A 56,115-nucleotide genomic window follows, 5' to 3' on the forward strand; every position below is an offset into this window, starting at 1 on the left:
TGTCCTAACGGGCGTAGAGAGTTCTCTTTTTTTAGGTATGGTTTCCTGTTTTTGCAATATTGCCTCTTAAATGATACCCAATATCCACAACTTGTAAAAACTATTCAACTTTTGTCGGAGGACTAAAAAACAAGCTATTACTTTCACACAAAAACTCGCCGAGCAAAAAGCCTTACAAATACTTCTTAATCAAACAAGAGATAAAAACTCACAGGTTTTTTCGTTCAATCCTGCTGTATTCAACCCTGACCAACACAAACAAGAAACACAAAATACCTACTCCGAAAAAAACACATTAGAGGTAAAAGCTATGCTCTTGGGCAAAATTAAAAAACAAAATTATACATTTTCAATTGGAGTAAACAGAAATACAAGCCCAATTTCTACCAATTTCAAGGCAATTTTGGAGGATAATTCTTCAAATAGTTTAGGAGAATTTATAAACGATTTTACGTATCAGGCAAACAGATTTTTTAATGAAGCAAGCTATCTGTTTTTTATTCGTAAATGGCGTTTTATATTGCTTCATTCTATCAGTTTTTTGGAGCAAAAATTAAATAGCGATTTGCAAGAGCAAAGAAAATCAAGAAGTACATTTTTTTTTGAACCTTCTGTAAATGTATTCCGAAAGCTAAATACGATTTCTTCGGTGAGTTTTTCATACAATTATAGCCAAAAACCTTTTTCAGAGGAATACTTTTTCAGAAATCCTATCTTTACATCCATTCGCCAAACAAACAGCAATACCCCTGATTTGCAGTTTTCCAAAATACATTCCACCAGTTTAAACTATGCAATCAATGATTCGTACAAACAGTTTTTATTCATAATTGGTACAAATTACATTGTTACGCAAGGCAATTATTTCTCAGATTTGAGCATAGAGCCTACCCGAACACAAATCAGTTTTTTCTTTTTGCCACAAAATACCAATGCCTTGAATACTTACCTCAATACCGAGAAGTTTTTTTATAGAGCCCTAATTTTATTGAAATTCAATGCTAATTATGGATTTCAAACTTTCAATAACATCATCAATAATTCTGAACTTAGAAGCAACGAAATACAAACATTTTCTTCTAAATTTGAAGTAAAAACAGCTTTTAAATCAAAAATAAATTTTCAAAATGCGTTCTCGTTTGGTAGAATGGTATCGGGCAGCGTCGGCGGAAGTTCTTTCGTCAATGAAAATCTAAATAACTCATTTTCAATTATCTTCAAGAAAAATAAACAAAGTCATATTCTTATTACTGCAGACTGTTTTGTGCCAAACGCCAAAAAAATCAATCAAAATTACTTATTTCTTGATGCTCAATACAATCTTGTTTTAAAAAATAATAATTTGAATATAGATTTTGTTGTAAAAAACATTTTGAACGTTTCTAATTTTGAGCAAATTAGCACTACCGATTATTCGGAAAATATTTTCCGAAGCAATCTTTTACCCCGATACGGAATATTACGGGTTTCTTGTAGTTTTTAGTAGCTTTTTTCCTTTGATGCTTCGCTAATCTCACGCAGAAGCGATTTCACAATCACCCAAAAAATCAGTCAAAGGCAAAGAAAGCCGATAAATAAGTACGCACGATAGCAGGCAGGTTTGTCAGAGACTTAGAACGTAAGCTATCAAGAGATAACCCCTATCGCAAGGATTTGCAATTGTACAAATAAGTATTAGCCCAAAGCAGAACGAGTACAAATAAGATTTATTCACTTCACAAATCGGAATTTTGCTGTATTTCGAAAGGCAAAGAGCATCAGCAATACGAATGTAGCAACAAAGTTTCGGTTGTACGAACCGATAGCGGTGTGGTAGTGAGAGCTATGAGTTTTCGGAATAAATATGATGGATACACCTCAGCTCCAGCCCTTGCACAAGTACAAAGGTTGGTAGGGAAAAGTCCCAAACAAGCCAAATTAGATAAAGGTTACAGGAGGCAAAAAGTATTGGTGCTACTCAAATCTTAATCCCAACGAATGCTTCCAAAAACAAGACAGATATCAGACACGAAAACTTAGCCAAGCTCACCGAAAGAGAGCAGGCATAGAGCCTGTAATTGGCATCTCAAAACAAACTACCGATTAAAGAGAAATCTCTAAAAGGTATCGTAGGCGATAACATCAACGTGATGCTGGCCGCTGCTGCTTTTAACTTCAAGAGGCTGATGAACCGCTACAAGGTTTCTTTTTGCCTATTTTTGCAAAGGCTGTTTTACTCGCTTCAAAGTTTTCTTTCGGTAAAAAATAAATTTAAATATACTTTTTAAGGGACGACTATTTACGTGAGGTGAATTCTTTGTAAAGTACAATCTCGTTGGTCGTTGAATATTCTATTTTTCAATAATTTTTGTTCATTTATTGTCTGTGGTTTAGAATGTATGATAGTCATAATTCCATTGTTGAAATATAATTTTGATAGCTGCTTCGTGATACTTGTCTTTTTTAGAAAAGCAAGTAGTTTTTCGTACCAAACGCTTATTTCTGGCTCATAAGGCATTATTCAGCCACTCAATATGAAGCGTCAGATGTTTGCCAAATTAAGGGTTTTGCCCTGCCAATATTTCAAGCCCAATAATCCGTAGAACTAAGCAATTTATTCAAAAAATCATTCTAAATTAACTTTGGGTTGATGAGTTTTGCTATTTTTGCAACCAAACAAACAACATATCTTATGTGGAAATACTATCTTACGACTTTATTATGTTGCTTAGTGGGGCAAGCGGTTTTTGCCCAAGCTAATCTTTTGCAGTCGGGACCTATGGTTGGCTATTCGGAAATGAAAGAAGTTTTACTATGGGTGCAAACCAAAAGCAGTGCAAAAGTCAAATTTGCCTATTGGGAAAAAGGTAATGCCGCTCAAAAGAAATTTACAGAGGAAGTAAATACCAAAGCTGATGAGGCTTTTACAGCTCGGCTGATTGCCAACCAAGTAGAGCCGGGCAAACGTTATGAGTACGAACTTTATATCAATAATCAAAAAATAACGCGTTCTTATCCGTTGGAATTTCAGACGCAGGTTTTGTGGCAATATCGCACCGACCCTCCCAACTTCAAATTTACGACGGGCAGTTGTTTGTACATCAACGATACCCCCTACGACCGCCCAGGCAAACCTTATGGAAGTAATTACGAAATCCTAACACGTATGTATGAGCAAAAACCCGATTTTATGCTTTGGCTCGGTGATAATATTTATTTGCGTGAAGTAGATTGGGGAACGAAAACTGGCATTTTTTATCGTAATACGCATACACGCTCAATACCCGAATTGCAAGCTCTTTTAGGTTCGGTGCATCATTATGCAATTTGGGACGACCACGACTATGGACCCAATGACTCCGACAAAAGCTATCCACACAAAGACTTAACTTTGGAGGCTTTTAAGCTATTCTGGGGCAATCCGAATTACGGAGTAGCCAACCCACAAGGCAAAGGCATTACAGGGACTTTTGTTTGGGGAGATGTGCAATTTTTCTTGCTAGACGACCGCTATTTCCGTACTGCCAACAACAATTTCGCAGGAAATAGATGTATCCTCTGCGAGGAGCAAGTAGAATGGCTTATCAATGCTTTGGCTTCCAGTCAGGCTTCTTTCAAGATAATTGCAGTGGGTAGCCAGTTTTTGAGCTTATCCAAAACCAAAGAAAACTTTATCAATTTCCCCGAAGAACGTCAGAAAATTCTTGATGCAATCGTAAAAAACAAAATTTCGGGAGTTATTTTCCTGACTGGCGACCGCCATTTCACAGAACTTTCCAAAACAAATACCAATCCGCCTATTTATGATTTAACCGTTTCACCGCTTACTTCGGGAACTTTCAACCCCGAAAAAGAACAAAACGAATTGCGTGTTCCAAATACTTTGGTTACAGAACACAATTTTGCTTTGATAGAAGTAACAGGCAAACGCAAAGAACGTGTAATGAGTATCAAAATATTCAACAAAGACGGCAAGGAACTTTGGAAACAAGAAATCCAAGAAAAAGACTTGCAGTATCCAAGAAATTGATTTATAGCTAATAGCTCACAAAAAAGCCCTTATTCTTGTTGATAAGGGCTTTTTTTGTAAAAAATCACTTAGCTGCAAAAACTTCGTTTAGTGCTTTTTCTAACGCAGGACCTCGGAGGTTTTTAGCTAAAATTCTGCCATCTTTATCTAAAAGAAAATTCATCGGAATAGCATTGATTTCATAAATAGGTAGAATTGCTGAGTCCCACATTTTAAGGTCAGAAACGTGCGTCCAAGTAAGTTGGTCTTTTTCAATCGCTTTCAGCCACTTTTCTTTGTCATCATCAAGCGAAACCCCTAAAATATCAAATCCTTTATGCTTAAACTTTTTGTAAGCCGCCACAACATTAGGGTTTTCCATCCGGCAAGGACGACACCAAGCCGCCCAAAAATCAATCAGTAACACCTTGCCTCGGAAAGATGCCAAAGAAACAGGTTTGCCTTCGGGAGTGGGTAGCGTAAAATCGGGGGCAATATCGCCAACATTCAATCCTATTTTTGCAGGACGCAACTTATCCAATTCAGGCGAATGAACACGACTGATAAACTCAATAAAACGCTCTCCGTGCTTTTCTTCAGGCATTTGTTGAGCAACTTTATCGGCAAAATCTTTCAAGAAAACATAATCTTTCAATAAATCTAAATGCTCTGCAAAGGCAATAGCAGTGAGTGAGGGCATATTAGCATTAAGCAAAGGATAATTTTTTTCGCTTAAATCTTTGTAAATAACCCAATCACGTTGTTGCAAAAGCCCTTTTAGCGAGTCTTTGGCTTTTTCATTGGTTTCTGTTTGCCAAAGTTTTTCTAAACTTGTGTAGAGGCTATCACTTTTTAGGTTTTGCTTGTAAGTTGTAAAAAAACTCCAAAAGGCTTTGAAAAGCTCTTTCTCCTTATCATCTACCCCTTCCAAGAGCATTTCAGTAGGTTTTTCGGGGTTGATTTTCTTGATTGTAAGGTTTTTTTCACCTGCTACAATCCACAAAGGGAAATCTTTACGCTCTGCGAAAAATATTCTATAAATTCTTTTCTCTTTGGGAACTTGAAAACTAAATGTATTATTTTGTTGAATTTCGGTACTATCCAGCAAGATAGCACTATCCCAGAAGTTTTCTTTGTGTTTTTCAGCATAAGCTAAATACACTTTACCTTTGAGGTTTTCTGTTTCGCCTGAAAGTATGATTTTTTCATTTTTACAAGCCTGAAAGACTACAGTAAGAGCCGTTAAAAAAATTTTTATGTACCAATGTTTCATTGTTATATTTTTTCTACAAAATTACATAATTTTCAAAATAAAAAACAGCCCCCAATGATGAGGACTGTTTTGGAAGTGATCCCGCTGGGGTTCGAACCCAGGACCCCATCCTTAAAAGGGATGTGCTCTACCTGCTGAGCTACGGAATCTTTTGCTTTTTAAGAGGGTGTTTCTTAAATTGCAGTGCAAAGATAATACAACTTTAACAAATACTCCAAATAAATGTTGAAAAAAATTTTCTTTTTTTTAATCTGTTTTGGCACCATAGTTTCTGAAAATATTTATTGTCAGGATTTTAATAGAAAAAATTTGCTTGCTGATTCACTTTTTGCCGTAGGCAAATATAGCGAAGCTGAAGCAATATATGGTCAAATTTTAGGAGATGGTATATTTTCGGAGCAAAACATTCTAAAACAGGCTTTCATTGCTTCCCAACAAAAGAACTATGTAGCTTATTTGCATTATCTCAACTTGCTTTTGCAATACGAACCCAAACTTTCTACTGCCCAAAAAATCTATAACATTGCTACGGCATACGAATTAGAAGGCTACGAAGTGGGCGATAGCAAGTGGATTTTACTGCTTTATTATGCCTATCATAAGTGGATTATTTTAGGTCTTTGCTTGCTTTTTCTATTGTGGGCAATTAGCTTTTTACGTAAAAAACATACAAATTGGGGAGCTTTACAACGAAATGGTATCATTTTGCTTTTAGGTTTGGCTTTTAGCATTTTTTTTATCAATTTTATTCCCAACGTCAATGAAGCAATTGTGGCTTACAATCATACTTACTTGATGAAAAGTCCTTCAGCCGCTTCCGAAAAAGTAGTAGTGCTATCCAAAGGGCAAAAACTCAATGTAATTGGTGAAAAAGATATTTGGTTAGAAGTAATTTGGGGGAAAGAAAAAGCCTTTGTAAGAAAAACACAAGTATATTTTCACCCATTGTTTTGATTTTTTCAAAATTTGATTTAACTTGCCATTCACTTTTTGTTCAAATATATTTAATATTAAACAACAAAATAGGAAATGGATACACTCGCAATTATTATCGCAGGCATTATGGCTTATTTGGTAGGCTCTATTCCTACGGCAGTGTGGGTAGGAAGGCGTTTTTATGATATTGATGTGCGTGAATATGGAAGCAAAAATGCAGGAGCTACCAATACTTTTAGAGTTTTAGGTAAAAAAGCAGGTATTTTTGTACTTGCTGTTGATATTTTGAAAGGCTTTGTAGCAACCCATCTTGCTACTTTGCTTTTAGATTTAGACCATATCATCGCCTACGATTTAATTTACTATCAAATTGCTTTTGGTATTTTAGCCGTTATTGGGCATATTTTCCCAATTTATGTAAATTTCAAAGGCGGAAAAGGAGTAGCAACTATTCTTGGAATGGTGATAGCTCTACACCCGCAAGTGGCTCTACTTTCTATTTTGGTATTTCTTTTAGTGCTGATAGCAACGCATTATGTTTCATTAGGCTCTATTATCGCAGGTTTTTCTTTTCCTACTTTTTTGATAACTATACCTGTTTTCAGGCAAAATAACCCCACTTTGGTAATTTTTAGTAGTATATTAGCATTTTTGTTAATTATCACTCATCGTAAAAATATCAAACGTCTTTTAGCAGGTAGCGAAAGTAAAATTTATCTATTTAGAAGACGAAAAGTGTAGATGAGGCTTCATCATTTTCCAAAGATTGTAAATTTTCAAGTCTAATTGTAATTTTTATCAGTTGATAGGAAACATTAGTTTTCTCAAAAACTATCAAATAAAAATTAACTTATTGAAAATCAAAATCTGAATAAAACATTTGCTTTGTATTGTATTTTTGAGTTAAATTTGCCATTCAATAATGGGGGGTACTTTTGGTTAAAAGTACCTTTTTTTGTGAAACAAAAAATCTGTTTGTATGCGTTTGAAAGATAAAGTTGCAGTAGTTACAGGAGGAGCAAAAGGTATTGGCAAAGCAATACTCGCCAAATTTTTGCAAGAAGGAGCAAAAGGTGTAATTTGGGACATCAATCCGCTTGCAGAAAAAACTGCCCAAGAACTCAACGGAACTCCTGAAAAAGTGGTTAAAGCCTTTACAGGTGTGAATGTAAGTGATTTGCAAAGTGTTCAAAAGGCTTGCGAAGCGACTTTGAAAGAATTTGGCAGAATTGATATTCTCATCAACAATGCGGGTATCATACGCGATAACAGTCTTCGCAAGATGACTGCCGAAGAGTGGCAAGCCGTGATTGATGTAAATCTAACAGGCGTTTTCAATTGCACACGCATCGTAAGCCCCATAATGATTGAACAGAAATACGGCAAAATTGTAAGTATTTCATCTATTGTAGGTTTTACAGGAAATTTTGGTCAAAGCAATTATGTAGCGGCCAAGGCGGCGATTATCGGTCTTACGAAAACTTGGGCAAGAGAATTGGGTAAATATCAAATCAATGTAAATGCAGTTGCCCCTGGCGTAATTGATACCGATATGTTTGCCTCCGTAAAAGAAGAGTATCGTCAGGAATTTATCAAAAAAATACCTGTGGGTAGAGTAGGCAAACCCGAAGATATTGCTAATGCTTGTGCCTTTCTGGTTTCTGATGAAGCTAATTTCGTTACAGGGCAAACGCTCATTGTAGATGGTGGAGGTACTTTGGGTTAATCTTTCAAAGCATTATTCATAAAAGTAAGTTTCAAAGCAAGCCAAAGAAGCCAAAAAATTACCGCCCAAATTAGATAAATGCGGTAAAAATCTTTGGCTTGCGAGTAGTGAATTTCTAAAACCTCCGATTTTTCTCTAGCCGAAATTTCATTAAGGGTTTTTTCCAAACTCTGAACGCTCTCTGCCCTATAAAACTCCCCTTGGGTGATTTGAGCTATTTGTCGCATTATTTGTTCATCAATAGCGTTTTCGTACATTTGTGGCTTTCCGAGTGCATCTTTTCCAAAGGGAACTTGCTCTGCATAGCTGGCAGTAATGATAGGATACACTTTAATTTGTTCTTTTTGGGCAATTTGAGCGGCTTCAAGAGGTGCAATTTTGCCTGTGTTGCTATCTCCATCACTAATGAGTATGACTACTTTGGATTTGCTTTTGCTTTGCAAAAGACGGTTGGTGCAAACTGCCAAAGCATCGCCGAGTGCTGTACCTTCGGCGTTAGTCATTTTCCCTTGAATTTCCTGCGATAAAATATTTTCCAAAAGCTCGTAATCAGTAGTAAGTGGGATAAGTGTAAAAGCCTCTCCTGAAAAAACCACTATGCCGATTCTGTCTTCATACAAGCGACTTTTGATGAAATTTTTGGCTACTTGTAAAGCCGCTTGCAAACGATTGGGGTTGTAGTCTTCATAAAGCATTGATTCCGAAACGTCAAGAGCAATCATTATATCAATGCCTTCTGAGTAGCGTTGGACTTTTTCATTTACTTTCTGTGGGCGAGCCAAAGCAAGCATCACCAGCCAAAGCACCATAAGCAAAATAACATCAGGAACAAAACGTAAAAAAGTACCTTTTTGTAACTTTTTGGTATCAGCGGGTAAAGTTACTACCAATTTTTGCCGAGTAGGCAGTGCCAAAAACCAACGAAGCAAAAAAAGCAGTAAAGCAAAAGGCATAGCATATAGCCAAAACGGATTTTCCCACACATACTCGCGAAAAGTTTGGGGCAGAAAATGCTCCCAACGATACCAGCCTTCAGTTTCTATGAGAAAAAGAAAATTCATACGTTTTGGCTTGCCAAAATGGTTTGTTCTATCACCTTTGGAAAATGCTCGTACTCTAAATAATGTACTTTTTGAGCTATGCTTTCAGGGGTGTCTTCGGGTAGAAGGGCTATTCTTGCCTGAAAAATAATTTGTCCTTCATCGTAATGAGCATTAGCAAAATGAATAGTTATACCTGTTTCAGTTTCTTTGTTTTCCCAAACTGCCTGATGTACTCGGTTGCCATACATTCCTTTGCCGCCGTATTTAGGAAGCAATGCAGGGTGAATATTGATGATTTTATTCGGAAAAGCCTGCAAGATATTTTCAGGCACAAGCCACAAAAAACCCGCAAGTATTATCCACGAAATTTGTTCTTTTTGCAGGATTTCCAAAACCTTATTAGTTTCGTAAAAATCAGTTTTTTGAAAAATGTAAGTAGGAATGCGGTATTTTTTAGCTCTTTCCAAAACGAAAGCATCAGCTTTATTAGAAAGGACACAGGCTACTTCAATAGTAGCGTGATTTTGAAAATAAAGAATGACATTTTCGGCATTTGTGCCGTTTCCTGATGCAAAAATCGCTATGCGTTGTTTGGTTGCTTTCATTTTTGCTTAATTTTAGGCAAAACCCATTACTTTTCTTACTCTTTGCAACGTCTGATGAGCCACTTCACGAGCTTTGGCTTCACCCTTTTGCAAGGTTTTTTCTAATAGTTCAGGGTTTTGGATAAATTCGTTAAAACGTTCTCTTTCGTTTTGAAATTTACTTTCAATAAGTTCTTGGAGAGCTTGTTTGGCGTGTCCGTAGCCGTAGCCCCCTTTTAAGTAGTTCTGACGCATCTGTTCCATTTCGGCAGGAGAAGCTAACAGACTATAAATTTTGAAAACATTGCAGGTGTCGGGGTTTTTAGGCTCTTCCAAAGGGGTGGCGTCTGTTACAATTTTAGCAATTTGCTTTTTAAGTTCTTTGCTTGGCAAGAAAATATCAATATAATTGTTATACGATTTGCTCATCTTTCTGCCGTCTGTACCTGGTATAGTCATTACAGATTCGTTGATTTGAGCTTCGGGAATAACAAAAATCTCTTCTTGATAATGAAAATTAACCTTTTGAGCAATATCGCGAGTAATTTCCAAATGTTGTTGTTGGTCTTTGCCAACGGGTACAAACTCGGCATCATAGAGTAAAATATCCGCCGCCATTAGTACGGGATAATCAAAAAGACCTGCATTGACATCTGCAAGGTTTTCGGATTTATCCTTGAAGGAGTGTGCATTGGCAAGCATAGGGTAAGGGGTGAAGCAATTCAGATACCAAGTCAGTTCGCAAACTTCGGGAATACGCGATTGTCGGTAGAAATAGTTTTTTTCGGTATCAAAGCCAAAAGCCAGCCAAGCCGCCGCAATAGCTTGCGTATTCTGAATACGCTCTTGGGCATTTTTGATGGTAGTAAGCGAATGAAAATCTGCAATAAAGAAAAAAGACTCGTTTGCAGGATTTTTGGACATTTCAATAGCAGGCAAAATTGCCCCCAAGAGATTACCCAAATGCGGTCTGCCTGAACTTTGAATACCTGTAAGAATTCTTGCCATAGCCTCAAAAAGTTAAAATGATTGATTTTCGCAAAAAATTCAACGTAAAATAAAGTTTTGCAAGTTAGAAAGGCTTTCAGAAAAAACAAAATGCTTTTTTCGGCGTTATGCTATAAATTTTCATAACTTGCCCACAAAATTGCGTGAATATGAAGCTCTACACTTTGCTTTTATTTTTACCTTTGACACTTTTTGCCCAAAATTTGCCTACTGGCTCTTGGCGTTTTGTATTAGAAAATGCAGGAGGAGGTATTCCTTTTAATGCTGAAATTTTACAGAAAAATCAAAAGTTTCTCCTTCGCATACGCAACGCCGAAGAAGTGATTGATTTTGAGGAAGTGGTTGTTTCCGAAGGGAAAGACTCTATTTTTGTACCAATGAATACTTTTGATGCTTGTTTAGCTCTGCGTTTGGAAGGCAACCAAATGAGCGGAGCTTACAAACGTCATTACAACCAGACTTCCCAATCGCTCAAAGCCTATTTTGGTGAAAAATACCGCTTTTTTACAGAAAATAAAGCCTCGCAGGTAGATTTTTCAGGTAAATGGCAAGTTACTTTCACCAATACCGAAGGCAGAACCTACCCTGCCATAGCTCTTTTCAAGCACGATACCAAAACGGGTAAAATAACAGGTACTTTTCTCACTACCACAGGCGACTACCGCTTTCTTGAAGGAAATGTAAAAGAAAATGCTTTGTACCTTTCTACTTTTGATGGTGCTTTTGCTTTTCTTTTCAAAGCAAGTTTTGAAAACAACGAACTGAAAGGTGAATTTTGGTCGGCAATGAATAAACAAGCATCTTGGATAGCCCGCCGAAATGAAAATGCCACCTTGCCCGATGCTTCTAAAATTACCTATCTCAAAGAAGGTTACGATAAAATAGAATTTTCTTTCCCCGACCTTTCGGGTAAAAAAGTTTCGTTAGCAGATGAGAAATACAAAAATAAAGTGGTGATTTTACAAATTTTTGGTTCTTGGTGTCCGAATTGTATGGACGAAACCGCTTTCCTTGCCGAATGGTACAGAAAAAATAAGAAAAAACCCGTAGCGATTATTGGCTTGGCTTACGAGAGAAAACCTGATTTTGAGTATGCCAAAAAAATGGTGGAAAAAGTCGTAAAGCGTTTTAATGTAGAATATGATTTTCTAATTGCAGGCACAAATGAAAAAGGTGTAGCCGAAAAAACGCTCCCTATGCTGAATGGTATTTTTTCGTACCCTACGACTATTTTTATTGATAAAAAAGGCAAAGTTCGTAAAATTCACACAGGTTTTGCAGGACCCGGCACAGGCGAATACTACAAAACCTGGCGACAAGAATTCAATGAGTTAATGAATACTTTGTTGAAAGAATAAAAATTTTCTAATTAGATTTCTATCACAATTTTTCCTTTGATTTTTCCCATTGCCATATCGTTGAGAGCTTCAATGATAGACCCAAAAGAACGCACAGAGTCAATGATAGGATAGATTTGATGTTTGCCGATAAATTGCACCATATCAGCAAATTCTTGATCATTACCCATTGTAGAACCCTTGATAGTAGCCTGACGGAAAAAAAGGCTCGGTATATCCATTTTGGCTGTGCCAAGCGTTGCTCCATAGGTAACAATTGTCCCCGACATCTTACAAAGTTTAATGAGCAGATTAAAATCATTTCCGCCTGCACTATCAATGATTACATCAAAACCTTCTTTTTCGGTAAGTTTGAGTAATTCTTTGTGCCAATCGGTTTGGGTGTAAAGCACGCCCCCCTTACTGCCTGCTTTTTCTTGAAGCAACCGAATTTGAGCTTCACTGCTGGAAGTTACCCAAACATTTGCTCCTGCGGCACTGGCAAATTGCACCGCAAATTGAGCAACTCCGCCTCCTGCTCCTGTTACGAGTACATTTTTGCCTGCTGAAATTTCACCCTTGTAAAAACAGGCTCTATAAGCCGTAAGAGCCGCAAGTGGTAAAGCCGCCGCCTCGCTATCCGAAAGGTGGGCAGGTTTTTCGTGTAACCTGTGAGCAGGCACGCACACATATTCGGCAAAAGTGCCGTGCGTAGGCATTCCTAAAATGGTGTAAGAAAGTTGAGGATGGCGAGGGTCATCACCCCAACCAACATTTGGGTTGATAATCACTTTTTTGCCTATCCAAGTATTATCCACTCCTGCACCAACTTTTTCTACCATACCACAAGCATCAGAGCCTAAAATTGCTCCCTGCTTGATACCGGGATACAAACCCACACGTATCCACTGGTCGCGACGATTGAGAGCCGCATACAAAACTTTTACCAAAACCTCTCCTGCTTGGGGTTCGGGTACGGCTACTTCTTGTATTTCTACTTCGTTTTCGGTGAGAACTAATGCTTTCATTGTGTTGTATTGATTTTATTTTTCCTAAATTTTTCGGTAAATCTTTCAAACCAAATCCGATACATTTCAAACTCAAACAAACGTGAGTCTTTCCGTGCCTGATTAAAAAAGAATAAGCCAAAAATCAAAAAAATGATATTCGGTATCCACATACCCCAATGCTCTATTATTCCTTCTTTCACCCATTTTTCAAAAAGCATATTGATAACATAGTACAAAATGAAAAAGAATACCGAAACTAAAATAGGAATACCCAAGCCACCTTTTTTGATGATTGAACCCAAAGGAGCCCCAATCAAAAACATCATAAAACAAGCAAGGGCAAAAGTGAATTTTTTATGCAATTCGGTGTAATGTTCGCGAATGTCGTTAATTTTGCTATTTAAGTTGCTTTTGCGGAACTCTAAAAAGCCTTTCACAGAACGAGCTTGGTTTAATGCTCTTTGCAAGATAAGTGTGGTAGTAGTGCTATCAAAACGTTTTTGCCAAAAAGAGTCTATTTGTTGGGGAGAAAATTGTAGCTTGTAGTTGAAAGTGGCTCGGGAAAAGCTATCTTGTGGCAGAGGTTTCTGATGATGAACGTAATAAGTAGCGGCTTCGGTTTTGTTTTTTTCTTTGGTTCTGACCAGCTCTCGCCGAAAGGAATCAATCTCTTTACGGAGTTCTACGACATTTTTCATAAGCCGATGATAACGAAACAGGGAATCAGAAATATTACTTTTACGAAAAGATGCTAAACTCAAAACCAGTTTAGTTTTTTTGTACTGATTTCGGATAAATTTAGCACTACTTTGCCCTGTGCCGTCGTTGTGTTCGCTGTAAGCATTGCCATTGAAAAGCTCCATTATCAGATAAGCTCCGTTTAGAATGGTGTACATTCTGCCTGAATCGGCGATTACTACATCTTTATTGCCCCTAAAATCTTGATGAGAATAAATCATCACATTTTTCAGACTTTTGCCATCGGGATATTTTTTGCTGACTTTAATGCTATAATTGGGTATTCCATCGTAAAAAATCCCTTCTTTCAAATCCAGAGTGGCTTTGGTTTGTTTCACATTGTAAAGCGTGCTATAAGCCTTTACGTTGGCGTAAGGCACTACCTTATTACTAAACCAAAAAGAAACCACTGAAATAAGCAAAGCAAATACGCCAATAGGTCGTAAGGTACGTGTTAGCGAAACCCCTGCACTTTTGATGGCAGTTAGTTCAAAATGTTCGCCCAAATTGCCGTAAGCCATCAATGTTGAAAGCAAAACGGCGAGGGGTAAAGCCATTGGCGTAAGGTTCAAAGAAAAATAGTAAAGCATTTTAGAAAAAGTCCATACCCCTATGTCTTTACCTACAAATTCATCAAGATAGCTCATAATCATTTGTATAAGTAGTAAGAATACTACCACAAAATAGGTAAGCAAAAAAGAAGGTACAAACGCCTTTAAGATGAGCCAATCTATTTTCTTAATACGAAAAAACATTGAAAGAGATTTTTGCACAAATTTAGAGGAAAAGCCTGAAACTATCCACCTACAATTTCTTTGAGTTTATGAATAAGTCCGTCCCATAGTTCATTTAGCTCTTCTTCGTCAGTTTCGTCAGAATAATCGGTAATACGAATAAAGGTAGAATTAGTGAGGTCGTTATGGTCTAAACGAAATTCAAGGTAAGAAGGATTTTCAGGATTGAGGTGTCTATCAAATTCAAACTTAATAGATTTGCCCATTCTTTGTGAAATGATTGTACCGAGGTGGTCTTCGTTATCCCAGTGAAAGAGATAAGTTTGTGTATCAATACTTTGTACGCGGTCGGCGAACCATTCTTGCAAACCAACTGCCGTAGAAAAATATGGATAAAGCATTTTCACAGATGCCTTTAATTCGTATTCTTTTACAAATTTATGTTTCTTCATAAGCAAAATCTGTACTAATAGCTGAAAAGCAAATATAAAGCATTTCTAATTTTTCACAATTTTTTTCTATGTTTTTTATGCGAAAAACATTTATCTTTGTAAAAATTTTATTTTCTATGCAAACTACTCTGGTTTCGGTTTTAGATTATTTCAATAACGAATACTTTTCAGCGGAAAAAATTGCTGAATTGCAAAAATCTTTTCAAAATGCCAAGCCCTACAAGCATTTGGTAATGGATAATTTCCTTAAAGAGGAATTTGCCAATATTCTTCACGATAATTTTCCGCTTACCGAAAAACTTGCCAAACATTACGACGGCATCAACGAAAACAAATCGGAGGGGGCAAATTTTGATGATTTCCACCCCGCTTTCAATGAAATTCGCAAGGCATTGATGAGCCAAGAAGTTGCCGAGTGGGTTTCCAAAGTTACAGGCATTGCAGAGGTTTTCATCACCAACGACCATTTGGGCTGTGGCTTACACGAAGGCAAAAATGGTAGTTTTTTGGATATTCATATTGATTTCAACATTCACCCTTCCAAGAATGTGCATCGTAGGCTCAATATGCTTATTTATATGAATAAAGACTGGAAGCCTGAATACGGAGGTGATTTGGAAATGTGGAACGCTGATATGACCGCCTGCGAGAAAAAAGTAGCTCCTCTATTCAATAGGGCTGTTATTTTTGAAACCAACGAAATTTCTTATCACGGGTACAATAAAATCAATGTACCTAATGGAATGACAAGAAAATCCATTTATACCTATTTTTATACCAAAGAACGTGCTGACGCCGTAAAATATCACGATACGGTATTCAAGCCCCGCCCCGATGATGCTCTTTCTAAAAAAATTGCCACTAACACCAAAGAAAAAATTAAAAATTTCGTTAAGGCACAATTACGTAAAGTGGGCATCGTCTGGAAATAAAATAAACGTAAGTTTCATTAAACTTTTTTACTTGAAATGTGTCTGTTAGAGTAGTAAATTTGTTAAGATTTTTTAATGAACAAAACAATGAAAAAAACCTTCGCAATAATTGCTTTTTTAGGAATTTGTGAGGCAATCGCTCAGCCCAAAGTAACACCTCCCGAAGATAGGGCTCGTCAGATATTAGCAGAGGTAGAAAACAAATTTTCATCTGCCAAAGCCTTGCAAGCAGATTTTACCTATGAATTTCGTAATGAGGTCAATAAAACCAAAGACGAAGCCAAAGGTACATTTGTAATGAAAAAAAACAAATTCAAACTAAAACTTGCTAACCAAGAAATCTATAACAACGGCAAAACCGTTTGGACTTACCTCAAAGATGCCAACGAAGTAAGCATTTCCGATTATACCCCCGACGATGATTCTTTCGTAACTCCTGAAAAAGTTATCAAACTTTACAAAAAAGATTACAAATACGTTTTCATTCGCGAATTTACCGAAAATGGTAAAGTCTATGAAGAGATAGACCTTCAACCCACTGATAGAAGCAAAAAAGTATTCAAAATTCGTTTGGTGGTGAATAAAAAAACCCGAAGTATCAAGAGTTGGGAAATTTTTGAGAAAAACCAAAATCGTTCAAAATACATCATCAATACCATTGCGTATGATGTGCAAGTTGATGATAACTATTTCAACTTTGACAAACGCAAGTACCCCAATGTCAATGAAGTAGATTTGAGAGATTAAAAATACATTTTCTTACAAACCTTATAGGCTACTGCAAGCCTGTAAGGTTTTTGTTTTCTTTTGAAACCTTATCTATATGCTAAAAAAAACTTTTTCTGCTTTTTTGTTGCTGATTAGTCTGTGGTCTTGTACTAATACCAACAGCAATACTGAAAATGCTAACGAAAACAACTCAAACAACCCTCCGCAAAATACCAAACCATCAGTAAAAGCCCCCGAATTCAATGCTGATAGTGCTTTTGTGTATATTGAAAAACAATTAGCTTTTGGTCCGCGAGTACCTAATTCAGAGGCTCACCGCCAATGTGCAGATTATTTGGTAAAAACTTTACAGAAATTGGGAGCCACTACCCAAGTTCAAGAATTTCAGGCAACTTCTTTTGATAAAAAAACTTGGAATGGCAAAAACATCATTGGCAGTATCAACCCGCAAGCTACCAAACGCATACTGCTGGCGGCTCATTGGGATAGCAGACGCTTTTCGGATAAGGAAAAAGATACTACTCTTCACAAAAAACCTATTGATGCCGCTGATGATGGTGCCAGTGGCGTTGCAGTAATTTTGGAAATTCTGCGAACAATCCAAAACTCCCCCGAAAAGCCCCAAATTGGAATAGATGTCCTTTTTTTTGATTTAGAAGATGATGGCACTCCCGAAGGCTACAAGGAAGAAGACCATAGCAACTCTACTTGGTGCTTGGGTTCGCAACATTGGTCAAAAAACAAACATAATCCTAATTATTCGGCTTATTTTGGCATTTTACTGGATATGGTTGGGGCAAAAGGAGCGAAATTTTATCAAGAACCTTTTTCTCTGCAATATGCTGAAAGTATTGTGCAGGAAGTATGGCAAACGGCTCAACGCTTGGGATATGGGAACTTTTTTATCAACCAAAAAACTCCTATGCAAGGCGGTATTATGGACGACCACTTCTACGTAAATCGCGATGCCAAAATTCCTATGATTGATATTATTAATTACGAAAACGCTTTCCCTGCTCATCATCATACGCAAGCAGATAACATTCAAATCATTGATAAAAACACGCTGAAATCCGTAGGACAAACACTTTTACAAGTGTTGTACAATCAAACTTTGCAGTAAAACTAATTTCTTGCGTCCCAACCCCAATTCAGTTTGCTTCGCAAGGTATCTAAAAAATTGGTGTCGTTGGCTTTTACAATTTTTGCCTTGAATTTTTCTTTACTAATAGCGAGTTGAACCGAAGCATCTATCACACGCGAGCGTGAATCAAGAGAAACGAGAAAATTTTTACTTCTACCTTCTATTTCAAAAGAAATTACACTTTCATCAGAAATTACCATAGGGCGTACCGTGAGATTATGCGGACTGACAGGCGTAATAACAAAATTGTTGGAACGTGGTAAAATCAAAGGACCACCACAACTCAAAGAATACCCCGTAGAACCCGTAGGCGTAGCTATAATCAAGCCGTCAGCCCAATAAGAGTTTAGATATTCGCCGTCTATGTAAGTATGTACAGTAATCATTGAGGCAGTATCGCGTTTGGTGATAGTGAAATCATTGAGGGCGAAAGGGTAACCTTCAAAAATATCTTTATTGCTTTCCAAATGCAGAAGTGTTCTTTCTTCAATGCTGTAAAAACCTTCTGTAAGATTTTTCAAAAGATTTTTAATTTGTGAGGGCGAATGAGTAGCCAAAAAACCTAATCTGCCTGTATTGATACCCACAATCGGGATTTCTAATGCTCCTACGTGAGTAACCGTCTCCAAAAGCGTTCCATCACCACCCAAACTCAAAAAAAATTGACAATTTTTCAGTTCATTCGGCTTTTCATAAATATTTTCAGGAATGTGTTTTATCAGAGATTTTTTCAAAACCTTGTAAAAACTTGCAGAAACACAAGCCTCAATATTGTGTTTTTTCAGGCAAGTGAATAGGTCTTGAATATACTTACGAATTTCTTTCTGAAAAACTTTTCCGTGAATAGCTATGTGCATTATTGTAATTTTTATACAGAAATTTGTAAGCAAATAAGCAAAAAATTCTTTATTTTAGCACCAAATTTGAATATTTCTTAAAAGAATTAAAGTTTGAAAGAAACTTAAAGTTTTAATGGTTTCACCTAAAAATCAATAATCTTTGATAGAAAAAATTATCACACTGGAAAACATACCTTTGGTAGATTTCTTGGGAGCAGAAAATAGCCATATCAAACAAATAGCGGCGGCTTTCCCAACAAGCAAAATTCTTTCACGTGGCAATGAAATTCGCATACAAGGTCAAACCCCTGAAATTCTGAAAATCAACGCTATTATCAATGCTCTTCTGACGCACTATCATAAGTTTGGTAAAATCACACCACAAAATATTGAAGAACTTATTGTTCAGAACGATAAAGAACAAAAGGAAAGCAGTAGCCTTGAAAAAATTCGTGAAGAAGTAATTTTGTACGGAACAAAAGGCTTCGGCATAAAGCCTCGTACGCAAAACCAAGCCCTAATGGTGAAAGCCTCTATGGAAAACGATTTGGTTTTTGCCTTAGGACCCGCAGGTACGGGGAAAACTTATATTGCAGTAGCTTTGGCGGTACAGGCTCTCAAAAATAAACAAGTCAAAAAAATCATCATCACGCGTCCTGCGGTAGAAGCAGGCGAAAATTTAGGCTTTCTGCCCGGCGATTTGAAAGAAAAAGTAGACCCCTACTTGCGTCCCATTTATGATGCTTTGGACGATATGATACAAGCCGAAAAACTTAAATTTTATCTTGAAAATCGTATCATTGAAATTGCACCGCTTGCATATATGCGTGGGCGAACCCTTAGTGATGCCTTTATCTTGCTTGATGAAGCACAAAACACTACCCCTATGCAAATGAAAATGTTCCTGACGCGTATGGGGGCTAACTCCAAAGCCATTGTTACAGGCGACCAATCGCAAATAGATTTGCCCAGCAAACAACGTTCAGGACTTACCGATGCCCTACGAATACTCAAAGATATTGAAGGCATTGCAGTTGTAGAACTTGATGCTCGTGATGTGGTTCGCCACCGCCTTGTGAAGGCAATTATTCAAGCATACGATAAAGCTGAAAACAGCAGAGAAAATTAAGATTTTTGCCTAATGCTTTCTGAAATGATTTCGTAAATTTTCTGCTTGTACGCTTCGTTTTGCAATAGTTGGAGATGCTTTTGAATAATGATTTGGTCGTTACGGCGAGCGGGTCCTGTTTGTATGGCATAAATATTTTCTGCTTCCATTGCTTTGGCAAAGGTTTCTTGAATAAGCGGTCTGAGTAACTCAAATGATAAATTTTCTTTTTGCAGAATTTCCTGTGAAATACCTAACAGATGATTGACAAAATTATTAGCAAATACCGCCGCCAAATGTAATTTGAGCCTTTCTTCTGAACTAATCAAAAAAACTTTTCTGCTAATTGCTTCTGCTAATGATTTCAAACAAGTGGCAGTTTCAGTAGAATTACCCTCTATACAAAAAGGTACTTCTTGAATATTCACTTGCTTTGTTTTAGAAAAAGTTTGTAATGGGTAGAAAACTCCAAAATTTGCCTTACAGGGTAAAGCATCAAAAATAGTGATGGGTGTGCTTCCCGAAGTATGAGCAACAATTTGATTGCTATTAAGTTGCATTTGTGCGATAATCTCGGGCAGAGCATTATCCGAAACTGCAAGCAAAATAATTTCCGCTTGGCTTTCCTTGAAGTTAAGACTATCCTTAACAAGAGCATTCAGATTGCCCGCAAATTCATTTGTATTCTGAATGTTCCTTCCATATACTTCTACAATTTGATGAGCGGTTTGTGTAAAAGCATTGGCTATATGCCAAGCTACATTTCCTGTGCCAATAAGGGCTATTTTTAAAGATTTAGCTTCCACAAACTTGATAATTTCAAAAAAATCTCAATTCACTATCACAAAAATACAAAAGATAAGAACAAACTACTTTGGCTTACTCAATTTTGATAAAAATTTAAAGACTTTCCTTATTCAGGAAAGTCTTTTGTGGGATATAACTGGATTGAAGTAGGGCTTACATCATTCCGTCCATTCCGCCCATACCGCCGGGCATTGCTGGAGCTTTATTTTCTTCTGGCTCATCAGCTACTACACACTCAGTAGTAAGTAGTAAGCCAGCAATAGAAGCGGCGTTTTCAAGAGCAAGACGGGTAACTTTGGTTGGGTCTATGATACCTGCTTCAAACATATGTTCAAACTCGTTGGTACGAGCATTGAAACCAAAGTCTTTTTTGCCCTCTTTTACTTTGTTCAAAATTACAGAGCTTTCAAGACCCGCATTGGCTACGATAGTTCTGAGAGGAGCTTCCAAAGCCTGACGGATAATATTTACCCCTGTTCTTTGGTCTTCATTATCTACTTTTACTGCATCAAGGGCTTCCAAAGCTCTTACCAAAGCCACACCACCACCGGGAACGATACCTTCGGCAATAGCGGCACGAGTAGCGTGAAGAGCATCGTCCATTCTATCTTTTTTCTCTTTCATAGCTACTTCGGTAGCGGCACCCACGTACAAGATAGCTACGCCACCAGAAAGTTTAGCTAGACGCTCTTGAAGTTTCTCTCTGTCGTAGTCGGAAGTAGTGGTTTCAATTTGAGCTTTTATTTCATTGATACGAGCTTTTACGGCATCCTTTTTGCCTTTGCCATCTACGATAGTAGTGTTGTCTTTATCTACAATCACACGAGCGGCTTCTCCAAGATACATACCAGCACTTTCTAAAGTAAAGCCTCTTTCTTCTGAAATTACTTCACCACCAGTGAGGATAGCAATATCTTGAAGCATAGCTTTTCTTCTATCGCCAAAGCCCGGAGCTTTTACAGCACATACCTTGAGCGTACCACGCAAGCGGTTCACTACAAGAGTAGCCAAAGCATCGCCTTCTACGTCTTCGGCAATAATGAGCAAAGGTCTGCCAGATTGAGCTACCTGCTCCAATACAGGCAAAATTTCTTTCATTGAAGAAATTTTCTTTTCTGTGATAAGCAAGTAAGGCTTATCTAATTCTGCCTGCATTTTTTCGGTGTTGGTTACAAAATAAGGAGAAAGATAACCTCTATCGAACTGCATACCTTCTACGGTTTTCAGTTCGTTAGCAGTACCTTTCGCCTCTTCAATAGTGATAACCCCATCTTTGCCCACTTTTTTCATTGCTTCGGCAATGAGATTACCAATTTCTTCATCGTTATTAGCAGAAATAGTGGCTACTTGTGCAATTTCTTTCTCGCCTTTTACCTCTTTGGATTGTTTTTTGAGGTGCTCTACTACTGCTGTTACTGCTTTATCAATACCACGCTTCAAATCCATAGGGTTTGCACCTGCAGTAACGTTTTTCAGACCTGCTGTAAAAATAGCCTGAGCAAGCACAGTAGCAGTGGTAGTACCGTCTCCTGCCATATCAGCAGTTTTGGAAGCAACTTCTTTCAAAAGTTGAGCTCCCATATTTTCAATAGCATCTTTAAGTTCAATATCTTTGGCAACTGTTACGCCATCTTTGGTAATAGCAGGAGAGCCATATTTTTTGTCTAAAATAACATTTCTGCCCTTAGGACCAAGTGTTACTTTTACAGCATTTGCAAGGGCATCAATACCTTTTTTTAGTTTTTCTCTTGCATCAGAATCAAAAACTATTTTTTTAGCCATAGTTGTTTGCGTTTTTTGGGGTTAAAAAATGAGAAAAAATTAAAGTGTAAAAAATTAGAGAATTGCGAAAATATCAGATTCACGCATAATAAGGTACTCCTTGCCATCAATAGTGATTTCGGTACCTGCATATTTGCCATAAAGCACAGTATCACCTTCTTTTACGGTCATAGGCTCGTCTTTTTTGCCTTTGCCTACGGCAACTACTACGCCTCTTTGGGGTTTTTCTTTGGCATTGTCAGGAATAATGATACCAGAAGCAGTTTTAGTTTCAGCCTCGGCAGGTTCTACCAGAACTCTGTCGGCAAGCGGAGTAATTTTCAATTTATTTTTTCCCATATCAATTATGAATTTTAGGTTTAAGGAAATGCTTTTTGAAAGGTTGCAACCATAGCATAGCATTTTATATGCCAATGTAATTTTTACGGACAAATAGACGCAAAGTAAAAACTCCAAAATTCTACAAAATCGTTATTTTCAAAGATTTTTAGCTTATTATCCGTACAAACATATTTGAATTTGCCAAAATGATATGTCAGAAAAACTGACATTTTTTCAGTCTTTTTGTCAGATTACAAAATATTTTTTTTACAACCGAAACAAATTGCATTTTCCTAACGTAATACAAATAAAGACTTATTCGTATGCGAACACTTTTGCATATTTTTTTGGGAATTTTCTTTTGTGCCATTTCAGTAGAAAGTATTGCTCAAAGACGAACATACAAGCCCGCTAAAAAAGACTATCTCGGCAGTTTTGATGACTCTCAATGGTGGATTGGCATTCACGCAGGCGTAAATTTAGGCAAAGCCTTACCCCTAAAACGCTACGATATTTTAGAATTTACCAACGGCAATAGTGTAAATAAAGAATATGATGGTTTTCGGAAGTTGGGAGTGCAAACTGGTGCCAGAGTAGATTTTAATTTCCTGACAAACCTCTCCGTCAGTTTCCAACCTACCTATAACAATATGAATGTAGGTTACGAGGTTGCTTATCAGTGGCAAGGGCAAGATAATAATTCTCTCAACTTGCGTTATCATCATCGTATTCGGCTCAATTATTTAGAATTGCCCTTGATGATACGTTTTGACGTTCTTCGTCAAGCATTTAAGCCCTATGTTCAAGGTGGATTGGGCTATGGTATGCTCATCAAGGCAGATAAATACATTGAAATAGAGAGCTTTGATAGAGCTTCGGGGGCAAATAATCCTATACAAAACGAATCGCCTGTAATTGGTGCCAAAAATTTATTTATTACCTCACAATGGATTTGGTACTTAGGCGGAGGTTTAAGTACCGAACTCGGTAATGTGCGTTTAGGTGCAGAACTCAATTACAAACAGGGTTTGAATAATGTTACTAATCGTCTCAATCGCTATTCTGACCAACGAATGATAGGTGTTTTAGATGCTCTTGATGATATGACCTTGCAAAATATACAAATAGAATTTTATTGCGTTTTCCCTATGAAATTTTTGCAAATTTCCTCTTTCAGAAGAGTAAGACCCTAACAAACAAAATATTGAAACGTATGAAAAAATTTTTTATCATAATACTTGCTACTTTTGTTTTTGGAGCTTGCGACATTTCTAAAAACAAGGAAATTAAGCCAGAGGAGGTTTTTGTAAAAATTTACGAAAATAACAATTTTGATCAAAATTTTACCCCATTAGATATTAAACAAACTGCCGACGGTGGCTATCTGATTTTAGGCGAATATACAAACAATGGCTTCTCCCCTTTCCCTGCGGTGTATCTAATGAAAGTACAACCTGATGGCAAATTTGAATGGGAATATTTGGCAAGAGAAAACTATGTTACTCCCATTTCTGAGCTTTTGCCCACTACTGATGGTAATTTTGAGTTTTTTTGTTCCGCCCAAAGCGATAGTTTGAAGCCCGTAAGGCTTTCAGCTACCCAAAGCCCCCAAGAGCTTGCCAAGTATAACCTCATACGTGGTTTAGTAGCCAACACTTTGCCTGACGGCAACTATGGTTTTGTATCTTACCCCCAAAATTCTCAAAATACGATAGTTTCTATTGGCTCGCCTAATGGCACTATTTTGCGAAGCAAGCAATACTACAACCAAGATAATACCTTCATTGAAGAACGTATAGATAGACATTTGCGTAGAGTACGCACACCTTTGCCTATGCTTATGGGCAGTAGAGGGGGAAACGATTTGTTTTTCACTGCTTTCCGCCTTTCCAATATTGCCGTAATGAGTGATGATTTAGCCTCCGCAGGAAGTGAACCCAAAGGCATCATTAATGGAAATAGCTACGATTCTGCTATCAGTGCTATGATACAAATTAGTGGCAATACCTTTGCTATGGCTCGCTACAATGCCGATGGCGAAACAGTGTTTATCCCAAGAGCCGAAGTAGCCGCCAGTAGTATTTACACCAATACAAGTTTCAGGGGAAATGTTTTGCCCGAAATATCCAAGTTTGCTCGTGTTGTGATTCGGAGAGCAACTATTGCCCAAAAAAATGTGCTTTTATACCTTACAGATACCAAAAATGGTCAGATTGTTCTTTTTATTTATGACGAAGCCACTGGTAACCTAATACGCACGCAATACTTTGGCTCCTCAAATACTTTCCAAATAGGGAGCCTTACCCTTACAGCTGACGGCGGCATAGCCATCGTGGGAAAAACCTTTGTAGCAGGACGCTTCGGCAGAATTTGTCTGTTCAAACTTTCGCCACAAGAAGTTGAAAAATGGGTAAAATAAAAAGCTAAACATTTAGCGATTAGCCAAAAATCTTTCCTTAACCTTGGCAAGTTCTTTTTCCGTGATTTTAGTAGTCCGTTTCAGTTTTTCTACAAATGCTTCTACTTCCTCGGGCTGAGCAGGACAGCCTATATTTTCTCCATTGCTCATTCTAGAGTCTTCAAGCAAATTGCCCTTGCTATCTAAAATAACCCAATAAGGAATACCCTGATTTTTACCACCCCATTTTTCTAAATACGCTTCTGCACCCTGATTTTCCAGACTTTTCCTCTCCCCAAACTCATTTACTACCATAGAAACCATTACAAAGTTACTTTGAAAAAAATCTTTACAACTCTCATCGGCAAGAGCTTTTTGCATTTTTTTGCACCAGCCGCACCAAGACGCTTCAAAAATGATAAAAATTTTTTTCTTTTGTTTTTGAGCGGTAGTTGTTGCTTCTTTCAAGATTTTTTCAGCCGAAGGCACATTTTGGGCAACACTGAAAAAACTCATTGATACGAGAAATAACAACAAAAAAAGTTTTCTCATAAATTTTTCATTTTTCTATCAAAGGATAAAGAGAATTTGGCGTTTTGAAATCGTGATAATGCTTGTTGATGTCTTTTTCTGATGAAAAGATAATCATCTTTTCGCAAGTATTCTCTGAAATAATCAGCGTAATGTAATGCCTCTTTTTTGAAAATTTCAAAGCATACTTAGCCTGCATCGGACAAGTTTTCTTTTCGCTGATGTAATTGTTAGTATCTAAGACCGCCTTTTTCAGATTTTCGGCATTTTCAGCAGAAATTTCTACTTTTTTAAGCATCTCGTAATCGCCTAAATACACTTTATCTTTTTCTTGATCTTTGGAGGCTATGGGCGTAGCTTTCACTTCATACAAAGCCACTTCGGTAGCTTCCTCAATAATATCTTTGTGTTTGTGAAAAATCGGGTGTTTTTCTTTATCAGGAAGCATACCCAAACTCATTAGAAAAATAAACCAAAATACTTTCATACAATTTTACCTTTGAGAAACACGAACCGCAGAAACAGGATTTTGAGGCTTACAACCATTGCAATTTTTAGCTTTGTATTGGGTGCTTCTTACTGCATTTTCAGCAATATGCTCCCACGAAGGTGCTCCTGTACGCATATAGCCAATCTCTTCTTTGAGAGCCTGAATAAAACTCAGCGTAAAAAAGCCTCCATTGATGTTGCACCACGAATATTCACCAGGAGAGCTACCAGTAATCATAATGCTTCCACGAGAATCTATAAACAGCTTTTTTAGTTTTTGAATCTCCGCCCCCTGAAAGCTGCGGCTTGCCATAAAAGTAGTAGAAGTCATTTGATTTCTGCCAATATCTGAATTGCAACAATCGCTCAAAATAATATTGAGTCTGCCTCCTTTATCAGTAATAGCCTTGGCAGCAGCCGAGAGAGGTAAGGAAGTTTTTTCGGTAAGAGGAGTGTATTCCGAATAACGCATATCTAATTGTGGATACTTATCAGTTTGGTTAGACCAACGAAAGCCGTGTCCGCTGTAATAGAAAATTACCACATCATTATTACCAACCTGCATACTTTTAATAGTCCTTTCTACATTATCGCGAGTAAATTTTTCTCCGTTAATAATGTATTTTTCAAAAGGCATACCCACCGCTTTGGCAATTTCTCTAAATTCTACCTCCATAGCTTTTTGGTCTACGGCACAACTTTGCCCAATATCGCCAATATCTGTATTGATAACAAGCAGTAAGTGCATCTTAGATTTTCCGCTCCCTGTATTGTTATTATTATTGTTGCTACTACTACCACTATTGCTATTATTATCACTGGTATTGTAGTTTATTGCCCCTGCTGATGCATCTCTCATTTTACGCAAGGCTTGATATTCGGGCTCATCAGTACGGAAAAATTGACGCAAGTAGCTATCTGTCATAGTTTTGGGGTCTATTTCTATGTAAGATTTGCATTGAATCAGATGAGAAGCATCAAAATTAGGGTCATCAGTAACGTAGGGGAGTTGATTGGGGTTTTGGTCATTCCATACCCAAATAAAATGGTCTGGGTTGTAGGATTGCCCTTTTTCTTGATTGGTAATAAAGCGAGGATTGCTACCAACCATTACCAAATAATTATAACCATCTTCTTGTCCTGTTACAGATTGATACTTGACATCAACCACGTTGTACTTACCCTTATAGGTATATCCTATACGCATATAGGCATCTTGCTCGTTGAAATACACCAAAAAAGCCTTGTAGGTAATATCGGAAGCCTCAAAGACGATTTCATACAGCGATTGCCCTTTGGCATTAGCAAAAGCGAACAGAAAAAATAGCAGTCCAATTCGCCGAAGGAGTTGTTTTTTCATAAGTTCTGCATTTTAGGGTGAGTTTTCAAAAACCTCCAAAATCATTTGGTTGCGTTCATTAAGAGCCTCTGTTTTTTGCAAAATATTTACAATGACGGCAAGTTCTTCTTCCGAAACACGTTCTTTTTTATCTAACACATCTTCTAAAACCAAATCTAACACTTTTTTTGAAAATTTCAAATGATTTTCTGAATTTCCATACAAAGTTTTAGTTTGCCAAGGTTCATAGCTTACTTTGGCGGCATTAAGCATATTATCCATAAGGGCATTTTGCCAACCTTTGGATTTTACCAAAATTTTCAAGGCACTGATAAAAAGATTTTCAAGCAAACGTATGTTTTCGGCAATGTATTTGGCTTCTCTTTTAAGCACGCTGATTTGCAAATGTTCTTCTTGGTGTGCTTTTTTTTCAAGTTGTTCTAAGTAAAAGTTTCTTTCTGCTCCATCAATGTTATTATCCGCCGAAAGCACCGCTAAAATAGGATAAAACCATACAAGTTCCTGAAAAGTATCAAAATCAATGGGTTCTAAACGATTGAAATTGTACTCTTCCCAAAGTGTTTTGAGTTCATCAAGTTCGCTCATAATGCCAAGAGTTTTGGTTCAGAAAGATACCAAATCTGTGCCAAAAAATTTTGTAACAGCTTTCTATTCAAACTTTTTCAGCTATTCATCATTTCCGTTAGAATTTTTTTATCGTCAAATTCGTATTTTACTCCCTGAATTTCTTGATAAGTTTCGTGTCCTTTGCCTGCGAGCAAGATAATATCTTCATTTTGAGCCATTTCACAAGCCTTCGTAATTGCCTCTTTACGATTTTCAATCACTAATACTTTTTTTCGTTGCGTAATAGGCACTCCTTTTTGCATATCGGCAAGAATAGCGATAGGGTCTTCAAAACGTGGATTATCAGAAGTAAGCACAACACTATCAGAATATTTGCAAGCAATTTGAGCCATCGCAGGGCGTTTGGTAGCATCACGATTGCCCCCAGCCCCCACAATGGTAATTACCTTTTGATGAGGCTTTCGCAAATCTTGAATAGTTTTGAGTACATTCTCCAACGCATCAGGCGTGTGAGCGTAATCTACAATCCCTACCCTACCGAACTTATCCGTAATTTGCTCAAATCTGCCTTTGGCGGCATAAAGTTCAGAAAGTACAGGTAAAATTCGTTCTTTTTCCTCACCTAAAAGAATAGCCGTAGCATAGACACTCAAAAGATTATAGGCGTTAAATTCGCCTATAAGCCTACACCACACTTGCGTACCTTCAAAATCCATTAGTAAGCCTTGCAAGGTATTATCTAAAATTTTCGCCTTGAAATCCGCAGGATATTTGAGAGCGAAGCTATATTTGCGTGCTTGGGTATTTTGAAGCATAATGCTTCCTCTTTTATCGTCAAAATTACTTAAGGCAAAGGCAGAAGCGGGCAGATCGTCAAAGAGTTTCTTTTTGGCTTTTATGTAGTTCTCAAAGGTTTTGTGAAAATCTAAATGATCGTGGGAAATATTCGTAAAAACCGCTCCCGTGTAGTGCAAACCCGCTATGCGTCTTTGCACAATGGCGTGAGAACTAGCTTCCATAAAGGCAAATTGAGAGCTTTCTTGTACCATTTGAGCAAGCAAAGCATTCAGTTGTAAGGCATCGGGGGTGGTGTGTGTGGCAGGTAAAACTTTATCATTGATGAGATTTTCTACCGTAGAGAGCATACCAACACGATAGCCCAAACCTCTGAACAATTTGTACAAAAGCGTTACGTTAGTAGTTTTGCCATTAGTGCCTGTTACGCCTACCAAACGCAATTTTCGTGAAGGATTATCGTAAAAATTACTTGCCATAATCCCCAAAGCCTCAGCACTATCGGGCGTATGTAGGTAAGTGATATGTGCAAGTAAATTTTCAGGCAGTTTTTCGCAAACAATGGCTTTTGCCCCTGCTTCAATGGCTTTTTCAATAAAAGTATGCCCATCTACTTGCGTTCCTTGCGTAGCCACAAATACATCACCTTCTCTGACTTGCCGAGAATCAAATTGAATGGTATTTATTTCGGTATTTTCGTTGCCATAAATGGCAATAAGCGGAATTTGTGAAATAAGTTTTTGTAGGTTCATTTCTTTATGAGGTGAGCATTTTCTTTAACAAAATCAGACCAGCCTTTATGTTTGGTAGTTTTTACTCCGTTTTGATAGTGATGACACAAAGCCACTCCCAAAGCGTCAGAGGCATCTAAAAGGGTATCATCAGCAAATTGAATTTTCAAAATTTTTTCCAGCATAAGAGCAAGTTCCTGTTTAGTAGCTCGCCCTTTACCTGTTACTGCTTGTTTGACTTTCAAGGGGGCATATTCGGTAATAGGAATTTCTCGCATTAGAGCCGCTGTCATTGCAACACCTTGGGCTCTGCCCAATTTAAGCATAGATTGTACATTTTTTCCGTAGAAAGGGGCTTCTAAGGCGACTTCATCAGGCAAAAACTCTTCTACAAGTTGCGTTACTCTTTCGTAAATTTTTTTGAGTTTAAGAGCCTGACTATCATATTTTTCCAATTGAATTACACCATATTGCAAAACCTCTATTTTTTTACCCAAAATTTTCAGCACACCATAGCCCATAATTCGGGTGCCAGGGTCTATGCCTAAAATAATCTTCTCAGTTTCGGGTAAAGGTGTTTTTTTCATAAAAGTTTTTGCCAAAGTTAAAGAAAACTACGCAGATTTTCAAAAAATCGCTAATTTTCCTGTTTTTTTGTATATTTGCCTAAAAAGTAATAAGCTATGCGTATGTTTCTTTGGATTTTGGGGGTTATGTTGCTGAGTGCCTGCCAAAAAACAGAAGTTAAGTTAGCGAATTTTGATAAAAACCTGTGGCAAAGCGATAGTAAAGGTTGTAAAAACACTCGTTTGCAGATGCTTATCTCTCTGGAAAAACAAAAAGAAAAACTTTTAGGGCTTTCCCAAGAAAAGGTAACAGAGATTTTAGGCAAACCCGATAGGCAAGACCTACAAAAACGCAATGCCAAGCGTTTTGTGTATTACGTTTCCGAAGGTTTGCAGTGTGGAAAAGGCACAAACGAGGGAATTGCTCTTATTTTGCAATTTGGAGCATTGAATTATGTAAGTGAAATTTACCGAAACCGATACGAATAAGGGCAATTCCTAAATTGCCCCTATACTTTTCTACTGCTTTTTGAAATCTAATGAAATAGAATTAATGCAATACCGCAAGCCTGTGGGTTTGGGGCCATCATCAAAGACGTGTCCCAAATGTCCTCCACATTTAGCACAAAGTACTTCGGTGCGTATCATTCCGTAGGAGTAATCTTTTTCCAGCACTACTGCATTAGGAATTACATCAAAATAACTTGGCCAGCCCGTACCCGAATCAAATTTGGTTTCTGATTTGAATAGTTCATTTCCACAGCCCGCACAGGTGTAAATTCCTTTTTCGTTGTGCTTGTAGAATTTGCCTGTAAAAGCTCTTTCAGTACCTTTCATACGCAAAACCTTGTACTGCTCGGGATTGAGGCAATGTTGCCATTCTTCCTCATTTTTTTTGATTTCAAAGTTCTTGTCCATTTTTTTAGCAGTTTGGTTTGATTGTTTTTGTCCGCAAGACTGAAACGCTATCAGTAGCGAAAATAATGTTCCTAAAATGATGATGTTTCGTTTCATACTTTTTCTTATACAAACGAAACAAATCGCCAAATGGTTTTCGCAATAGCCAAGAGATTGCAAAGGATTTTCAACAAAAAAACTCGCTCAAAAAGCGAGTTTGGGTTTAGTACAAGAATTCTTTTTCTAATAATTTCAGTTTTGTTCTGACAGAGGCATCTATTTGTTTATCATTAGCAAAAGTTATCGTAAAACCACCAATCAGAGCAGGATTGATTTTTTCTTCTAACTTTACTTTTTTACCAGTTTCTTTTTCTACAATTTGAATAGCCTTTTGGCGAATAGCATCTGTTAGAGGCACTGCCGAAGTGAGCGTAACTCTTAAAATACCTTTACGCTCTTCATAAAGGTTTTCAAATTCTTTGGCGGCTTGGTATAAAACTTCCTCTCGGTTTTTACGTGTGATAATTTCAAAAAAGTCAAGAGTAACTTTATGAAGTTTATCTGCAAAAAGTTTTTTTAGAATAGTTAGCTTACGATAGCTATAAATAATAGGATTTCGTGTAACTGCTCTCAGAACGGGATTTTCGTCGAGCGTTTTTACAAAAAATCCCATATCCTTATAAACCTGCTCCAATACTCCTTTTTCTTCGGCAAGTTCTAAAATTGCCTTCGCATAGCGAATTGCTACGCGTCTTTCGGTCATACTACTTATCATACAACACTCTTATTAGTTAGCAGAAATTTCGTTGATTAGTTTTTCAGCAAGTTTTTTTTGTCCTTCATCGTTGGCAAGTTCTTTACGCAAAATACGTTCGGCTACTTGCAAAGAAAGTTTAGCAACTTCTTTTTTCATTTCAGCCATAAAGGCTTTTCTTTCACTTTCAATAAGATTACGAGCTTCGTTAATAATTTTATCTGCTTCTTTTTTAGCATTTTCTTTGGCTTCATCAACAAGCTCACGAGCAGTTTGTTGAGCTTTTTTGAGGATTTCATCTTTTTCGGCACGAGCTTGTTGGAGCAGTTTTTCGTTATCGGCAGAAATTTTAGCCATTTCTGCTTTTGCCTTTTCAGCAGAAGCCAACGCTTCTTCAATAGACTTTTCACGCTCTTTTAGAGCATTCATTATAGGTTTCCAAGCAAATTTTCCTAATACAAAAAGCAGTACAAGAAAAACAATCAACTGCCAAACAATCAGACCAAGTTCAGGAGTAATGAGGTTGAGTAGCATATTTTTGAATTTTAGAAATCTGTTGTTAGATATTATTTTAGAAAGTAAGCAGAAGGTAGATTTTTAGGCAACTTCTGCCCAAGCCCACCGCTTGTGGCAGAAGTAAAGCCGAATTTTGTGCTTGATGTAGTAATTAGGCAACTTTCAAAGCCATCAAAAGACCTACTACTACCCCAAAAAGAGCCGCACCTTCAATCAAAGCGGCGGCTACAATCATAGCACCTTGGATTTTACCGCTTGCCTCGGGCTGACGAGCAATAGCGTCCATAGCTTGCCCACCGATGCGTCCGATACCCAAACCAGCACCCAATACAGCCAAGCCAGCTGCCAAACCAGCACCGATACCAGCGATTTCTGCCAAAAGAACTAAAAGTTGTAACATAGAAATTGAAATTTAGGGTTAAAATTGAAACTATTTATTTTCACTTTCATTTGAAAGTCTTACAAAATTTATGGGTTGTAGCAAAATTAAGGGAATACCCGCTTTGAGAGATAGATTTGCCAATTGCTCCCTGATAAATGGGAAAATTATAGCGGGGGCATTGACTTTGGCAAACTCCTCTACTTTTACACTTGTTTTATCATTGTATCTAAAAACTCCAACCATTTTTATTTTTGCCTCTATTTCTACTAGTTGAGTATTTTTATTTTTCTCTTCCCAAGAAGTCTCAATTACCACATTCAATAAATTACTCTTTTGCGAATAACCCATATTAAAAGAGAGGTTTTTAACCAAGTTTTCAAAACTTACCAAGGGTTCTCTCCTAAAATTACTCTCTAAAAGCAGAATATTTACTATTTCAAAACCTGTTTCCATTCTAAACTATGCGGCAAAAAAACTTAAAATATTTGTTTCAATGGTTTGAGATTGTAAAGAGTGTATGTCGTAGTTATAGCTAGCCTGACTTGCATTTAAATTCAAACTTTCTTCAGATAATTTTTGTAAAGGCTGAAACACGAAATTCGGATTTTCTATTTGTATAAGGCTACGTTTATCAACAAAAATAATATTTTCACAGGGGAATTTCTCTACAAAAACACGAACTAGCTCTATTTTTAGTTGCATAAGGTTTTCTTCGCCGCTAACTTGTTTCAGTGAAATTAGGTGACTCTTATCTAATTCGTCAAATTCATATTGAATTTGCAAGAAAGGATATTCTATACCCATTCGAAGCAAATAACCTATAACAAAATTTTGAGAACTCATACATCAAAGTTGTTTTTTAGAGTTTCTATAATGTAAAATGCCCTTTCTTTTACTTGTCCTGCTATTTTAGTTTCCACCTTAAATTCTTTATAATCTGCTTTTACTCTTATATTTTTTAGTTCCCCTATCCACTGATAAAATTCCATTGCAGCTTGAGTATTTTTGGGTATCAACAAAGTAGCAAATTTATTGATAATCCAGCCGTGAAAGCCTGATGCTATCTCGTTAGAAGTTTCCTTCTGATTTTTGTTCAACTCATTTTTATCTATCTTTTCAACATAATACAATATATGAAGCATCAATTGTATGCAGGCATAATAGAAACAATGTACACTGGCATTGTAAAACTCTTTTTGAATAAGTAAAGTTCCTGATTTGAGATTCTCTTCGTATTTACTTTTGAAAGTGCTCATTTATGCGTGATGAACTTCGTGTTTTTCGTCGTGATGCTCGTGATGATGCTCCTCTACTGCTCCGCCAAAATACATTGCCGAAAGCAAAGTAAATACATAAGCCTGCAAAATTGCTACAAATAGCTCAAGCATATTCATTACTACCGCAAAAGCAACACTCACGGGAGCTACTGCATAACTTTTGAATAAAAATATGAGTGAAAGCAAGCTCAAAATAATGATATGACCTGCGGTAATATTGGCAAACAAACGCACCATTAGTGAAAAGGGCTTTGTAAAAATTCCTATAATTTCAACGATAGGCATTATAGGCACAAGAAATTTTAGCCACCAAGGCACACCCGGCGTGTTGAGAATATGTTGCCAATAATATTTATTAGAACTAAACAACGTAATAACAAGCGTAAGCAAAGCCAGAGTCATTGTTACAGCAATATTTCCCGTAACATTTGCTCCACCGGGCATTAGCCCAAGCAAATTATTGAACCATATAAAAAAGAACACCGTAAGCAAATAAGGCATAAAGCGTTCGTATTTTTCGCCAATATTGGGTTTGGCAATATCATCACGAATAAATACAACAATAGGTTCAAAGAATGATTGCAAACCTTTGGGGGCTTTACCAGCATTGTTTTTATAGCTTTTAGCCACACTAAAAAATACGACTATCAATAGAACTGCACTCAAAAGTAAAGATGCAACATTTTTTGTGATTGAAAAGTCATAAAGTGTCCCTCCACCTTCAAACGAAATATGGTCGTGGCTCATAATATATGTATTACCATTAGGGCGTTTTAAGACAAGTTGATGCTCTTTTTCACCTTTTTCGTTGGTTATTTCTCTTTTTTCGGCGTGATGAAACTCCGAAGACATAAAAATATCTAATCCTTTATCGGTATAAAGAATGACAGGTAATGGAATTGTAACGTGTGTTTCGCCAATTGTAGCAAAATGCCACTCGTGAGAATCCGCAATGTGATGCAGAATCAAATCACCTGCGTTAAACTCCTTCTCTTCGTGCTGGGCAAAAGTAAAAAAAGGAAGGACGAGCAAGAAAGTTACCCAAAAATTAGTCAACTTGTTCATAAAATTAAATTTATTAGACTTTTTCAAACACACTACGCTAAAATACTTCCGTTAAACCCACAAAACAATTCATCATAAGCATTTTAAGCCACTTATTCTAAAAAATAGTTGAATTTTTAGGTAGTGTTATCTGATTTGGCTCGCAAGTTATACAATAAACCATAAATCTCAAAACTTACAAAGCAAAAATATTATTGAAAAAAACTTCTAACCTCTTCTAATAAAGTAGCTAAATGATTTTGAACTATCCCCCAAATAATCACATCATCAACATTATTGTAGCTATGCACAACGTAATTTCGTGTAGCAATAATTTGTTTGGCTGATGAAAAAGGTAGATTAGGAACAATTTTAGAAAGTTTATTCACAGCTTCGCCTATAATTGCAATTTCACGTTCTACGGCTCTTCTTACTAATTTACTAGCTTGATAGTCGTTCCAAGTCAGGTTTTGTGTAAATTCTTGTACAGAAAGAATAGAGTTTTCAATATCCAAGAGATATTTTTTTATCAAAATCTCATTCGCTTCCATAAATCATTTTTTTTGAAGCATTGATACTCTCAATGAGGTAGGGGTTTCGAAGCGATTTCTCTGTGATTAAATCAATTTTTCTATGAAAAAGATTGGATAATTCTTCTTGTAATAGAAAGAAATTGTTTGCATAAGTAGCAAAATCTAATTTATCATCAAAATCTATCAAAAAATCCAAATCACTCTCTTGTGTAAATAAAGGTGTTGTAACTGAACCAAAAACATACATTCGCTTAACACTATACTTCTGACAGAGCCTTTCAAGTGTTTTCGTATGAATGTTGATTATTTCCATCTTCGGCGGTATTTTTTAAGCGTAATTTAACTAATAAACCATAAATCTCAAAACTTACAAAGCAAAAATATAAAACGAAAAAAGTTACCACAAACCAAAGTGGATAAATAACTCCCTGATAAACAACATAAAAAACAACTCCAATACTCAAAAACATTCGCAAAAGCATAGAGCCAAAGAAAAAACCTTGAAAAACTCTGACATCTCTATTCAAACCCTGTGATACAATGTAGGTTGTGAGTAACGATTGAAGGGCAAAAAATAAAAGCAAGTACCATTTATATTCGTGTAAAATTTTATTGAATAGCAAAAATTCATCAATAGCCAAAAATGATGCCAAAATTAGTGTAAAGATGAGTAAATGATAAACCCCAAATTTTTTATTTTTCACTTTTTTTAGATTTAGACTTCAAATGGCGAAGTTTCTTATCATCAACGTGTTTATCTAAAAACTCGTTGATTTTTTCAATATCCAATGTAGAAACAATTTCTCCAAAAGCATTGATACGAATATCAAAACCTTCCAATTCTTTATGCACACGAGGTTTAGAGGTTTCTTTTTCTGTATCATTTTTTTTCTTGCGAGGCATACAAGTATTTGCAAGTTAAAGTAAAACTATTCTGAAACTTCACCAATAATGTTTTCATCAGGGTTTATATCTTTCGGTTGGGGTAGGTCTTTAAGGCTGTTGATACCGAAATAATCCATAAATTTATCGCTTGTGCCATATAATAGAGGTCTTCCCAGAGCGTCAGATTTTCCTTTGATAACCAAAAGTTCTTTTTCTAAAAGTTTTTGGATAGCATAATCACTATTTACTCCCCTGATTTGCTCAATTTCAGTTTTAGTAATGGGCTGTTTGTAAGCTACAATAGCAAGCGTTTCTAATGCAGCGTTTGAAAGACGTTTTTTAGATTTTTGCTTTAATAATATGCTGATGCTTGATTGATAGGCAGGCTTGGTAAGAAACTGATACCCACCACCCATTTGATAAATCTGAAAAGCGTAAATATCCTCTTCGTACTTTCGTTGCAATTTTTCTATGGCTTCCAAGATATTCTCTTCGGGAATATCTGCTTCAAACATCTCTACAAGGCAGTTTTGTATCTCTTTGGCAGAAATAGGTTCTGCGGATACAAAAATAAGTGCCTCAATATGGTTTTGCAGAAAATCCACCTTAGCTTCAATATTTGGGCTTTTCTAAAAAGTAAGTATTATTTTTTTGCCATTTTGGCTTCAATAGAGTGTTGTGTATGTGGCACAATCAGAAGTCTCTCACGAGGAATAAGTTTCCCTGTATCTACGCAGATGCCGTATGTACCATTCTTGATACGAATAAGTGCCATTTCCAACTGCTGAATAAATTTCTGCTGACGAGCCGCCAGTTGTGTCAGATTCTCTTTTTCCAAAGTATCCGAACCATCTTCCATAAGTTTGGAATTGCCCGCAGTGGCATCAGTACCTGGGTCATTTTTGCGAGTAAGCGATTCTTTTAGCTCTGCTAATTCTTGTTTGGCTTGCTCTAATTTCTTTAATATCAATTCTTCAAACTCTCTGAGTTCCTCTTCGGTATAGCGGGTCTTTTCTACTACTTCGGTAGTTTTTCCGTTGTTGTTTTTAGTAGTTTTGCTCTTGCTCATAAGAAAGGAGGCTTAAAAATTTTGGTGCAAAATTAGAAATTTTCTTACAACGGAACAATAAAACCGAATTGTTTTTTCGCTTGTTTTGTAGTTATATTTGTAAAATTTTTATCAATGAAAACCTCCGATTTTCTACAACTCTATCAGAACGAGCCTCTTTTTCAGACTTTTATACATCATTTACAAAATCATAAACGCTTGCAGATTAGAAATTTGCAAGGAAGCATAGATGCAGTAATAGCATCAGTATGTGCATTAGCTTTACCTAAAAAAAATCATTTGTTTATTCTGCAAGATAGAGAGGAAGCCTCTTATTTCATCACAGACCTTCAAAATTTAATCGCCTCCCAAAATGATATTCTTTTCTTTCCCACCTCTTACAAAAAACCTTATCACTACGAGGAAATAGAAAACGCCAATGTGTTAGAGCGTTCGGAGGTACTTAATGCTTTTTCGCAACAAATCAAAGAAAATTCACCTTTACAGCCTAAAAACAATTCGGTTTCCAAAGGTATCCTTGTTGTTACCTACCCCGAAGCTCTTTCCGAAAAGGTGGTCAATCGGAAAACTCTCTTGGAACATACCTTTTCAGCAAAGGTAGGGGATAAACTGGATTTAGATTTTTTAACCGAAATTTTAGTTGAATACAATTTTGAAAGAACTGATTTTGTTTATGAAGCAGGGCAATTTGCTATTCGTGGGGGTATTGTAGATGTTTTTTCTTTTGCAAGTGAATTGCCTTATCGTATAGAACTTTCAGGAGATACGATTGAAAGCATTCGCTTTTTTAACCCCGAAACACAACTTTCCGAGCAAAATTGTGAGCAGTGTGTCATTGTTCCCGATACGCAAACCAAACTTTTGCATACTACTCGTGAAAGCTTTTTGGAATTTATCCCTTCCGAAAATACAATCATATGGCTTAAAAATACAGTGCTTTGCCTAGAAGTAATTGAAAAGTGCTTTCAAAAAGTGCAAGCCAATTTTGAGTTTATTCTGAATAGTACGCACCAAACCCAAGTGATTGCCAGCCCCGAAGTTCTTTTTGAAACCAGAAATAGCTTTTTAGAAAAATTGCAAAACTTCGCTTGTGTAGAGTTTGGTAGGAATTTTTACTTTCCAAATGCTCAAAGTTTTGAATACAAAACGCAAAGTCAGCCTTCTTTCAACAAAGATTTTCAACTCCTTGCCGATACGCTTGAAAAGTATCAGTTCAAGGGTTTTACGAGTATCATTGCTTCGGATAGTATCAAGCAAACGGAACGCTTGCGAAGTATTTTTGAGGAAATCAAGCCTAATTTGAAGTTTCAAAACTTACCTGTTGCTTTGCGAGAAGGCTTTATAGATGAAAACAACCGCATAGTTTGCTTCACCGACCACCAAATTTTTGAACGATTTTACCGCTACAAGCTAAAAACCCATTTTTCTAAATCTAAATCCCTGACTTTAAGAGAGCTACAAACACTCAAACCCGGTGATTACGTGGTACATATCAATTATGGTGTGGGGCGTTTTGCAGGGCTTGTCAAGCAAGAAGTAAATGGTAATATTCAGGAGGCTGTTCGGATAGTGTATCGGGACAATGATATTTTGTATGTAAATGTGCATTCTTTGCATAAAATTTCACGTTACACGGCTTCGGAAGGCAAAGAACCGACTTTGAGCAAACTCGGTAGCCCCGAATGGGAAAATAAAAAAGCCAAAGTCAAAAAGAAAGTTAAAGATATAGCCAAAGAACTTATCAGTTTGTATGCCAAACGCAAAATTTCACAGGGTTTTGCTTTTGGTAAAGACGATTTCTTGCAGGCAGAACTAGAAAGCTCGTTTATTTACGAAGATACTCCCGACCAAGCCCGAGCCACTGCCGAAGTAAAAGCAGATATGGAAACCCCCAACCCAATGGATAGGCTCGTTTGTGGAGATGTGGGTTTTGGGAAAACAGAAATAGCTATTCGTGCCGCCTTCAAGGCAGTGTGTAATGGCAAGCAAGTAGCGGTTTTAGTGCCTACTACTATTTTAGCAATGCAACATTTTCGCACTTTTTCGGAGCGTTTGCTCAAATTTCCCTGTCGTGTAGAATACATCAATCGGTTTAGAAGTCAGAAAGAAATTAAGGAAATTTTGCAAGAAGTAGCCGAGGGCAAAATAGATATTCTCATAGGTACGCATCGCATTCTTAATGATGATGTAAAATTCAAAGATTTAGGGCTTTTTATCATTGATGAAGAGCAAAAATTTGGCGTAAAAGACAAAGAAAAACTACGTGAAAAACGCTTCAATATTGATACGCTCACCCTTACGGCAACGCCTATTCCCCGAACTTTACATTTTTCATTGATGGGGGCAAGGGATTTATCGGTTATCAACACACCTCCGCCCAATCGTCAGCCTGTGAGTACGCAAGTTGTTGTATTTAAGGAATATTTAATTCGTGATGCCATTCATACCGAGTTACGTAGAGGCGGGCAAGTATTTTTTGTACATAATCGGGTGCAAGATATTGAAAGTATCGGTAACTTAATTCTAAAACTTGTTCCTGATGCCCGCATAGGCATTGCTCACGGACAAATGGAAGGCTCTCTTTTGGAAAAAACAATGCTTCGCTTTATTGAGGGAGATTATGATATTTTGCTTTCTACGAATATCATTGAATCGGGTTTGGATATTCCTAATGCTAACACTATCATCATCAACAATGCTCACACTTTCGGGCTTTCAGATTTACACCAAATGCGAGGACGTGTAGGACGCTCCAATAAAAAAGCCTTTTGCTACCTTGTTATTCCTTCGATGCTTTCGCTTACCAAAGATGCCCAAAAACGCCTCAAAACATTAGAGGAGTTTTCAGAATTGGGTGATGGCTTCAAGGTAGCTATGCGAGATTTAGATATCAGAGGGGCAGGTAATCTTTTAGGAGCAGAACAAAGCGGCTTTATCAATGATTTAGGTTTTGAGGCTTATCATAAAATTTTGGACGAAGCTATCCAAGAACTCAAAGAAAGTGAATTCAAAGAGCTTTTTTTCAAAGAAATTTCCACCAAAGAACTGCTCACCGATTGCGTAATAGAAACAGACCTTTCGCTACGTATCCCTGATGATTATGTACAAAGTATTACCGAAAGACTTTCTCTTTACAACGAACTAGATAATGTAAAAGATGAAAACGAGTTGCAAAAATTTGCCGAAAAATTACAAGACCGCTTTGGCAAAATTCCTGTGGAAGTAGAAGACCTGATGCAAAGTGTGCGTTTGCGTTGGCTTGCCGAAAAAATTGGTTTTGAAAAACTTTCGCTGAAATCAAACACATTGAAAGGGCAATTTCCTTCGGCAGAAAAGCAAGAATATTATCAGTCGGATAGGTTTGGTAAAGTGCTTGAATATTTGCAAAAAAATCCTAAATCTTTTCGCCTCAAAGAAATAAACCATAAACAACTACTCATTGCCGAAAATATAAGCACCATACAACAAGCCATAGAACTGCTCAAAAATCTTTGCTGAAAAGGCTTTTTTGTGTAAGTTTGCAAACCTCTTTGTAAAAATCAATGAATAAAAATCTCATCAATTCCATTGTAGCCTTTATAGGTTATTTTTTGTTTCACGTATTTGTGGCACGCAAAATGTATTTAGGAGGCGTGGCTTTCAATTATGTGTATGTGGGCTATTTGCTTACGCTCAATCCGTCTATTACCAAAAGTCAGTCTTTGTTAGTAGCATTTGCAATGGGCTTACTCATAGATTGGTTTGAATACTCTCCGGGCATACACGCTTCGGCTTGTGTGTTTTTAGCTTTTGTGCGTCCTTACTTGATAGGTTTGCTTGCGGCACGCACTCGCGTAGATGTAGAAGAAATTCGTGAAATTTCTATTCGTGAAGTAGATTTCATAAATTTTACGCTCTATGCAGGAATGCTTATACTTTTTCATCATTTTATTGTATTTTCTTTGGAGGCTTGGACGAGCAAACTTTTATGGCTTACCTTGCAGAAAACCTTTTTTAGCACTATTTTTACTTTAATTTCTGTGATTTTGGTGCAGTATTTATTCTTTTCAAGCAAACGGTAATGGAAGGGGAAAGAGGTTCAGAAAAGAGATTTGTTTTTTATGCCATTTTTGGCTTTGTAGGGCTTATTTTGCTTATCAGGCTTTTTATTATGCAGGTTTTAGAAGATAAGTATCAGGAGTCTGCCGAAGCAAATGCTATTCAGAAGCAAACGGTTTATCCTGATAGAGGCTTAATTTTTGACCGCAATGGCAAACTCATTGTCTATAACGAACCTGTGTATGATTTGATGGTTATCCCTCGTGAGGCTCGTTTGCCCGATACGATGGCATTTTGCAAGCTTTTTGGCATTAGCAAACAAGAGTTTATTGAAAAAATCAAAGCTATTCGTGCTGTTGCCCCCGAAGGTGTATTTTTTTCTCAACTTTCCAAAGTAGATTTTGCAAAGGTTCAAGAAAAATTAAGCGACTTCCCTGGTTTTTATGTTTCTCGCCGTACCGTAAGGGTCTATACCAGCGAAGCTATGGCCAATGCTTTGGGTTATATTGCAGAAATTAGTCCCGAAGAACTTAAAAAAGATAGCACACAATATTACCGACCTGGCGATTATATTGGCAAAAGTGGCATTGAAGCAAGCTATGAGTATTATTTGAGAGGAGAAAAAGGAATAAAATATCAGCTCAAAAACCGCTTTAACCAAGTAGTAGGAAGCTATCAAGACGGAAAATTAGATAAACCCGCCATTGCAGGCGAAAATTTGATTAGTAGTGTAGATATTGAACTGCAAAAATATGGCGAGATGCTAATGCAAAACAAAACAGGTGCTATTGTAGCCATTGAACCCAAAACAGGCGAGATTTTAACGCTTATTACTTCACCTTCATACAATCCAAATTTGCTTGTAGGAGCAGAGTTTAAAAAAAATTATGCTTCTATTAGTCGTAATCCCGATTTACTTTTATTCAACAGAGCTACGCAATCGGCTTATCCGCCCGGTTCTACGTTTAAGACTATTCAAGCTCTTATCGGCTTACAAAACGGCGTTTTGAACGATACGCTACAATTGCCTTGCAACTGGTCTTTGGTAAAATGCCACCCTCACCCCTATTGGACAACCCCACAAACTTCTATTCAGTATTCTTGCAATCCCTTTTATTATCAGGCTTTTCGCCGAATTGTTCATCAGAAAGGAGAAAGTTTTGAAGCCCTGCAAGAAGGCTACAAACAATGGCGAGAGCAAGTTTTGAAATTTGGCTTTGGGAGAAAATTAGGCGTAGATATTGCTGATGAAGGTTCGGGTAGTATCCCACAAGTAGAACGCTTCAACAAAATCTATAAAAATAACTGGAATTTTTCAAATATTTATTCTTTGAGCATTGGGCAAGGTGAAATGGGCGTAACCTTGCTACAAATGGCAAATTTAGCCTGCATTATTGCTAACAAGGGGTATTATTACACACCTCATTTAGTTAAAAGTATTGGTAAATCGGGTAAGCCTTTACCTCAATACCAAGTAAAACATAGTATAGGCATTGATGAAAAATACTTTGAGCCTATTATTAAAGGAATGAATGGAGCATTTAAGGCAGGCACCGTGGGACCAATGGCACAAGTCGTAAATTTGTATGCAGGTGATATTTGTGCCAAAACAGGAACCGTACAGAACCCTCACGGCGAAGATCATTCTACTTTTATTGCCTTTGCCCCTTGCGATAATCCCCAAATTGCTATTGCCGTTTATGTAGAAAATGCTGGTTTTGGTGGAATCTGGGCGGCAACAATTGCCTCATTAATGATGCAGAAATATCTCAAAGACACTACGCGTGTCAAGATTCAGCCTTGGCAGGTTGGTAGAATAGAATCTACTGAAAAAATGGTCATCGAAAAAGTTTTCAATCGTAGGGAACTGATGCGTTTGGATAGCATTCGCAAAGCCGAAAAACGCAAACAAGATAGCATCAAGGCTATTCTACGTAAAAAAGAACAAGAGGAGGAAATTTATGATGATAATCAGCTCAACCCGCAATAGCAGGAGCCCTTTCAATAATTTGGATACACTTTCTGTATTTGTGTATGTTGTATTAGTGATTTGGGGAATAATGAGTATTTATTCTGCTTCCTACAATGTAGAAAACCCCAAACCTTTTTGGGATTTTAGCACCTTTGCAGGCAAGCAGTTTGTTTTTGCAATGGCGGCAGTAGGATTGATTATTTTAGTGTTTCTGCTGGATTATCGTTTATTTGAGGATTTTGCCTATATCTTTTACATTCTTTCTATTTTTTTGCTTATTGCAGTAGTGCTTTTTGGGAAGGTTGTCAAAGGGCAACAAAATTGGATACAGATTGGTCCTATCAGTATGCAACCTACCGAATTTGCCAAATTAGGCGTTTCTTTGGCATTGGCAAGATTTTTGGGAGCACCAGGCTCAAAACTGACCGATAGAAAAATTTGGTTGGGCATAGGTATCATATGTATTATTCCAGCACTACTTATTCTCAAACAAGGCGATTATGGCTCGCTAATGGTATTTGTACTTTTAGAACTTGCTTTATACCGCGAAGGTATGCCTTTTTGGGTAATTGGCTTGCAAGTGTTAGTAGCTGTGCTTTTTATACTATCTCTGCTTATCAAGCCTGTATATTTAGCTTTTGGATTGTTTTTCCTGTTTTCTTTCATAGCGGGCATATTATTGCTGACAAGGCGTAAAATGGAGCGTTGGGACTGGATAGTGATGATAGCTAGTTTGGTTTTTGCAATGGCTTTTGTAATTTCTGTTCCCAAGATTTTTACCAAACTTAAAAAGTATCACCAAGAACGTATAATGGTTTTGCTTGATGAAGAAGCAGTTGATAAAAAAGGAGGAGCTTATTACAACTTACAACAATCTAAAATTGCCATAGGTTCGGGAGGTTTTTCGGGAAAAGGGTACTTGGAGGGAACGCAAACTAAATATGATTTCGTACCTGAACAACATAGCGATTTTATTTTTTGTACCGTTGGCGAAGAATTTGGCTGGGTGGGGAGTTTTTTGGTGGTACTGCTTTTTATGATACTGCTTTTTCGCATTGTTATCATTGCCGAAAGGCAGAAAAATCGCTTTGCTCGGATTTATGGCTATTGTGTAGCTTCTATTTTTTTTGCTCACTTCACCTTTAATCTTTCTATGACCGTCGGGCTTTTTCCTACTATTGGCGTACCCTTGCCTTTTATGAGTTATGGAGGTTCTTCTTTGTGGAGTTTTACGCTAATGCTTTTTATCTTGCTCAAATTGGATATGCACCGCAATAGGCTTTTCGCAAGAGATTAGCTTATACTAGTCTTTGCTGTAAAATATTGAGCAAATACTGCCCATAACCGCTTTTTGTAAGAGGTTCTGCAATTTTTCGTAATTGATTTTCATCAATAAAACCCATTCGGTAGGCAATTTCCTCAATACAACCAATTTTCAAGCCCTGACGCTCTTCTATTACCTGCACAAATTGCCCTGCTTGCATAAGCGAAGCGAACGTTCCCGTATCCAGCCACGCCGTTCCACGATTTAGAATTTCAACTTTGAGCTTGCCTCTGCGTAAGTATTCTTTATTCACATCAGTGATTTCGTACTCACCTCTTGCAGAAGGTTGAAGGTTTTTAGCAATCTCAATCACAGAATTATCGTAAAAATATAGCCCAGGCACGGCAAAATTAGATTTGGGTTGTTTGGGTTTTTCTTCAATAGAAATGACCTTTTTGTTTTCATCAAACTCTACTACGCCATATCTTTCGGGGTCTTGCACGTGATAGGCAAATACAATACCCCCTTCGGGATTATTGCAGTTTTGTAAAGTTTTGGAAAGACCCGCCCCGTAGAAAATATTATCTCCCAAAATAAGAGCTACTTTTTCGTTTCCGATAAATTTTTCACCTATCACAAAAGCCTGAGCCAAGCCATTAGGCACTTCCTGAACAGCATAAGAAAAACTACAACCGATTTGCGAACCATTACCCAAAAGTCGCTGAAAAAGAGGCAAATCGTGGGGGGTGGAAATAATCAGTATTTCACGGATATTTGCCATCATCAGCACCGAAAGCGGGTAGTAAATCATTGGCTTATCATACACAGGCATAAGTTGCTTACTAATTGCGAGTGTAAGCGGGTGCAAACGCGTCCCTGAACCTCCTGCTAAAATAATGCCTTTCATAGAAATCAAGTTGTTTTTTAGATGTAATTTACCCTATCAATGCTCCTGCAATGGTAGCACTCATAAATGTTGCCAAACTACCTCCCAGCAAAGCTCGCAAACCTAATCGCGAAATGTCTGACTGACGATTAGGAGCCATTCCGCCGATACCACCAATTTGGATAGCAATAGAGGAGAAATTAGCAAAACCACAAAGAGCAAAAGTAGCAATGACGATGGCTTTTGTGTCTAAAAGTCCTTCTATTTGCTTAAATTTAGCAAGTTGGTCGTAGGCGATATACTCGTTAATGGCAGTTTTTTGACCAATAAGACTGCCCACTACCAAAGATTTATCCCAATCTGTTCCCATCAGCCAAGCCACAGGTTGCCCAAGCAGTCCGAAAAGATATTGCAAAGATAATTCTTTGAACACGCCATTTGTACTTGTAGCTACCCAAAAGTTTAAATCGGTAATTTTACCAATCCAGCCCAAAAATCCATTGAGCAAAGCTACAATAGCAATAAAAGCAATAAGCATACCTCCTACATTCAAGGCAAGTTTTAAGCCATCGGCGGCACCTGTGGCTATGGCATCAATAATATTTACTCCCAAACTTTCTTTGGAGACTTGCAGGCGAGTATCAATCTCTTCGGTTTCGGGGTAAAGGATTTTAGACATTACCAAAGCCGCAGGAGCGTTCATAATAGAGGCTGTAAGAAAATAAGAAGCGAACTGAGCTTCTACTTCGGGATTTCCACCACCAAGCATACTGATATACGAAGCCATCACACTGCCCGCAAGTGTTGCCATTCCGCCTGTCATTAGGCAATTGAGTTCAGATTTTGTCATATTCGCAACAAAGGGCTTTACAAGCAATGGGGCTTCTGTTTGTCCTAAAAAAATATTTCCCGCCGCCGAAAGACTTTCCGCACCTGAAAGCCTCATAGTTTTAGACATTACCCAAGCAATTGCATACACTACTTTTTGCAAAATACCCAAATAATAAAGCCCCGCCGTTACCGCCGAAAAAAATACAATGATAGGTAGCACCTGAAAGGCAAACACAAAACCAATCGGCTCGGTAATTAAACCTAATTTTCCAAACAAAAATTGCGTTCCTTCGCGTGTGTAACTGATAAAAATGGTAAAACCCACACCAATACTTTTGAAAATATCGGCAAACCAAGATACTTTAAGCACTAATACGCCAATAATTAGCTGTAAAACAATGCCTGTAAGCACTAATTTTTTATCTATTGCTTTACGATTTTTGGAAAGAAGCCAAGCAACCCCCACAAAAATGGTAATGCCTAAAATAGCTCGCAGATATTCCATTGTGCAGATTTTTGTTTGCCCAAAGGTAAGCAAGAAAATGCAAATGCAAAAATTTTGAAAAAATTTTAGCTTAAATGAACTTTTCTTTTCTGAAAATAGTTCTGCGTTTAGAACATAATCTGGGGATGACCGGTCTTGACAGGCTGAGTTGCCGGGTTGTGTAAGCACGCCGAGAAATGGAAGTGTTCTCGTCAAAACTCCTTCCGAACAATAACTGGCGAATCTAACTTCGCTCTTGCTGCTTAATCTGGATAGATAAGTAGCTTGCACCCCTGCCGCAATTGGCTCTGCTTTGTGGCGTATAGGGGTGTCGAAATCGCAGAGCTGGTGTGTGTAAGCTACGATACACATACGAGACTCCAAGTAGCTAAGATGCAGGCATAGGTTTGTGTTGTACCTACCTGCCTCCGAAAATCAAACAACACTAAGCGTGTAGAAGACAACCGAGAACCTTCTCTGGACGAGGGTTCAAATCCCTCCATCTCCACTAAAAGCCTCAAAAATAACAAATTTGAGGCTTTTTTATGAAAAAAGAAAATATGGAACAGAATCAAATAATTCTGATAGATAAACCTTACGGATGGACTTCCTTTCAAACCCTTAAAAAAGTAAAATATCTCTTAAAAGTTGCTAAAATAGGACACGCTGGCACATTAGACCCCCTTGCTACGGGTTTGCTCATACTTTGTACAGGTCAAAAAACGAAAGAAATATCCTTGTACCAAGCCCAAGAAAAAGAATATACAGGAACACTCGTTTTGGGTAAAACCACCCCTTCCATAGATTTAGAAACAGAGTTTGATTCTGAAAAAGATACAAGCCGTCTGAAAGCCCAAGATGTAGAGGATATTTTGCCCAAATTTTTGGGCGAAATAGAACAAGTACCTCCTATCTATTCAGCAGTAAAAAAAGATGGTAAGCGTTTGTATGAACTTGCTCGTAAAGGGAAAACCACCGAAATTGAACCCAAAAAAATTCATATTTACGAATTGGAAATAACTAACCTTCAAAATTTCCCTGAAATAGATTTTCGGGTAGTTTGCTCAAAAGGGACGTATATTCGCAGTTTAGTAAGAGATATCGGTGAAAGTTTAGGAGTGGGAGCTTATCTAAAAAGTCTTTGCCGCACGCGTATAGGGGGATTTCGTTTAGAAAATGCTTGGAAAATTTCTGATTTAGAAACTCATTACAGAATGAACAAAAAAGGCGAATAAATATTAGCCTTTCAGCGTTTATAGTTAAGCATATTTAACTATAACTAAAAAGTTGAAAACTTGCATCAATAAGAGCAGTTTAATGGCATTTTTTTTTGGTGGGAAATTATGCTTTGGAGAATTTTTTCTATCTTGAAGGCACAAAATCAAAAAAATGAGAATACTCTGTGCTTTTACTTATACGCTGACCTTATTTCCCCTTCTGCTCTCTGCCCAAAATCGTATGGGTTGCAAAATAGATACTGCCTTGTACTACCAAAATGTACTGCCTGCTTACAATATTCTGCGAGGAGATGAAAACTTGCCTAAAAGTATCAGTCTGAAAAACTTTTGTCCTACCCCTCGCAATCAGGGCGAATATGGTACTTGTGTCGCTTGGACAAGTGCCTATTATGCCCGAACTATTATGCTGGCTCAAAATTATGAGTGGAACAAAAAAGAAATAGAGAGCAAAGCGGGTTCACCTTTTTTTGTATATGAACATATCAAATCTTACAGCGACAAAAAGTGCCAAGAAGGTACAGGACTGATTATAGCATTAGAAGGACTCAAACAATATGGAACATTGCCTTTTGAAGAGTTTTCTCAGAAATGTGGTCAGAAAATCCTTGCAGAACACTATCCCAAAGCAGAATTTTACAAAATAGGCGAATACAGAAGGCTTTTTTTGGCAAACAGCAAAGATAAAATTTTGCCTATCAAGAAAGCCTTATCACAAAAAAAGCCTGTTGTTATTGGTTTATATTGCTATTTCAAGAGTTTTATCCACACCAAAGATAGCCTTTGGAAACCTACTGAATCAGAACTCAATACTTTGGATTTTAACGAAAATGGACACGCCCTATGTTTGGTAGGTTACAATGATGAAATTCAAGCCTTTGAAGCTGTTAATAGTTGGGGCGAAAAATGGGCAAATAAAGGATTTATTTGGATACCCTACAAAGTTCTTGAAAAAGTATGCTTTGAGGCTTACGAAATGTACGAAAATAATGACCCAAAAACACACATCGCAGGCGAAATCAAATTGCAACTTGCCATAGGGCAGGAAATTCCTGTTCGCCTGAAAGATGGTTTTTACGAAAGCAATCAAATTTTTCAGACAGGTACTTTGCTCAAACTTTCGGTAGCCAACCAAGAACCTGTTTTTTTGTATGCTTTCAGTGTAGATAATCGGGGCAATCTGACACGAATTTTTCCAACAGATTTCGCAAGTTCGCCCCTGCTTTTTCCTTTTGGGCATTTGAGCCTTCCTGATGAGAAGCACTATTTACAGCTCTCTTCACAATCGGCTACGGATTACATTTGCGTACTTTACAGCAAAGAAAAACTCCATTGGCAATCTTTCATTGAACAATTTACGGCATTAAAAGGAAACTTGCTTGAACGCCTGCAAAAAATTTTAGCAGGAAAGCTAATTCCTTTTCAAGAAATCAATTTTCAAGATATTGAAAAAATTAAATTCGGAGCCAAAACCCTGAAAGGCACGATATTACCTATTATCATTGCTATCCCAAAGAAAACTTAGTACCTTTTACCTTAAATTTCTGTTTGAGCAGGGCTATTTTTTCTTCAATTTCTTCAAAGTTTTCACCCAAAATAGTGAAATGTCCCATTTTTCTACCTGCTTTGGTAAGCCTTTTGTTGTAAAGATGTAAATATACCTTTGGTACTGCCAAAATGTCCGATAAACCCTCGTAAATAGCTTCTCCTTCGTAGCCCTTTTCTCCTAAAATATTGAGCATACCTGCTCTGGTATGCAACTGCGGATTTCCCAAAGGTAGCCCTGAAATGGATCTGAGATGTTGGTCGTATTGAGAGCAAAAGGCCGCTTCAATAGTATGATGACCACTATTATGAGGGCGTGGGGCAAGTTCATTGATAAGCAAATTATTGTTTTCGTCCAAAAACATTTCTACTGCCAAAATGCCTGTCATTTGTAATTTTTCAATTACTTTATGAGCTAAATCTTGGGCTTCTTGGGCTTTCTGTTTGCTTATACGAGCAGGGGCGAGCAGATAATCCACTAAGTTGAGCTTTTTATCAAAAACCATTTCAACAGGCTCATACACGGCTATTCCTGTGTGGTTACGAGCGACAATTACTGAAATTTCCTTTTGTACCGAAACTTTTTTTTCCAACAGACTTTTTGCCGTAAAAGCCTTATTTAAATCTTTTTCATTTTCAAGCAATTGTACGCCTCTGCCATCGTACCCTCCTTTGGCAAGTTTCTGAAAGGCAGGCAGAAAATCTGCATATTTATACAAATCTTGGTGATTTTCTACAATTACAAAATCAGCAGTGGGTAAATGGTTTTCTTTGAAAAATTGCTTTTGCAAGCATTTGTCGGCAATGAGTTCTAAAACACGAGGTTCAGGAAAAACTCTAATTCCTTCCTTTTCCAATACTTTCAAGGCATCAATATTCACATTTTCAATTTCTACGCTTACAATATTCATTTCTTTTCCAAAATCATAGACCGCCTGAAAATCCCGAATATCCCCCTGATGAAAAAAAGGAGTAACTTTCGCACAAGAGGCAGAAACATCTTTTTCTAAAATATGCACCTCAAAAGGATAAGAAAAAGCATTTTGCAAAAACATTTGCCCCAACTGCCCCCCACCCAATATACCAATACGTAAATTCATATATTTTTTTTGAGGACAAAAGTATAAAAATTATGTACTGAAAGGCTATTTCTGAAAAAAATCTGAAAAAAGTTTGGTAGTTTTTGAGAAAAAAATTACATTACGCAAAAAATCTAATGTTATGGATATTGCCAAAACCCTCCAAAAAATTGCAGATGAACTCGGCGGCAGTTTTACCGAGTATTCGGATAACAACCTTATCGTAACCGTTCCTACCAGTGATGGCAGGTTTCAGGGCATTACGACCTATATCCTTGAACACGAAGGCAAAAAGGTACTTGAAATTGCTTCAAGAGTTTGCGATGAAAACCACGAAGGTATTGATTACAAAAAACTCTTGAAAATGAACCAAGACCTTACTTACTCTAAAATTGTAATTTTTGATGGCTACATTCAACTTGCCGCAGAAGTTTTGGTAGAACACACTAACGAAGTAATTCTCAAAGATATAGTGGAAGAGGTCGGACATACCGCCGATAAAATTGAATTTGAACTAACAGGTAAGGATATTCATTGAAAAAATATCTTTTTGACTTACAAAAAGCCTTTCACCGAGCTTGTGAAAGGCTTTTTGTTTGATTTTTTATGCAAAAAGTTAAACAAAAAATTTTTTATCAGGTTTAATAGCTACCAAAAGTAAATTTTTAGCACGCTTTTTGAAAGATTTTGGTCAAAAATTTGTTATTCTTTTGTCGAATTTTTTGAAAAATGAAAATTAAAGTTTGTCGGAAAGAGCATTTCAACGCCGCACATCGCTTGCATAACCCCGCTTGGGACGAAACCACCAACCAAAAAGTTTTTGGAAAGTGTAACAACCCATATTTTCACGGACACAACTACGAGCTAATTGTTGAAGTAGTTGGTGAAATCAACCCTGAAACAGGCTACGTAATGGATATGAAAGAACTTTCCGATATTATCAAAACCCACGTAACCGAACGTTTTGACCACAAAAACCTAAATCTTGAAATAGATGAATTCCGTAACCTTAACCCAACCGCAGAAAATATTGCTGTGGTTATTTGGAATATTTTAAGAAAACAAATCAACTCCCAATACGAACTCAAAATTAAGCTGTATGAAACCGAACGAAACTTCGTTGAATACCCTGCCTAATGCTTGGCAAATGATAGAAGAAATAGGTGAAAACCATTTTTCAAGCAATCTGGATACCCCACTGCGTGATGATGCTTTTGAAATAGACGATGATTTGAAAATTGAACTCATTGAAAAGCATTTCCGAGAAATTATGCACATTTTAGGTTTAGACCTTACAGATGATAGTCTGAAAGGTACGCCCCATAGGGTTGCTAAAATGTATGTCAAAGAAATTTTCAGCGGTCTTAATCCAGCTAATAAGCCCAAAATTTCGCTTTTTGAAAATAAATATGAGTATAATCAAATGCTTGTAGAAAAAGATATTATTGTGTATTCGTATTGTGAGCATCATTTTGTACCTATTGTAGGCAAGGCTCACGTAGCATACATTTCCAAAGGGCAAGTGATAGGTCTTTCCAAACTCAATCGGATAGTGCAATATTACGCCCGCCGTCCGCAGGTACAAGAACGTATGACTATGCAGATTGGTAAAGAGTTGCAAGAAGTTCTGCAAACCGAAGATGTTGCCATAGTTGTTGATGCCAAGCACCTGTGCGTTTCTTCAAGAGGGGTTCAAGATGTTTGTAGTTCAACTATTACTGCTTTTTACGAAGGAAAATTCAGGGAAGAGGCTACTAAAAATGAATTTCTGAAATACCTCTCACTTTCTACGGAATATGGCATTTAATCTTAACCCCTGATTTTTCAGGGGTTTTGCTTTTCCATAAAATTATTCGTATCTTTGCACCGCTTTTGCGTTTCAGTTTGCAAGCACTAACCTGTACGCAAAAGTTTTGTTTCACCACAAAACTTGCAAAAATGGTATTTGTTTGTAGAAAAGAACATTTCAACGCCGCTCACAGGCTTTTCAATCCTTCTTGGAGCAAGGAAAAAAACGAGGAGGTCTTTGGTATTTGTGCCAATGAACATTACCACGGACATAATTTTGAGCTTATTGTGATTGTAAAAGGCACTCCTGATGAGGATACAGGTTGCGTTATTGACCTCAAAAAGCTCTCTAAACTTATCCATAGTGAAGTTATTGAAAAATTAGACCACAAAAATATTAACTTGGAAGTAGATTTTATGCAGGGAAAAATTCCCAGTTGCGAAAATTTGGTAGTTGCTATTTGGGAAATTCTTGCCCCCAAAATTGCAGATATTGCCTACGACCCGCACGCCCGTTTGCACTGCATTCGCTTGTTTGAAACACAAAATAATTTCGTGGAATATTACGGCGAATGGTAGCCATTGGAAAAATGATAATTTATTAAGCCTTCCATAGGGCTTTTGAGAATTCTGCCGAGTTTCCAACCTCGCTTTTGCAGACATTCTTGCAATAAATGCTCAAATACAACCGCAATAGAACCTACAAAGTGGATAGGTAATTGCTCTACTTGGGGCAATTTGCCTACGTATTTTATGAGAAACTCCTCAAAACCTTTGTAGAGTAAGTTTTCTATAAAAGGGTGTTTGGCATTTTGTAGAGCAAAAGGAGCAAAAGAAGCAAAATAACGATTGGGAAAAGGTTTTTGATAAGCATTTTCTAATATATCTGCCACATCTATTAAGTAGGTTTGTTTCAATTTTTGATATAAATCGGCGGGCATTTCTTGGTGCAAGAAGGCTTTGAGAAGTTTTTTACCGATATATCCTCCGCTACCTTCATCACCGAGCCAAAAGCCTAAATTGATTGGTTGAGCTGTAATCTGAAAACCATCAAAGACACAAGCATTTGAGCCTGTGCCTAAAATGCAAGCAATCCCTGCATTTCTGCCGCATAAAGCCCTTGCCGCCGCCAAAAGGTCGTGTTCTACAACTATTTGAGCATTTGGAAAAACTTTATGCAAAGCGAAATTTAAAATTTGTTTTTTTTCATCAGTAGAACAACCTGCCCCATAAAAAAATATTTTAGCAACCTCTTGCTCGCTTACGTGTGGGGCTACATTTGCCCAAATTTCTTCAATGATTTGCTCGGCTGTCCAAAAATAAGGATTGATACCTATGCTTTGAAATTGCTCTTGAAGTTGGTTTTGGCTCAATATCGCCCAATCGGTTTTAGATGAGCCACTATCGGCAATAAGATAAATCATTGTACGTTATGATAAAAATCAGTAGGTTTTTTACCTGAAAAATTTGTATTTTTCCGTGAAAATAGTATATTTGTAGTTCCGAAACAACGTTCATCATTAAAATTTTATACAAGTATGCTTCCCAAAATGCGTCAGGAATACGAAAAATACACCGAAGAAGATTTTGAGGTGTGGAAAATCCTTTTTGAAAGGCAAATGAAAAACTTGCCGGGCAAAGCTACCCAAGAATATTTAGACGGCATAGAGCGTGTAGGCTTTGTAGCAGACCGTATCCCCAACTTTGATGAAGTAAATGAACGGCTCAAAAAGTACACAGGCTGGCGAATTTATGTAGTACCTGGGCTTCTGCCCAATAAAGAATTTTTCGAACTGATGAAGGACGGCAATTTTTGTGCTACCACTTGGTTACGCAAAAAAAGCCAATTAGATTACCTTCAAGAGCCTGATATGTTTCACGACGTATTTGGGCACGTGCCACTGCTTACCAACCAAGACTTATGCAATTTTTTGGTAGATTTGAGCAAAATCGCCTTGCAATACATTGAAAGTGAAATTGCCATTGAACTCATTGCTCGCTTGTATTGGTACACCGTAGAGTTTGGTCTTATCAATGAGCCGCAAGGTTTGCGAATTTACGGAGCAGGGATTCTTTCATCAAGCGGCGAATCGGATTATTCCTTATTTAGCGATATACCGCAACGTGTTCCATTTAATGTTGCCGAAATTTTAGACACTCCCTACATCAAAGACCGCTATCAGTCCAAATACTTCGTGATAGATTCTTTTGAGCAATTGTATTCATCGGTGCCTGAGATAGCTCGTTTGGTAGGGAAAGCTGTTGCCGAAAACTGGGAAGTAGTGATTTCCTAAACATTAGCCTTGCAGGCAAAGTTTTGCACCTTCGGATTTTCCGTTGTATATTTGCAGAAAGAATGCAAATCAATGGAGAATTGTCAGGTCTTTGAGTTTGCGAATGGTATTCGCTTCGTTCATAAACAAGTGCCTTATATCCGAGCCAGTTACGTAGGCTTTGTTTTAGATGTCGGTAGCCGTAATGAAACAGCCAAACAAGCAGGTTTGGCTCATTTTTGGGAGCATTTGGCTTTCAAAGGCACACGCAGACGCTCTGCAAGGCAAATAATCAATACACTGGAAAACGTAGGCGGCGAACTAAATGCCTATACCACCAAAGAAAAAATCTGCTTTTACGCCGCCTCCCTTGATAAACATTACGAAAAGGCAATCAATTTGCTGACAGATATTACTTTTAACTCTATTTTTCCCGAAAGGCAAATTGAAGTAGAGCGTGGCGTGATTTTAGAAGAAATCGCTATGTACAAAGATTCTCCTGATGAGTCTTTGCAAGATGATTTTGATGCTATTCTTTTTGGCTCTCACCCCTTGGGACACAATATTTTAGGCGAACCTGAAACCGTTGCTCATTTCCACAAGCAAGATTTTGAGGAGTTTTTCCGTAGCAATGCCGATACCTCTAAAATAGTGCTTTCTTCTATCAGTAATTTGCCTTTTAATAAAGCACTTGCCATAGCCGAAAAATATCTAAAAGCAATTCCTACGCTCAAAGCCACTCACAAGAGAGTGCATTTCAAGCATTACAAGCCTTCGCAGAAAACCATTTACAAGCCTATTTCGCAAGCACATCACGCTATCGGCTGTACGGCATATTCGCTCAACGACAAAAAAAGAGTGCCTTTTTTTATGCTCAATAACATTCTGGGCGGTCCTTCTATGAATACACGCCTTAATATGGCTTTGCGAGAAAAAAACGGCTTGGTATATGGTATTGAAGCCTCTTACATTCCCTACACCGATACAGGCGAATGGGGCATTTATTTCGCTACCGACCTGAAAAACCTTGCCAAAGCTCAAACGCTCATTTACAAGGAAATCCGAAAACTCAAAGAGCAGAAATTAAGCCACTTACAACTGCATACCGCCAAACAGCAACTTATGGGGCAAATTGCCCTTGCCGAAGAAAATTTTATGAACCTGATGCTGGTGCTTGGCAAAAGCCTTTTGGATACAAGAAAAATTGAAAGTTTGCAAGAGATTTTCAAAAAAATAGAAGCAATTTCCGCCGAAGATATTTGGGAAGTCGCCAACGAAATTTTTGATGAAAGCCAGTTTTCTACGCTTACCTATTTGCCCGAAGGTGAATGAAAAAAGTCATTTTCATAACACTTCTGCTTGTGTGGCTTCCGTTTTTGTTGCTTACGGATATTTTCCCTTTTTTGCGTTTTGGAATGTTTGCTGAACCTGTACA

At 37.3% G+C, this 56,115-nt stretch carries 62 protein-coding genes, 1 tRNA gene and 1 other RNA gene (1 of these 64 only partly in view); 27 read left to right on the forward strand and 37 right to left on the reverse strand.

The features are described from left to right. Positions 1–403: 403 nt before the first annotated feature. Positions 404–1,483, forward strand: a complete 1,080-nt coding sequence (locus tag Rain11_RS07730; RefSeq protein WP_133121538.1) for a hypothetical protein — start codon at positions 404–406, stop codon at positions 1,481–1,483. A 1,188-nt stretch (positions 1,484–2,671) separates the two neighbouring features. Beyond that, positions 2,672–4,009, forward strand: coding sequence for an alkaline phosphatase D family protein (locus tag Rain11_RS07740; protein ID WP_101358844.1), 1,338 nt, complete (start codon positions 2,672–2,674; stop codon positions 4,007–4,009). Positions 4,010–4,073: 64 nt separating this feature from the next. Here the strand turns inward: Rain11_RS07740 and Rain11_RS07745 are convergent, their stop codons facing one another. Together Rain11_RS07745 and Rain11_RS07750 are read right to left on the reverse strand one after the other, a co-directional pair. Further along, positions 4,074–5,261, reverse strand: coding sequence for a peroxiredoxin family protein (locus tag Rain11_RS07745; protein WP_243390564.1), 1,188 nt, complete (start codon positions 5,259–5,261; stop codon positions 4,074–4,076). 76 nt (positions 5,262–5,337) lie between these two features. After that, positions 5,338–5,410, reverse strand: a tRNA-Lys gene (locus tag Rain11_RS07750). Between the two features lie 73 nt (positions 5,411–5,483). Here Rain11_RS07750 and Rain11_RS07755 point away from each other — a divergent pair. The 3 genes from Rain11_RS07755 to Rain11_RS07765 all read left to right on the forward strand — a co-directional run bounded on the left by Rain11_RS07755 (position 5,484) and on the right by Rain11_RS07765 (position 7,923). After that, complete coding sequence (locus Rain11_RS07755; RefSeq protein WP_101358785.1) at positions 5,484–6,215, forward strand: tetratricopeptide repeat protein; 732 nt, start codon at positions 5,484–5,486, stop codon at positions 6,213–6,215. Positions 6,216–6,290: 75 nt separating this feature from the next. After that, entirely contained in the window at positions 6,291–6,938 is a 648-nt protein-coding gene (gene plsY, locus Rain11_RS07760; protein ID WP_101358786.1) for a glycerol-3-phosphate 1-O-acyltransferase PlsY, read from the forward strand. A gap of 238 nt (positions 6,939–7,176) precedes the next feature. Continuing rightward, on the forward strand, positions 7,177–7,923 hold the full coding sequence (locus Rain11_RS07765; RefSeq protein ID WP_101358787.1) for a beta-ketoacyl-ACP reductase: 747 nt from the start codon (positions 7,177–7,179) through the stop codon (positions 7,921–7,923). On the opposite strand, the gene Rain11_RS07770 is transcribed toward Rain11_RS07765, so the two are convergent. From Rain11_RS07770 to trpS, 3 genes are read right to left on the reverse strand one after another with little or no spacing between them, the layout of a single operon-like run. Then, positions 7,920–8,984, reverse strand: a complete 1,065-nt coding sequence (locus Rain11_RS07770) for a VWA domain-containing protein (protein WP_101358788.1) — start codon at positions 8,982–8,984, stop codon at positions 7,920–7,922. The two genes, Rain11_RS07765 and Rain11_RS07770, sit on opposite strands and share 4 nt — an antisense overlap. Then, positions 8,981–9,571 carry a phosphoribosylglycinamide formyltransferase gene (gene purN, locus Rain11_RS07775; protein ID WP_101358789.1) on the reverse strand — a complete coding sequence of 197 codons (591 nt, stop codon included), beginning with the start codon at positions 9,569–9,571 and terminating at the stop codon, positions 8,981–8,983. Before purN ends, Rain11_RS07770 begins: the two co-directional genes overlap by 4 nt. A gap of 12 nt (positions 9,572–9,583) precedes the next feature. Further along, on the reverse strand, positions 9,584–10,558 hold the full coding sequence (gene trpS / locus Rain11_RS07780; RefSeq protein ID WP_101358790.1) for a tryptophan--tRNA ligase: 975 nt from the start codon (positions 10,556–10,558) through the stop codon (positions 9,584–9,586). Between the two features lie 149 nt (positions 10,559–10,707). Between trpS and Rain11_RS07785 the strand changes: the two genes are divergently transcribed. Then, a complete protein-coding gene (locus tag Rain11_RS07785; RefSeq protein WP_101358791.1) occupies positions 10,708–11,916 on the forward strand; it encodes a peroxiredoxin family protein in 1,209 nt (402 codons plus the stop codon). Positions 11,917–11,927: 11 nt separating this feature from the next. On the opposite strand, the gene Rain11_RS07790 is transcribed toward Rain11_RS07785, so the two are convergent. The 3 genes from Rain11_RS07790 to Rain11_RS07800 are packed head-to-tail and all read right to left on the reverse strand — an operon-like array spanning position 11,928 to position 14,829. Then, the gene (locus Rain11_RS07790) at positions 11,928–12,923 is read right to left on the reverse strand and encodes a quinone oxidoreductase family protein (RefSeq protein ID WP_101358792.1); all 996 of its coding nucleotides are present in this window, start codon (positions 12,921–12,923) and stop codon (positions 11,928–11,930) included. Further along, positions 12,920–14,398, reverse strand: coding sequence for an LptF/LptG family permease (locus tag Rain11_RS07795; RefSeq protein WP_101358793.1), 1,479 nt, complete (start codon positions 14,396–14,398; stop codon positions 12,920–12,922). Before Rain11_RS07795 ends, Rain11_RS07790 begins: the two co-directional genes overlap by 4 nt. 41 nt (positions 14,399–14,439) lie before the next feature. After that, on the reverse strand, positions 14,440–14,829 hold the full coding sequence (locus Rain11_RS07800) for an START-like domain-containing protein (RefSeq protein WP_101358794.1): 390 nt from the start codon (positions 14,827–14,829) through the stop codon (positions 14,440–14,442). Between the two features lie 116 nt (positions 14,830–14,945). On the opposite strand from Rain11_RS07800, the gene Rain11_RS07805 reads away from it, so the two are divergent. The 3 genes from Rain11_RS07805 to Rain11_RS07815 all read left to right on the forward strand — a co-directional run bounded on the left by Rain11_RS07805 (position 14,946) and on the right by Rain11_RS07815 (position 17,613). Next, on the forward strand, positions 14,946–15,761 hold the full coding sequence (locus Rain11_RS07805; RefSeq protein WP_165778099.1) for a 2OG-Fe(II) oxygenase: 816 nt from the start codon (positions 14,946–14,948) through the stop codon (positions 15,759–15,761). Positions 15,762–15,848: 87 nt separating this feature from the next. Next, complete coding sequence (locus Rain11_RS07810) at positions 15,849–16,508, forward strand: LolA family protein (protein WP_165778100.1); 660 nt, start codon at positions 15,849–15,851, stop codon at positions 16,506–16,508. Positions 16,509–16,584: 76 nt separating this feature from the next. After that, complete coding sequence (locus Rain11_RS07815; RefSeq protein WP_101358797.1) at positions 16,585–17,613, forward strand: M28 family peptidase; 1,029 nt, start codon at positions 16,585–16,587, stop codon at positions 17,611–17,613. Positions 17,614–17,615: 2 nt separating this feature from the next. Here Rain11_RS07815 and Rain11_RS07820 read toward each other — a convergent pair whose 3' ends face one another. Next, positions 17,616–18,491, reverse strand: a complete 876-nt coding sequence (locus tag Rain11_RS07820; protein ID WP_101358798.1) for an NAD kinase — start codon at positions 18,489–18,491, stop codon at positions 17,616–17,618. A 142-nt stretch (positions 18,492–18,633) separates the two neighbouring features. On the opposite strand from Rain11_RS07820, the gene Rain11_RS07825 reads away from it, so the two are divergent. Continuing rightward, a complete protein-coding gene (locus Rain11_RS07825) occupies positions 18,634–19,602 on the forward strand; it encodes a PhoH family protein (protein WP_101358799.1) in 969 nt (322 codons plus the stop codon). On the opposite strand, the gene Rain11_RS07830 is transcribed toward Rain11_RS07825, so the two are convergent. The 4 genes from Rain11_RS07830 to Rain11_RS14155 all read right to left on the reverse strand — a co-directional run bounded on the left by Rain11_RS07830 (position 19,599) and on the right by Rain11_RS14155 (position 22,721). Beyond that, the gene (locus tag Rain11_RS07830) at positions 19,599–20,387 is read right to left on the reverse strand and encodes a Rossmann-like and DUF2520 domain-containing protein (RefSeq protein ID WP_101358800.1); all 789 of its coding nucleotides are present in this window, start codon (positions 20,385–20,387) and stop codon (positions 19,599–19,601) included. The genes Rain11_RS07825 and Rain11_RS07830 overlap by 4 nt on opposite strands. 154 nt (positions 20,388–20,541) lie before the next feature. Continuing rightward, the gene (gene groL, locus Rain11_RS07835; protein WP_101358801.1) at positions 20,542–22,170 is read right to left on the reverse strand and encodes a chaperonin GroEL; all 1,629 of its coding nucleotides are present in this window, start codon (positions 22,168–22,170) and stop codon (positions 20,542–20,544) included. Positions 22,171–22,224: 54 nt separating this feature from the next. Further along, positions 22,225–22,509 (reverse strand): co-chaperone GroES, encoded by a 285-nt coding sequence (locus tag Rain11_RS07840; protein ID WP_101358802.1) that lies wholly within the window; start codon positions 22,507–22,509, stop codon positions 22,225–22,227. Between the two features lie 83 nt (positions 22,510–22,592). Beyond that, positions 22,593–22,721 (reverse strand): hypothetical protein, encoded by a 129-nt coding sequence (locus Rain11_RS14155; protein ID WP_262502169.1) that lies wholly within the window; start codon positions 22,719–22,721, stop codon positions 22,593–22,595. Between the two features lie 93 nt (positions 22,722–22,814). On the opposite strand from Rain11_RS14155, the gene Rain11_RS07845 reads away from it, so the two are divergent. Then, entirely contained in the window at positions 22,815–23,684 is an 870-nt protein-coding gene (locus tag Rain11_RS07845) for an outer membrane beta-barrel protein (protein WP_101358803.1), read from the forward strand. Positions 23,685–23,704: 20 nt separating this feature from the next. Continuing rightward, on the forward strand, positions 23,705–24,910 hold the full coding sequence (locus tag Rain11_RS07850; protein ID WP_101358804.1) for a hypothetical protein: 1,206 nt from the start codon (positions 23,705–23,707) through the stop codon (positions 24,908–24,910). Between the two features lie 12 nt (positions 24,911–24,922). On the opposite strand, the gene Rain11_RS07855 is transcribed toward Rain11_RS07850, so the two are convergent. From Rain11_RS07855 to ruvC, 6 genes are all read right to left on the reverse strand, one after another. Beyond that, on the reverse strand, positions 24,923–25,441 hold the full coding sequence (locus Rain11_RS07855; protein ID WP_101358805.1) for a thioredoxin family protein: 519 nt from the start codon (positions 25,439–25,441) through the stop codon (positions 24,923–24,925). A gap of 7 nt (positions 25,442–25,448) precedes the next feature. Continuing rightward, positions 25,449–25,907: a hypothetical protein gene (locus Rain11_RS07860; protein ID WP_101358806.1), complete on the reverse strand. Its 459-nt coding sequence runs from the start codon at positions 25,905–25,907 to the stop codon at positions 25,449–25,451. 6 nt (positions 25,908–25,913) lie between these two features. Then, positions 25,914–27,269, reverse strand: a complete 1,356-nt coding sequence (locus Rain11_RS07865) for a caspase family protein (protein ID WP_101358807.1) — start codon at positions 27,267–27,269, stop codon at positions 25,914–25,916. 12 nt (positions 27,270–27,281) lie between these two features. Then, complete coding sequence (locus Rain11_RS07870) at positions 27,282–27,854, reverse strand: hypothetical protein (protein WP_101358808.1); 573 nt, start codon at positions 27,852–27,854, stop codon at positions 27,282–27,284. Positions 27,855–27,931: 77 nt separating this feature from the next. Beyond that, on the reverse strand, positions 27,932–29,383 hold the full coding sequence (locus Rain11_RS07875) for a UDP-N-acetylmuramoyl-L-alanyl-D-glutamate--2,6-diaminopimelate ligase (RefSeq protein WP_101358809.1): 1,452 nt from the start codon (positions 29,381–29,383) through the stop codon (positions 27,932–27,934). After that, a complete protein-coding gene (gene ruvC, locus Rain11_RS07880) occupies positions 29,380–29,949 on the reverse strand; it encodes a crossover junction endodeoxyribonuclease RuvC (RefSeq protein WP_101358810.1) in 570 nt (189 codons plus the stop codon). The genes Rain11_RS07875 and ruvC overlap by 4 nt, the downstream gene beginning before the upstream one ends. 96 nt (positions 29,950–30,045) lie before the next feature. On the opposite strand from ruvC, the gene Rain11_RS07885 reads away from it, so the two are divergent. Continuing rightward, positions 30,046–30,417 (forward strand): hypothetical protein, encoded by a 372-nt coding sequence (locus Rain11_RS07885; RefSeq protein WP_101358811.1) that lies wholly within the window; start codon positions 30,046–30,048, stop codon positions 30,415–30,417. 30 nt (positions 30,418–30,447) lie between these two features. On the opposite strand, the gene msrB is transcribed toward Rain11_RS07885, so the two are convergent. From msrB to Rain11_RS07955, 14 genes are all read right to left on the reverse strand, one after another. Then, the gene (gene msrB, locus Rain11_RS07890; protein ID WP_101358812.1) at positions 30,448–30,942 is read right to left on the reverse strand and encodes a peptide-methionine (R)-S-oxide reductase MsrB; all 495 of its coding nucleotides are present in this window, start codon (positions 30,940–30,942) and stop codon (positions 30,448–30,450) included. A 106-nt stretch (positions 30,943–31,048) separates the two neighbouring features. After that, complete coding sequence (gene atpH / locus Rain11_RS07895) at positions 31,049–31,600, reverse strand: ATP synthase F1 subunit delta (RefSeq protein WP_101358813.1); 552 nt, start codon at positions 31,598–31,600, stop codon at positions 31,049–31,051. A 12-nt stretch (positions 31,601–31,612) separates the two neighbouring features. Beyond that, entirely contained in the window at positions 31,613–32,113 is a 501-nt protein-coding gene (gene atpF, locus Rain11_RS07900) for a F0F1 ATP synthase subunit B (protein WP_101358814.1), read from the reverse strand. A 133-nt stretch (positions 32,114–32,246) separates the two neighbouring features. Continuing rightward, entirely contained in the window at positions 32,247–32,495 is a 249-nt protein-coding gene (gene atpE / locus Rain11_RS07905) for an ATP synthase F0 subunit C (protein WP_038111848.1), read from the reverse strand. 30 nt (positions 32,496–32,525) lie between these two features. Beyond that, complete coding sequence (locus Rain11_RS07910; RefSeq protein WP_101358815.1) at positions 32,526–32,930, reverse strand: protein-export chaperone SecB; 405 nt, start codon at positions 32,928–32,930, stop codon at positions 32,526–32,528. A 6-nt stretch (positions 32,931–32,936) separates the two neighbouring features. Continuing rightward, positions 32,937–33,320 carry a hypothetical protein gene (locus Rain11_RS07915; protein ID WP_101358816.1) on the reverse strand — a complete coding sequence of 128 codons (384 nt, stop codon included), beginning with the start codon at positions 33,318–33,320 and terminating at the stop codon, positions 32,937–32,939. Then, positions 33,317–33,733 carry a hypothetical protein gene (locus Rain11_RS07920; protein WP_101358817.1) on the reverse strand — a complete coding sequence of 139 codons (417 nt, stop codon included), beginning with the start codon at positions 33,731–33,733 and terminating at the stop codon, positions 33,317–33,319. The genes Rain11_RS07915 and Rain11_RS07920 overlap by 4 nt, the downstream gene beginning before the upstream one ends. Beyond that, positions 33,734–34,819, reverse strand: a complete 1,086-nt coding sequence (gene atpB, locus Rain11_RS07925; protein ID WP_101358818.1) for a F0F1 ATP synthase subunit A — start codon at positions 34,817–34,819, stop codon at positions 33,734–33,736. It lies immediately after the preceding gene. A 191-nt stretch (positions 34,820–35,010) separates the two neighbouring features. Continuing rightward, a complete protein-coding gene (locus Rain11_RS07930) occupies positions 35,011–35,349 on the reverse strand; it encodes a HepT-like ribonuclease domain-containing protein (RefSeq protein WP_101358819.1) in 339 nt (112 codons plus the stop codon). Further along, on the reverse strand, positions 35,336–35,644 hold the full coding sequence (locus Rain11_RS07935) for a nucleotidyltransferase family protein (protein ID WP_101358820.1): 309 nt from the start codon (positions 35,642–35,644) through the stop codon (positions 35,336–35,338). Before Rain11_RS07935 ends, Rain11_RS07930 begins: the two co-directional genes overlap by 14 nt. Beyond that, entirely contained in the window at positions 35,610–36,035 is a 426-nt protein-coding gene (locus Rain11_RS07940) for a hypothetical protein (RefSeq protein WP_101358821.1), read from the reverse strand. Before Rain11_RS07940 ends, Rain11_RS07935 begins: the two co-directional genes overlap by 35 nt. Further along, positions 36,025–36,234, reverse strand: a complete 210-nt coding sequence (locus tag Rain11_RS07945; protein WP_101358822.1) for a hypothetical protein — start codon at positions 36,232–36,234, stop codon at positions 36,025–36,027. The genes Rain11_RS07940 and Rain11_RS07945 overlap by 11 nt, the downstream gene beginning before the upstream one ends. A gap of 26 nt (positions 36,235–36,260) precedes the next feature. Continuing rightward, on the reverse strand, positions 36,261–36,821 hold the full coding sequence (scpB, locus tag Rain11_RS07950) for an SMC-Scp complex subunit ScpB (protein WP_101358823.1): 561 nt from the start codon (positions 36,819–36,821) through the stop codon (positions 36,261–36,263). Between the two features lie 38 nt (positions 36,822–36,859). Then, entirely contained in the window at positions 36,860–37,285 is a 426-nt protein-coding gene (locus Rain11_RS07955) for a TraR/DksA family transcriptional regulator (protein WP_101358824.1), read from the reverse strand. A gap of 114 nt (positions 37,286–37,399) precedes the next feature. On the opposite strand from Rain11_RS07955, the gene mfd reads away from it, so the two are divergent. Genes mfd through rodA form a run of 4 tightly spaced genes read left to right on the forward strand, consistent with a single transcriptional unit; the run spans position 37,400 to position 44,592 of the window. Beyond that, positions 37,400–40,783 carry a transcription-repair coupling factor gene (mfd, locus tag Rain11_RS07960; RefSeq protein ID WP_101358825.1) on the forward strand — a complete coding sequence of 1,128 codons (3,384 nt, stop codon included), beginning with the start codon at positions 37,400–37,402 and terminating at the stop codon, positions 40,781–40,783. 44 nt (positions 40,784–40,827) lie between these two features. Beyond that, a complete protein-coding gene (locus Rain11_RS07965; protein WP_101358826.1) occupies positions 40,828–41,346 on the forward strand; it encodes a hypothetical protein in 519 nt (172 codons plus the stop codon). After that, positions 41,346–43,313, forward strand: a complete 1,968-nt coding sequence (locus Rain11_RS07970) for a penicillin-binding transpeptidase domain-containing protein (RefSeq protein WP_101358827.1) — start codon at positions 41,346–41,348, stop codon at positions 43,311–43,313. Before Rain11_RS07965 ends, Rain11_RS07970 begins: the two co-directional genes overlap by 1 nt. Further along, positions 43,285–44,592: a rod shape-determining protein RodA gene (gene rodA / locus Rain11_RS07975; protein WP_101358828.1), complete on the forward strand. Its 1,308-nt coding sequence runs from the start codon at positions 43,285–43,287 to the stop codon at positions 44,590–44,592. The genes Rain11_RS07970 and rodA overlap by 29 nt, the downstream gene beginning before the upstream one ends. A gap of 1 nt (position 44,593) precedes the next feature. Here rodA and rfbA read toward each other — a convergent pair whose 3' ends face one another. Together rfbA and Rain11_RS07985 are read right to left on the reverse strand one after the other, a co-directional pair. Beyond that, positions 44,594–45,466, reverse strand: a complete 873-nt coding sequence (gene rfbA / locus Rain11_RS07980; protein ID WP_101358829.1) for a glucose-1-phosphate thymidylyltransferase RfbA — start codon at positions 45,464–45,466, stop codon at positions 44,594–44,596. A 28-nt stretch (positions 45,467–45,494) separates the two neighbouring features. Further along, positions 45,495–46,781, reverse strand: a complete 1,287-nt coding sequence (locus tag Rain11_RS07985; protein ID WP_101358830.1) for a NupC/NupG family nucleoside CNT transporter — start codon at positions 46,779–46,781, stop codon at positions 45,495–45,497. A gap of 121 nt (positions 46,782–46,902) precedes the next feature. Between Rain11_RS07985 and ssrA the strand changes: the two genes are divergently transcribed. From ssrA to Rain11_RS08000, 3 genes are all read left to right on the forward strand, one after another. Continuing rightward, positions 46,903–47,271, forward strand: a transfer-messenger RNA (tmRNA) gene (gene ssrA / locus Rain11_RS07990). A 49-nt stretch (positions 47,272–47,320) separates the two neighbouring features. Then, on the forward strand, positions 47,321–47,995 hold the full coding sequence (gene truB, locus Rain11_RS07995; RefSeq protein ID WP_243390565.1) for a tRNA pseudouridine(55) synthase TruB: 675 nt from the start codon (positions 47,321–47,323) through the stop codon (positions 47,993–47,995). Between the two features lie 154 nt (positions 47,996–48,149). After that, positions 48,150–49,520, forward strand: a complete 1,371-nt coding sequence (locus Rain11_RS08000; protein ID WP_101358832.1) for a C1 family peptidase — start codon at positions 48,150–48,152, stop codon at positions 49,518–49,520. On the opposite strand, the gene Rain11_RS08005 is transcribed toward Rain11_RS08000, so the two are convergent. Continuing rightward, positions 49,501–50,640, reverse strand: a complete 1,140-nt coding sequence (locus Rain11_RS08005; protein ID WP_101358833.1) for a 5-(carboxyamino)imidazole ribonucleotide synthase — start codon at positions 50,638–50,640, stop codon at positions 49,501–49,503. The two genes, Rain11_RS08000 and Rain11_RS08005, sit on opposite strands and share 20 nt — an antisense overlap. Before the next feature lie 121 nt (positions 50,641–50,761). Between Rain11_RS08005 and Rain11_RS08010 the strand changes: the two genes are divergently transcribed. The 4 genes from Rain11_RS08010 to Rain11_RS08025 all read left to right on the forward strand — a co-directional run bounded on the left by Rain11_RS08010 (position 50,762) and on the right by Rain11_RS08025 (position 52,986). After that, positions 50,762–51,157, forward strand: a complete 396-nt coding sequence (locus Rain11_RS08010) for a hypothetical protein (RefSeq protein WP_133121539.1) — start codon at positions 50,762–50,764, stop codon at positions 51,155–51,157. A 191-nt stretch (positions 51,158–51,348) separates the two neighbouring features. Further along, entirely contained in the window at positions 51,349–51,756 is a 408-nt protein-coding gene (locus Rain11_RS08015) for a 6-pyruvoyl trahydropterin synthase family protein (RefSeq protein WP_101358835.1), read from the forward strand. Next, positions 51,719–52,426 carry a GTP cyclohydrolase I FolE gene (gene folE, locus Rain11_RS08020; protein ID WP_101358836.1) on the forward strand — a complete coding sequence of 236 codons (708 nt, stop codon included), beginning with the start codon at positions 51,719–51,721 and terminating at the stop codon, positions 52,424–52,426. The genes Rain11_RS08015 and folE overlap by 38 nt, the downstream gene beginning before the upstream one ends. 131 nt (positions 52,427–52,557) lie before the next feature. After that, entirely contained in the window at positions 52,558–52,986 is a 429-nt protein-coding gene (locus Rain11_RS08025) for a 6-pyruvoyl trahydropterin synthase family protein (protein WP_101358837.1), read from the forward strand. Here the strand turns inward: Rain11_RS08025 and Rain11_RS08030 are convergent. Further along, positions 52,971–53,831, reverse strand: a complete 861-nt coding sequence (locus Rain11_RS08030; protein WP_101358838.1) for an N-acetylglucosamine kinase — start codon at positions 53,829–53,831, stop codon at positions 52,971–52,973. The two genes, Rain11_RS08025 and Rain11_RS08030, sit on opposite strands and share 16 nt — an antisense overlap. A 114-nt stretch (positions 53,832–53,945) precedes the next feature. Between Rain11_RS08030 and phhA the strand changes: the two genes are divergently transcribed. The 3 genes from phhA to Rain11_RS08045 all read left to right on the forward strand — a co-directional run. Next, positions 53,946–54,701: a phenylalanine 4-monooxygenase gene (gene phhA, locus Rain11_RS08035; RefSeq protein ID WP_243390566.1), complete on the forward strand. Its 756-nt coding sequence runs from the start codon at positions 53,946–53,948 to the stop codon at positions 54,699–54,701. A gap of 72 nt (positions 54,702–54,773) precedes the next feature. After that, positions 54,774–56,012, forward strand: a complete 1,239-nt coding sequence (locus Rain11_RS08040) for a M16 family metallopeptidase (RefSeq protein ID WP_101358839.1) — start codon at positions 54,774–54,776, stop codon at positions 56,010–56,012. Further along, positions 56,009–56,115, forward strand: partial view of a hypothetical protein gene (locus Rain11_RS08045; protein WP_101358840.1) — the start only. 283 nt of this gene lie beyond the right edge of the window; the window shows 107 of its 390 coding nt (coding positions 1–107); it begins with the start codon at positions 56,009–56,011; its stop codon lies off the right edge, out of view. Before Rain11_RS08040 ends, Rain11_RS08045 begins: the two co-directional genes overlap by 4 nt.

The sequence above is a fragment of the Raineya orbicola genome (genome assembly GCF_002843425.1).
Classification (GTDB): domain Bacteria; phylum Bacteroidota; class Bacteroidia; order Cytophagales; family Thermonemataceae; genus Raineya; species Raineya orbicola.

Bases quoted from the DNA above. Each gene is read 5' to 3' on its own strand.
- Rain11_RS07740 (WP_101358844.1), top strand. From the start codon at position 2,672: ATGTGGAAATACTATCTTACGACTTTATTATGTTGCTTAGTGGGGCAA.
- Rain11_RS07745 (WP_243390564.1), bottom strand. From the start codon at position 5,261: ATGAAACATTGGTACATAAAAATTTTTTTAACGGCTCTTACTGTAGTC.
- Rain11_RS07755 (WP_101358785.1), top strand. From the start codon at position 5,484: ATGTTGAAAAAAATTTTCTTTTTTTTAATCTGTTTTGGCACCATAGTT.
- plsY (WP_101358786.1), top strand. From the start codon at position 6,291: ATGGATACACTCGCAATTATTATCGCAGGCATTATGGCTTATTTGGTA.
- Rain11_RS07765 (WP_101358787.1), top strand. From the start codon at position 7,177: ATGCGTTTGAAAGATAAAGTTGCAGTAGTTACAGGAGGAGCAAAAGGT.
- Rain11_RS07770 (WP_101358788.1), bottom strand. From the start codon at position 8,984: ATGAATTTTCTTTTTCTCATAGAAACTGAAGGCTGGTATCGTTGGGAG.
- purN (WP_101358789.1), bottom strand. From the start codon at position 9,571: ATGAAAGCAACCAAACAACGCATAGCGATTTTTGCATCAGGAAACGGC.
- trpS (WP_101358790.1), bottom strand. From the start codon at position 10,558: ATGGCAAGAATTCTTACAGGTATTCAAAGTTCAGGCAGACCGCATTTG.
- Rain11_RS07785 (WP_101358791.1), top strand. From the start codon at position 10,708: ATGAAGCTCTACACTTTGCTTTTATTTTTACCTTTGACACTTTTTGCC.
- Rain11_RS07790 (WP_101358792.1), bottom strand. From the start codon at position 12,923: ATGAAAGCATTAGTTCTCACCGAAAACGAAGTAGAAATACAAGAAGTA.
- Rain11_RS07795 (WP_101358793.1), bottom strand. From the start codon at position 14,398: ATGTTTTTTCGTATTAAGAAAATAGATTGGCTCATCTTAAAGGCGTTT.
- Rain11_RS07800 (WP_101358794.1), bottom strand. From the start codon at position 14,829: ATGAAGAAACATAAATTTGTAAAAGAATACGAATTAAAGGCATCTGTG.
- Rain11_RS07805 (WP_165778099.1), top strand. From the start codon at position 14,946: ATGCAAACTACTCTGGTTTCGGTTTTAGATTATTTCAATAACGAATAC.
- Rain11_RS07810 (WP_165778100.1), top strand. From the start codon at position 15,849: ATGAAAAAAACCTTCGCAATAATTGCTTTTTTAGGAATTTGTGAGGCA.
- Rain11_RS07815 (WP_101358797.1), top strand. From the start codon at position 16,585: ATGCTAAAAAAAACTTTTTCTGCTTTTTTGTTGCTGATTAGTCTGTGG.
- Rain11_RS07820 (WP_101358798.1), bottom strand. From the start codon at position 18,491: ATGCACATAGCTATTCACGGAAAAGTTTTTCAGAAAGAAATTCGTAAG.
- groL (WP_101358801.1), bottom strand. From the start codon at position 22,170: ATGGCTAAAAAAATAGTTTTTGATTCTGATGCAAGAGAAAAACTAAAA.
- Rain11_RS07840 (WP_101358802.1), bottom strand. From the start codon at position 22,509: ATGGGAAAAAATAAATTGAAAATTACTCCGCTTGCCGACAGAGTTCTG.
- Rain11_RS14155 (WP_262502169.1), bottom strand. From the start codon at position 22,721: ATGTCAGTTTTTCTGACATATCATTTTGGCAAATTCAAATATGTTTGT.
- Rain11_RS07845 (WP_101358803.1), top strand. From the start codon at position 22,815: ATGCGAACACTTTTGCATATTTTTTTGGGAATTTTCTTTTGTGCCATT.
- Rain11_RS07850 (WP_101358804.1), top strand. From the start codon at position 23,705: ATGAAAAAATTTTTTATCATAATACTTGCTACTTTTGTTTTTGGAGCT.
- Rain11_RS07855 (WP_101358805.1), bottom strand. From the start codon at position 25,441: ATGAGAAAACTTTTTTTGTTGTTATTTCTCGTATCAATGAGTTTTTTC.
- Rain11_RS07860 (WP_101358806.1), bottom strand. From the start codon at position 25,907: ATGAAAGTATTTTGGTTTATTTTTCTAATGAGTTTGGGTATGCTTCCT.
- Rain11_RS07865 (WP_101358807.1), bottom strand. From the start codon at position 27,269: ATGAAAAAACAACTCCTTCGGCGAATTGGACTGCTATTTTTTCTGTTC.
- Rain11_RS07870 (WP_101358808.1), bottom strand. From the start codon at position 27,854: ATGAGCGAACTTGATGAACTCAAAACACTTTGGGAAGAGTACAATTTC.
- Rain11_RS07875 (WP_101358809.1), bottom strand. From the start codon at position 29,383: ATGAACCTACAAAAACTTATTTCACAAATTCCGCTTATTGCCATTTAT.
- ruvC (WP_101358810.1), bottom strand. From the start codon at position 29,949: ATGAAAAAAACACCTTTACCCGAAACTGAGAAGATTATTTTAGGCATA.
- Rain11_RS07885 (WP_101358811.1), top strand. From the start codon at position 30,046: ATGCGTATGTTTCTTTGGATTTTGGGGGTTATGTTGCTGAGTGCCTGC.
- msrB (WP_101358812.1), bottom strand. From the start codon at position 30,942: ATGAAACGAAACATCATCATTTTAGGAACATTATTTTCGCTACTGATA.
- atpH (WP_101358813.1), bottom strand. From the start codon at position 31,600: ATGATAAGTAGTATGACCGAAAGACGCGTAGCAATTCGCTATGCGAAG.
- atpF (WP_101358814.1), bottom strand. From the start codon at position 32,113: ATGCTACTCAACCTCATTACTCCTGAACTTGGTCTGATTGTTTGGCAG.
- atpE (WP_038111848.1), bottom strand. From the start codon at position 32,495: ATGTTACAACTTTTAGTTCTTTTGGCAGAAATCGCTGGTATCGGTGCT.
- Rain11_RS07910 (WP_101358815.1), bottom strand. From the start codon at position 32,930: ATGGAAACAGGTTTTGAAATAGTAAATATTCTGCTTTTAGAGAGTAAT.
- Rain11_RS07915 (WP_101358816.1), bottom strand. From the start codon at position 33,320: ATGAGTTCTCAAAATTTTGTTATAGGTTATTTGCTTCGAATGGGTATA.
- Rain11_RS07920 (WP_101358817.1), bottom strand. From the start codon at position 33,733: ATGAGCACTTTCAAAAGTAAATACGAAGAGAATCTCAAATCAGGAACT.
- atpB (WP_101358818.1), bottom strand. From the start codon at position 34,819: ATGAACAAGTTGACTAATTTTTGGGTAACTTTCTTGCTCGTCCTTCCT.
- Rain11_RS07930 (WP_101358819.1), bottom strand. From the start codon at position 35,349: ATGGAAGCGAATGAGATTTTGATAAAAAAATATCTCTTGGATATTGAA.
- Rain11_RS07935 (WP_101358820.1), bottom strand. From the start codon at position 35,644: ATGGAAATAATCAACATTCATACGAAAACACTTGAAAGGCTCTGTCAG.
- Rain11_RS07945 (WP_101358822.1), bottom strand. From the start codon at position 36,234: ATGCCTCGCAAGAAAAAAAATGATACAGAAAAAGAAACCTCTAAACCT.
- Rain11_RS07955 (WP_101358824.1), bottom strand. From the start codon at position 37,285: ATGAGCAAGAGCAAAACTACTAAAAACAACAACGGAAAAACTACCGAA.
- mfd (WP_101358825.1), top strand. From the start codon at position 37,400: ATGAAAACCTCCGATTTTCTACAACTCTATCAGAACGAGCCTCTTTTT.
- Rain11_RS07965 (WP_101358826.1), top strand. From the start codon at position 40,828: ATGAATAAAAATCTCATCAATTCCATTGTAGCCTTTATAGGTTATTTT.
- Rain11_RS07970 (WP_101358827.1), top strand. From the start codon at position 41,346: ATGGAAGGGGAAAGAGGTTCAGAAAAGAGATTTGTTTTTTATGCCATT.
- rodA (WP_101358828.1), top strand. From the start codon at position 43,285: ATGATGATAATCAGCTCAACCCGCAATAGCAGGAGCCCTTTCAATAAT.
- rfbA (WP_101358829.1), bottom strand. From the start codon at position 45,466: ATGAAAGGCATTATTTTAGCAGGAGGTTCAGGGACGCGTTTGCACCCG.
- Rain11_RS07985 (WP_101358830.1), bottom strand. From the start codon at position 46,781: ATGGAATATCTGCGAGCTATTTTAGGCATTACCATTTTTGTGGGGGTT.
- truB (WP_243390565.1), top strand. From the start codon at position 47,321: ATGGAACAGAATCAAATAATTCTGATAGATAAACCTTACGGATGGACT.
- Rain11_RS08000 (WP_101358832.1), top strand. From the start codon at position 48,150: ATGAGAATACTCTGTGCTTTTACTTATACGCTGACCTTATTTCCCCTT.
- Rain11_RS08005 (WP_101358833.1), bottom strand. From the start codon at position 50,640: ATGAATTTACGTATTGGTATATTGGGTGGGGGGCAGTTGGGGCAAATG.
- Rain11_RS08010 (WP_133121539.1), top strand. From the start codon at position 50,762: ATGGATATTGCCAAAACCCTCCAAAAAATTGCAGATGAACTCGGCGGC.
- Rain11_RS08015 (WP_101358835.1), top strand. From the start codon at position 51,349: ATGAAAATTAAAGTTTGTCGGAAAGAGCATTTCAACGCCGCACATCGC.
- folE (WP_101358836.1), top strand. From the start codon at position 51,719: ATGAAACCGAACGAAACTTCGTTGAATACCCTGCCTAATGCTTGGCAA.
- Rain11_RS08025 (WP_101358837.1), top strand. From the start codon at position 52,558: ATGGTATTTGTTTGTAGAAAAGAACATTTCAACGCCGCTCACAGGCTT.
- Rain11_RS08030 (WP_101358838.1), bottom strand. From the start codon at position 53,831: ATGATTTATCTTATTGCCGATAGTGGCTCATCTAAAACCGATTGGGCG.
- phhA (WP_243390566.1), top strand. From the start codon at position 53,946: ATGCTTCCCAAAATGCGTCAGGAATACGAAAAATACACCGAAGAAGAT.
- Rain11_RS08040 (WP_101358839.1), top strand. From the start codon at position 54,774: ATGGAGAATTGTCAGGTCTTTGAGTTTGCGAATGGTATTCGCTTCGTT.